Below are 56,496 nucleotides of genomic sequence, written 5' to 3'. Positions count from 1 at the left end.
CACTACTCGATGACGATGAAACAACCAGGAAATCCTGTCATGAAAACCCTTCGTTCCGTATTGCTCTCCGCGATGATCGCGGGCGGTCTTGCCGTCGCGCCGGTCGTGTTCGCGAAGCCGCCGGTCGTCGCTGCGCCGGTGCCGGTGCTGGCCGTCGGCCCGCAGTACGATACGACCCACGTGTGCGTGTCGCCGGACGATTTCGACCGCTTCACCGACAGCTTCGTCGCGACCTTCGGCGGCAAGAAGTCGAAGCAGGGTGTGTTCCAGGTCACGCCCACGCCGAGCCAGACGATGTCGCAGCTCGTGCTCACGCCGGTCGGCACGGTCTCGGTGTTCGGCTTCAAGACGCCGATCCCGTATCCGTTCTGCGCGGAGCGCACCGGCTACCTCGTCACCGATCTCGACGTCGCGATGAAGACGGCGCGTGCGCACGGCGCGGACGTGATCGTCGACACGTTCCCCGATCCGATCGGCCGCGACGCGATCATCCGCTGGACCGGCGGGCTGAACATGCAACTCTATTGGCATACCGAAGCACCGCACTACGATGTGCTGGAGACGGTGCCCGAGAACCGCGTGTACGTATCGCCGGAAAGCGTGCGCAAGCTGGTCCACGATTTCGTCAAGTTCTCGAACGGCAAGGTGGTATCCGACACCCTCAAGGCACCGGGCATCGAGATCGGCAGGCCGAACGAGACCTACCGTCGCATCCGCATCGAATCGGGCTTCGGCAAGATGACCGTGCTCGTAACCGACGGCCACCTGCCTTACCCGTTTGGTCGCGAGATGACCGGCTACGAAGTGCCCGATCTCGCCGCGACGCTGAAGAAGGCGCAGGCCGCGGGCGTGACGGTGCTCGTGCCGCCGTTCACGTCGGACGGCCGCGACGCGGCGCTCGTGCAGTTCCCGGGCGGCTACGTCGCAGAGATCCACGCGAGCGCGGCGCGATGAAGCACGAGGACACGATCCTTGCCGCGGTGGCCGGCTTCGTCGACACGCTGAGCTTCGTTGCGTTGTTCGGGCTGTTCACCGCGCACGTGACCGGCAACTTCGTGTTGATCGGCGCGGGCATCGCGGGCTTCGGCCAGGGCGTCGTGCTCAAGCTGAGCGTGTTTCCGGCGTTCGTGTGCGGCGTGATCGCGAGCAGCCTGATCGCACGCTCGATGTCCGCACGGCCCGCATGGCAGGGCACGCGCGCGTTGCACGCGGTGCAGGCGGTGCTGCTGCTCGGCTTTTGCGCGGCCGGCGTGTGGGCGACACCCGTCACGCAGCCCGACAGCCTGCCGGCGCTCGTGGCCGGCATCGTCGGCGCATTCGCGATGGGCGTGCAGAACGCGCATCCGCGCGTGATCCCGCGTGCCGGCGGCGTGCCGAACACCGTGATGACCGGCAACGTGACGCAGGCGATCCTCGACGTCGTCGACATGCTGTCCGCCGGCACGGCCGACAGCGTGCGCGCGGCGGCACGCGCGCGTTTCGCGAAGATGCTGCCGGCGATCGTCGCGTTCGCGCTCGGCGCGGCGTGCGGGGCGCTCGGGTTTCGCTATATCGGCTTTCTGGCGCTGCTCGCGCCCGTTTGCGCGCTGGCGGCGCTTGCGCTGTGCGCGGCCCAATCGGCGGGTGCCATCACGAAGGAGCGCGCATGAACGGGTATCGGGAACAGGCGCATCGCGGCCGCCGCTTCGATCGTGCCGCGCGCGTGTCCGTCGTCGCGGGGCTGCTGTTCGCCGGGCGCGGCGCCGCGTTCGCGGAAACGTCGCCGGCATCGGCGCCGGCCGCTGACGGCGCCGCATCGACGTGCACGGCCAAGCGGCCGACCGTGCTGTTCAATCGCTGGCAGGAAGACTGGTCGGTGCTCGCGAATCCGTGCGTGCCGCGCGCACCGCTCGACGGCCTCAAGTACATTCCGCTCGGCAACGATCCGGCTTCCTATCTGTCGCTCGGCGTGAACCTGCGCGAGCGTCTCGAGACCGTCGACGCGCCGCTGTTCGGCATCGGTTCCGCGCAATCGGACACGTACCTGATCCAGCGCGTCGAAGTGCATGCCGATGCGCATCTCGGTCAGCACTGGCAGTTCTTCGTGCAGTTGCAGGACGATCGCGCATACGGCAAGAACACGATCTCGCCGGTCGACAAGAACCCGCTCGATCTCGAGCAGGCATTCGCGACCTATACGGGCGCGCTCGGCGGCGGCACGTTCAAGTTCCGCGTCGGCCGGCAGGAGATGGCGTTCGACCTGCAGCGCTTCATCGCCGCACGCGATGGCCCGAACGTGCGGCAGGCGTTCGATGCGGTGTGGGCCGACTACGAATACCAGCAGTGGCGTTTCATCGGGTATGCGACGCAGCCGGTGCAGAACCGCAGCGCGTCCACGTTCGACGATGTGTCGAACCGCGACCTCACGTTCAGCGGTGTGCGTTTCGAGCGGAAGGCGGTCGGGCCCGGCGACCTGTCGGGCTACTGGTCGCGCTACAACCGCAGCAACGCGCGCTTTCTCGATGCGAGCGGCGCGGAGCGCCGTGACGTGTGGGACCTGCGTTACTCCGGTACGCAAGGCCGTTTCGACTGGGATCTCGAAACGATGCTGCAGACGGGGACGGTCGGCAGCAGCACGATCCACGCGTGGGCGGTCGGCTCGATCGCCGGCTACCGGCTCGACGCGCCGTGGTCGCCGCGCATCGCGCTGCAGCTCGACGCGGCATCGGGCGACCGGCATCCGCACGACGGCCGCGTCGAAACCTTCAATCCGCTGTTCCCGAACGGCTACTACTTCACGCTGGCCGGCTTCACCGGGTATTCGAACCTGATCCACGTGAAGCCGTCGGTGACGCTGAAGCCGTCGCCGAACCTGTCGCTGCTTGGGGCGCTCGGGTTCCAGTGGCGCGAGACGACCGGCGATGCGGTCTACCAGCAGGGCAACGCGGTGGTGCCGGGCACGGCAGGCAAGGGCGGGTTGTGGACGGGGATGTACGTGCAGCTGCGTGCGGACTGGACGATCGCCGCGAACCTGATCGGTGCGGTCGAGGCCGTGCATTTCCAGGTCGGCGATGCGATCCGCCAGGCGGGCGGGCATAACGCCGACTATGTCGGGGTCGAGCTGAAGTATGGGTGGTAGCACGCGTGCCGGGGCGCGTTCGCCGGCGATGGGTTGCGCGATGCGAGGTGTCGGATGAATGCGCGCGTGCAGGTGCTCGTGTATTCGGACGAGATGCTGATCGTGCGCTGGCTTGCGCCGGGCGGCGCGGAGCAGCGCTGGGCACCCGGGCGCGCGCTGCGCTCGGGCCAGTGCGCGCTGTCCGGCGAGAAGATCGTCTGTGGCGACGCCGTCTTCAGCGCCCGCGGGCGGGCGCCGTTCGAACCGAAAGCCATGATCCTGGCGGCGGCGCTTGACCGGCCGCGCGCGTCGACGGTTCGCCCGCACGTACAGGTGCTCGAGCGCTCGGCGCAGCTGCTGGTCGTGCGCTGGGTCGAACCGGGGCGTGCGCACTTCGGCGAGCAGCACTGGAAACCCGGGCGCGCACGGCAGGCCGGTTTCTGCGTGCTGTCGGGCGCGCGGATCGCGTGCGGCGACGATGTGTTCCGCCCGAGCGGACGGCCGACGCCGCCGAATGCTCGCGCGATGATTCTGGCGGTCGCGCTCGATGGCGCCGGGCTGAAGCACGGCGGGTGACGCGGCGCGCGGTGCTTGCGCGCGCGCAACGACAAAGGGCGGCCGAAGCCGCCCTTTGTCGTATGCGGCCGGCATGACGCCGGCCGGTGCATTGCCGTGCCGCTGCGCCGTTACAGGTTCGGCGACAGTGCGAGCGCGTTCGTCAGGTCACCCATCGGCTGGCCGCCGTTGGCCTTCAGCGCGTCGTCGCGCTGTTGCAGGCCCGCGAGGCGCGGCAGCGAGAAGCGGCGCGTGATGAAGCGCAGGATCGACGCGGTGTCGTACTGCGTGTGGTCGACGAAGCCCTTCTTCGAGAACGGCGACACGATGAGTGCCGGAATCCGCGTGCCCGGGCCCCAGCGGTCGCCCTTCGGCGGCGACACGTGATCCCAGAAGCCGCCGTTTTCGTCGTACGTGACGACCACGACCATGTTCTTCCACTGCGGGCTGGCCTGCAGGTGGGCGATCACGTTCGCGATGTGCTGGTCGCCGCTCGACACGTCGGTGTAGCCCGCGTGTTCGTTCAGGTTGCCCTGCGGCTTGTAGAACGCGACCTGCGGCAGCGTGCCCGCGTCGATCGCCTTGATGAACTCGCTGCCGTCGGCGCCGCCGTCGAGCAAGTGCTGCGCGCGGCTCGTGCTGCCCGGTGCCTGGTTCGCGTAGTAGTTGAACGGCTGATGGTGCGGCTGGAAGTTCGGCGCCGTCATGTTCGGGCCGTAGATCACGTTCGCGGTGCCGCTTTGAGCGGCCTGCAGCGCCTGGTTCCACGCACCGCCGTACCATGCCCACGACACGCCGGCGTTGGTCATCAGGTCGCCGATGTTCTGCTGCGATTGCGGCGGCAGCGTCGATGCGGCCGACGGGTCGGCCAGGTTCGGATCGCCGCCCGAAGCCGCCTTGTTGCCGCTCGGCTGGTACGGCGGCTGCATCGTGTTGATCGCGTAGAAGTCCGGCGTCAGGTTGCCCGAGTTCACGAACTTCGGAATGCCGTCGAGCGCGGAAGCCGGCGAGTTGGTCGCGAGCTGCAGCGACTTGCCGTCGGCGGCGACGGCCGAGATCGAACCGGCGGCCGGGCTCTTGTCCGCGTTCGCGTAGAACGGCGCGCACGCGCAGATCAGGTACTGGTGGTTCAGGAACGAGCCGCCGAACGCGCCCATGAAGAAGTTGTCGGCCAGCGTGAACTGCTGCGCGATCTTCCACAGCGGCAGCTTCGTCGCGTCGGGCGTGTAGTGGCCCATCACGAGGCCGCCGGAATCGGCCCAGGCGGCGAACATGTCGTTCTTGCCGCCGTTGATCTGCATCTGGTTCTCGTAGAAGCGGTGATACAGGTCGCGCGTCGTCACGCTCATCGACGTATTGAAACCGTTCGGGTCGTCGATCGCGAACGGCGCGTTCGGCAGGTTGGCCGTCATCGCTTCGGTCACGGCGGGCGTGACGCCCTTCGCGGTCAGGCCGCCCCATACCTTCGGCAGCGTCGCGAGCGGCTGGCCGTTGCGGTCCTTCTGCTGCGCGCTGGCTGCGGTCACGTTCTGCAGGCCGTTCGCGCCCGGGAAGTTGCCGTACAGGTTGTCGAAGCTGCGGTTCTCGGCGTAGATCACGACGACGTTCTTCACCGTCGACAGGCCTTGCTGCTGCACGTCGTCGCCGCCGCAGGCGGTGAGGGCGGCGGCCGCGGCAACGGCGATCGGTGTAAAGCGAATCCAGGCGTGGTTTTTCATCCGTTGTACTCTCTATCTCTCTCTTGTCGCGTGGGGAACCGGAGCATTCGTGTACCGCCGGTTCGCGAGGGTAACCGTGGCATGTCCGGCTGTAAGCATTTTGAGGGTGCGATTTGACAGCCGGGTGTAGGCGTCCTTTCGATTAGCTGTCGATTCGTCGTCATGTAACGGTCATGCGGCTGACATAAACTCCGGCCGCTCCTGAACCCACTTTCCGACGAATCGATGAAGCCTCGCCAACCGACAGCCGGCGCGTTCGCGCGTTCGTGGCTGCACCTGACCGGCGCATTCGCGCTGGTCACTACGCTTGCAACCCTTGCCGGCTGTGACGGACAGCCGGGGGCGGGTGCGCCGACCGTACAGGCCGCCAGCGCGGCGAGTACACCGGGCGCCGCCAATGTGGTTGCGTCCGCAACGGTTGCCGCGAGCGGCGCGGTGGTCGAGACGAACCAGCCGCAGACGCGGGCACAAGTTTACGAAGGCGTGCGCCGGATGACGGCGCTCGGCAAGCAACTTTTCTTTGACCCTACGCTGTCAGGTTCCGGCAAGCTCGCGTGCGCGTCGTGCCACAGCCCCGATCACGCGTTCGGCCCGCCCAACGCGCTGGCCGTGCAATTGGGCGGCGACGACATGAAACGTCCGGGCTTTCGTGCGGTGCCGTCGCTCAAGTACCTGCAAGGCGTGCCGCAGTTCACCGAACACTTCCACGATTCCGACGACGAAGGCGACGAGAGCGTCGATGCGGGCCCGACGGGCGGCCTCACGTGGGACGGCCGCGTCGACACGGGCGCCGAGCAGGCGCGCATTCCGCTCACGTCGCCGTTCGAGATGAACAGCTCGCCCGCGAAGGTCGCGCAGGCCGTGAAGGCCGCGCCGTATGCGGACGAGTTCCGCGCGGTGTTCGGCGTGAAGGTGCTCGACGACGACGCGGCCACGTTCAAGGCCGTGCTGCGCGCGCTCGAGACGTTCGAGCAGACACCCGAACTGTTCTCGCCGTACACGAGCAAGTACGACGCGTATCTCGCCGGCCATGCGCAGCTCACGCCGGCTGAACTGCGCGGGCTGCAGTTGTTCAACGACGAGAAGAAGGGCAATTGCGCGAGCTGCCACATCAGCCAGCGCGCGCTCGACGGCACGCCGCCGCAGTTCAGCGATTTCGGGCTGATCGCGGTCGCGGTGCCGCGCAACCGCGCGCTGCCCGTCAATCGCGACCCGCGCTTCTACGATCTCGGCGCGTGCGGCCCCGAGCGTACCGACCTGAAGGGTCGCGACGAATTCTGCGGGCTGTTTCGTACGCCGTCGCTGCGCAACGTCGCGCTGCGCAAGACCTTCTTCCACAACGGCGTGTATCACACGCTCGAGGACGTGATGCGCTTCTACGTCGAGCGCGACATCCATCCGGAGAAGTTCTATCCGGTCGTGCACGGCAAAGTGCAGATCTACGACGACCTGCCCAAGCGCTACTGGCCGAACATCAATCGCGAGGCGCCGTTCGACCGCAAGCGCGGCGAGCAGCCCGCGCTGAACGAAGCCGAGATCAAGGACGTGATTGCGTTCCTGGGTACGCTGACTGACGGATATCAGCAAACGGCCGCGCCGGCCGGCCACTAGAAGGCGGCGTCGACGGCACGCATGCTATCCTCGCTCGCTGACAGGCGCAGTGTGCGTGCCGGTTCGCCGGCATGCACACTGCGCCGTTCGATCGAACATCCAAGGAGAACAACATGTCGATGCGTGCATCCCTTTCCGTCGTCACGCGTGTGCTGGCCGGCGCCGCGTGCGCAGCCGCGATGCTGCCTGCCCATGCGCAGAACAACCTGAACTTCCTGAACGACACGCCGCTCAGCTACTTCAGCAAGACCGACCGTGCGTCGCTTGCGAAGACCGCCGCGCAGGTGCGCGACGAAGGCAAGGACGGCGAGACCACGACGTGGCAGAGCAGCGGCCGCGGCACGCAGATCGATGCGAAGCTCACGCCGAGCACGTCGGAAACCGACGGCAAGACCTGCCGTGAAATCGCCACCGAGATCACCGCGAAGGGCCAGACGATGACGCTCAAGCCCGTCTATTGCAAGACCGACGCGGGCAAGTGGCAGCTGCAGAAGCGCTGAGCACGCACGTGATGAAGCGGGGCGGCGCGCCGCGCACGGTATCGTGCGGCGTCGTGATCCTCGATGCGGCCGGCCGCGTGTTCCTCGCGCACGCGACGGATACCACGCACTGGGACATCCCGAAGGGGCAGGGCGAGCCGGGCGAGACGCCGGCCGACGCGGCGCTGCGTGAACTGCTCGAGGAAACCGGCATTGCATTCGCGCCGGCCCGCTTGCTCGATCTCGGCCGTTTCGCGTACCGGCACGACAAGGACCTGCACCTGTTCGCGGTGCGGGTGCCCGAAGGCGAGATCGATCCCGCGCAGTGTACGTGCACGTCGCTGTTTCCGAGCCGTCGTGACGGCTCGATGATTCCCGAGATGGATGCGTATCGCTGGACCGCGCCCGCCGACGTCGATGCGTATGCGAGCCGCAGCCTCGCGCGGCTGTTTCGCACGAAGCTGTCGCTGGCGGAGTTGCATCGGCGGTTGACCGGTGGGTGAACGAGCGTGGCGGTTTCCGCTGCCACGTGACCTGGCTTCGCTTCAAAGCACACAATAAAAAAACCGGCCCTGAGGCCGGTTTTTTTTATGGGCACGCGACGGCGGCTTGCGAAGCCGCGCGCGAAGCACGCCGTTACGCCGGCTTGCCCCAGCTGTCGCGCAGCCCGACGATCCGGTTGAACACCGGCTTGCCCGGCTTCGAATCGACGCGGTCCGCAACAAAGTAGCCGTGGCGCTCGAACTGCAGGCGCGTTTCCGGTGCGATGTCGCCGTTGCCCGGCTCGACGTACGCGTGCACGATCTTCTTCGAATCGGGGTTCAGCGCTTCGAGGAAGTTCGCGCCGCCCGCGTCCGGATGCGGCTCCTTGAACAGGCGGTCGTAGATCCGCACTTCGGCCGGTTGCGCATGTTTCGCGCTGACCCAGTGAATGTTGCCCTTGACCTTGTACGTGTTCGCGCCTTCGGTGCCCGACTTGCTGTCCGGGAAGTAGTTGCAGTGCACGGCCGTCACGTTGCCGTCGGCGTCCTTGTCGAAGCCCGTGCATTCGATCACGTAGCCGTAGCGCAGGCGCACCTTGTTGCCCGGGAACAGGCGGAAATAGCCCTTCGGCGGGTTTTCGACGAAGTCCTCGCGCTCGATCCACAGCTCGCGCGAGATCGGGAACGTGCGCACGCCGCGTTCCGGATGATGCGGGTGCACGGGGGCCGTGCACGCCTCTTCGAGATCTTCCGGATAGTTGTCGATCACGAGCTTCAGCGGATCGAGCACCGCGACGGTACGCGCGGCCTTGTCGTCGAGGTCGTCGCGCAGCGCGCCTTCGAAGATGCTCATGTCGATCCACGAGTCGATCTTCGTCACGCCGATGCGCTCGCAGAACAGGTGGATGCTCTCCGGCGTGAAGCCGCGGCGGCGCACGCCGACGATCGTCGGCATCCGCGGGTCGTCCCAGCCGTCGACGTGGCCTTCGGTGACGAGCTGCAGCAGCTTGCGCTTGCTGGTGATCGCGTACGTGAGGTTCAGCCGCGAGAATTCGATCTGTTGCGGCAGCGGGCGCGTGAACATGCCGGCTTCCGCGAGTTCGTTCAGCACCCAGTCGTACAGCGGGCGGTGATCCTCGAACTCGAGCGTGCACAGCGAATGCGTGATGCCTTCGAGCGCGTCCGAGATGCAGTGCGTGTAGTCGTACATCGGGTACACGCACCACGCGTCGCCGGTGCGGTAGTGGTGCGCATAGCGGATCCGGTAGATCACCGGGTCGCGCATGTTCATGTTCGGCGAAGCCATGTCGATCTTCGCGCGCAGCACATGCTCGCCTTCCTTGAACTCGCCGGCCTTCATGCGGCGGAACAGGTCGAGGTTTTCTGCCGGCGTGCGCTCGCGGAACGGCGACGGCTTGCCGCCTTCCGTCAGCGAGCCGCGGTTCGCGCGCATTTCATCGGCGCTCTGGCTGTCGACATACGCCTTGCCGCGCTGGATCAGCAGCTCGGCGAACTCGTACAGCTTGTCGTAGTAGTCGCTCGCGAAGTACTGGTGATCGACCGCGTCCTTGCGCCAGTCGAAGCCGAGCCAGCGCACCGCGTCGACGATCGAGTCGACGTACTCGACGCTTTCCTTTTCCGGGTTCGTGTCGTCGAAGCGCAGGTGGCACACGCCGCCGTAGTCGCGCGCGACGCTGAAGTTCAGGCAGATGCTCTTGGCATGGCCGATGTGCAGATAGCCGTTCGGCTCGGGCGGGAAGCGCGTCTCGACGCGGCCGCTCCATTTGCCGGTGCGGTTGTCGTCGTCGATGATGTTGCGGATGAAATTGGAAGCCGCGGGGGCGTCGTTGCGTTCGGTGCTCATGCGGATGGCGTCAGGTTGTGTCGGCGCGTCGCGCCGGTTTAATCCCGTGATTCTACCTGACCGGGGTCCGTCCCGCGCGGCTTGCGGCATGGCAGACGCGGGTTTCGACCGATTATCTCGATATTGTGTCGGCTGTAACACGACGTAAATCGGATTGCCCGGGCCGTTTGGCGTTGCCTATGATGGCTTCACCGATTCAATGCCGCCGTTCGGGTTGCCGCGCGGCGGGAGGAAACTAAAAATCATGATGAAGAAGACCACGTTTATCTTTCGTACCGCCGTGATCGTCGCGGCCCTGTCGCAACTCGGCGCATGCGCGATGACGCATACGCAGCGCAATGCCGGTATCGGCGCGGCCGCGGGCGGCGCGCTCGGCTACCTGGTGACGGGCGGCCCGCTCGGCACGGTCGCGGGCGCCGCGGCGGGCGGTATCGTCGGCGCAAACGTGCGCTGACCAATGACATGACGCGAGCCGCCTGCCAGGCGGCTTGCCGTCCGGTCGCGACGCGGTTCCGAATGCGTCCCGACCCCACGCACATCCTTCCGGTTTCAGACAGGCAGCATCAGGGAGGAACGGGTGTGCGACACTGCGTCGACATTTCATCACGACTCCATGCGTCGACGCTGCCTTCCATGAGCCATTCCCCCGTTTTCGTCCTGCCGGGTTACGCCAACTCGGGCCCGCTCCACTGGCAAAGCCGCTGGGAGCGCGCCGACGCGCGCTTCGTGCGCATCGCGATGCCCGACTGGGAGCGTGCGTTCCGCAACGGCTGGTGTCTTGCACTCGACCGCGCGGTCGAGGCCGCGCCCGGGCCGGTGCTGATCGCCGCGCACAGCCTCGGCACGCTGACCACCGCGTGGTGGGCGACGCGCTATGCGCGCCCGGCCGCGCTCGCGAAGGTGTGCGGCGCGCTGCTCGTGGCGCTGCCCGATCCGGCCGGCCCCGCGTTTCCGGCCGATGCGCATGGCTTCGGGCCCGTGCCGTACGAACGGCTGCCGTTTCCGACCTGCGTCGCGGCGAGCAGCGACGATCCGTACGGCTCGCTCGCGTTCGCCCGCACCTGCGCGAACGCATGGGGGAGCGCATTCCACGAGATCGGCCCGCGCGGCCACATCAATGCGGACAGCGGGCTCGGCGACTGGCCCGACGCGCGCGGCTGGCTCGACGCGCTCGATCGCGAGAGCTGAGCGCACGAAGGAGGGCGGCCGTAGCCGCCTTCTCCGCTGCGCCCGGACGAACCGGGCGCAATCCGTCCGGCTCGCCGCTCAGATCGCCTGTTTCGCCCGCAATCCGGCGATCTTCGCGTCGTCGTAGCCGAGCATGTCGCGCAGCACGTCGTCGGTCTGTGCGCCGAGCAGCGGCGGGGCCGTGCGTGCGTCGGGCGGCGTCGCGCTCATCCGGATCGGGTTGCGCACGAGCTTCGCGTCCGCGCCGCACGGGTGCGGCAGCGACACCTGCATCCCGCGCGCGACGACCTGCTCGTTGTCGAACACCTCGTCGAGATCGTTGATCGGCCCGCACGGCACGCCGGCCGCTTCGAGCGCACCGATCCAGTCGGCCTTGTCGCGCGCCTTCACCATCTCCGCGAGGATCGGCACCAGCGTGTCGCGGTGGCGCACGCGCGACGGATTCGTCGCGAAACGCTCGTCGTCGGCCAGCTCGGGTTGTCCGCCGGCCTCGACGAACTTGCGGAACTGCCCGTCGTTGCCGACCGCGACGATGATCCACCCGTCGCGCGTCTGGAACGTCTGGTACGGCACGATGTTCGGATGCGCATTGCCCCAGCGCACCGGCGGCTTGCCGCTCGCGAGGAAGTTGGTGTTCATGTTCGCGAGCAGCGCGACCTGCACGTCGAGCAGCGCCATGTCGATGTACTGGCCTTCGCCGGTCCGGTCGCGGTGCGCGAGGGCGGCGAGCACCGCGATCGTCGAATAGAGGCCGGTCGCGAGGTCGGCGATCGCGACACCGGCCTTTTGCGGGCCGCCGCCCGGCTCGCCGTCGCGCTCGCCGGTGATGCTCATGAAGCCGCCGATCCCCTGGATGATGAAGTCGTAGCCCGCGCGGTGCGCGTACGGGCCCGTCTGGCCGAAGCCGGTGACCGAGCAGTAGACGAGGTCGGGTTTCACCGCGCGCAGCGACTCGTAATCGAGCCCGTATTTCTTCAACTGACCGACCTTGTAGTTCTCGAGCACGACGTCGCTCTGCGCGGCGAGTTCGCGCACGATCTGCTGGCCCTCGGGCGTCGCGATGTCGACCGTCACCGAGCGCTTGTTGCGGTTTGCCGCGAGGTAGTACGCGGCCTCGGCGGTATCCGCGCCGTCCGCGTCCTTCAGGTACGGCGGCCCCCAGTGGCGCGTGTCGTCGCCGGCGCCGGGGCGCTCGACCTTGATCACGTCCGCGCCGAAATCGGCAAGCGTCTGTGCGCACCACGGGCCCGCGAGCACGCGGGTGAGGTCCAGCACGCGGATATGGCTCAGGGCACCCATCGTCGAATCGTCTCCTTTCATGGCTGGCCTTGTCGGGCAAGGCCGGTTGGCATGCCGAGCATCTTAAGGCGAATTGGCCGCGCGAGTGGCCCAGCCGGGCCGGCGGGAGGGCCGAGCCGCTTTGCCGGCGCTTTGCCCGGAAGCCGGCCCCGATCCCGTATAATCGATCGTTTCCGAATCCATGCCGCCGCGCGCCCCGCCAAGGGCGCCGGCGTTTGAAGCCGTCTTTGCCAGACTGTCCCCGCACGCCATGAAAGCTGCCGAAATCCGCGAGAAATTCCTCAAATTCTTCGAATCGAAGGGCCACACGATCGTCCGCTCGTCGAGCCTCGTGCCCGGTAACGACCCCACGCTGATGTTCACGAACTCGGGCATGGTCCAGTTCAAGGACGTGTTCCTCGGCACGGATCCGCGCCCGTACTCGCGCGCCACGACGGCGCAGCGCAGCGTGCGCGCGGGCGGCAAGCACAACGACCTCGAGAACGTCGGCTACACGGCGCGCCACCACACGTTCTTCGAGATGCTCGGCAACTTCTCGTTCGGCGACTACTTCAAGCACGACGCGATCAAGTTCGCGTGGGAACTGCTGACCACGGTCTACCAGCTGCCGAAGGAAAAGCTGTGGGTCACGGTCTACCAGGAAGACGACGAAGCGTACGACATCTGGGCGAAGGAAGTCGGCGTGCCGACCGAGCGCATCATCCGCATCGGCGACAACAAGGGCGCGCGCTACGCGTCGGACAACTTCTGGACGATGGGCGACACGGGCCCGTGCGGCCCGTGCACGGAAATCTTCTACGATCACGGCCCGGACGTGTGGGGCGGCCCGCCGGGATCGCCTGAAGAAGACGGCGATCGCTACATCGAGATCTGGAACCTCGTGTTCATGCAGTTCAACCGCGACGCGCAGGGCAACATGACGCGCCTGCCGAAGCAGTCGGTCGACACCGGCATGGGCCTCGAGCGTCTCGCCGCGGTGCTGCAGCACGTGCACAGCAACTACGAGATCGACCTGTTCCAGAACCTGATCAAGGCCGCCGCGCGCGTGACCGAAATCAGCGACCTCACGAACAACTCGCTGAAGGTGATCGCCGATCACATCCGCGCGTGTTCGTTCCTGATCGTCGACGGCGTGATTCCCGGCAATGAAGGCCGCGGCTACGTGCTGCGCCGCATCGTGCGCCGCGCGATCCGCCACGGCTACAAGCTCGGCCGCAAGGGCGCGTTCTTCCACAAGCTGGTGGCCGACCTCGTCGCCGAGATGGGCGTCGCGTATCCGGAGCTGAAGGAAGCCGAACAGCGCGTGACCGACGTGCTGCGCCAGGAAGAAGAGCGCTTCTTCGAGACGATCGAGCACGGCATGTCGATCCTCGAAGCCGCGCTGGCCGACGTCGAAGCGAAGGGCGGCAAGGTGCTCGACGGCGAGCTCGCGTTCAAGCTGCACGACACCTACGGCTTCCCGCTCGACCTCACGGCCGACGTGTGCCGCGAGCGCGGGATGACGGTCGACGAACCGGCGTTCGACGACGCGATGGCACGCCAGCGCGAACAGGCGCGTGCGGCCGGCAAGTTCAAGGCCACGCAGGGCCTCGAATACACGGGCGCGAAGACCACCTTCCACGGCTATGAAGAAATCGCGTTCGACGACGCGAAGATCGTCGCACTGTACGTCGACGGTTCGTCGGTCAACGAAGTGAAGACCGGCCAGGATGCGGTCGTCGTGCTCGACCACACGCCGTTCTACGCGGAATCGGGCGGCCAGGTCGGTGACCAGGGCGTGCTCGCGAACGCCGCGACGCGCTTCGCGGTGGCCGATACGCTGAAGGTGCAGGCCGACGTGATCGGCCACCACGGCACGCTGGAACAAGGCACGCTGAAGGTTGGCGACGTGATGCGCGCGGAAATCGACGCGCATCGCCGCGCACGCACGCAGCGCAACCACTCGGCTACCCACCTGATGCACAAGGCGCTGCGCGAAGTGCTCGGCGCGCACGTGCAGCAGAAGGGTTCGCTGGTCGACGCGGAAAAGACCCGCTTCGACTTCGCGCACAACGCACCGATGACCGACGACGAAATCCGTCGCGTCGAGCAGATCGTCAACAACGAGATCCTGGCCAACGCGCCGGGCATCGTGCGCGTGATGCCGTACGACGAAGCGGTGAAGGGCGGCGCGATGGCGCTGTTCGGCGAGAAGTACGGCGATGAAGTGCGCGTGCTCGACCTCGGCTTCTCGCGCGAACTGTGCGGCGGCACGCACGTGAGCCGCAGCGGCGACATCGGCTTCTTCAAGATCGTCGTCGAAGGCGGCGTCGCGGCCGGCATCCGCCGTGTCGAGGCGATCACCGGCGACAACGCGGTGCGCTACGTGCAGGAACTCGACGCCCGCGTGAACGAAGCCGCGGCCGCGCTGAAGGCGCAGCCGTCGGAACTCACGCAGCGTATCGCGCAGGTGCAGGACCAGGTGAAGTCGCTCGAGAAGGAACTGGGCGCGCTGAAGTCGAAGCTCGCATCGAGCCAGGGCGACGAGCTCGCGCAGCAGGCCATCGAAATCGGCGGCGTGTTCGTGCTGGCCGCGACGCTCGACGGCGCCGACGCGAAGACGTTGCGCGAAACGGTCGACAAGCTGAAGGACAAGCTGAAGAGCGCGGCGATCGTGCTGGCGGCCGTCGAAGGCGGCAAGGTCAGCCTGATCGCGGGCGTCACGCCCGACGCGAGCAAGAAGGTCAAGGCCGGCGAGCTCGTGAACTTCGTCGCGCAGCAGGTCGGCGGCAAGGGCGGTGGCCGTCCGGACATGGCGCAGGCTGGCGGCACCGAGCCGGCGAACCTGCCGGGCGCGCTGGCTGGCGTGAAGGGCTGGGTCGAAGAGCGGCTCTGATCGTCGCGACCGATGCGATGCCGTCTCGTGGCGGCATCGCTTGGAATGAGAAAGACCCGATCGGCATGTGCCGGTCGGGTCTTTTTGTTGGTACGCCGGCACAACGCGTGCCGGCCGCCCGGCGATTCAGGCCGGTACGGTGTCCGACGGCTTCGTTGCACCGTCCGGCTGCCGCACGGCTTCGGTGAGCGCTTCGCGCAACGCGGCCAACGCCGCCGATGCATAACCCTGACGCCACGCGAGCAGCGTGTCGATGCCCTCCAGCTCGGGGATCGCGTGCGCGGCGACGTTGCCGGTTTCCGGCTGCAGGTCGAGCACCGAACGCGGCGCGACCGCGACGCCGGCACCCGCCGCGACGCACGCGACGATCGCGTGATATGACCCGAGTTCGAGCACGCGCGCCGGTTTGACGCCGTGCACTGCGTACCACTGCTCGACGTACTTGCGATACGAGCAGCCGCGCTCGAATGCGATGAGCGTCGGCAGGATCACGTCGCGCGGCGTGCGCACCGGCGGATGGCCGCGTGGGGTGAGCAGCACCAGGTCCTCACGGAAGACCGGCACCGTCTCGAACGTGTCGGGCAGCATGTTCGGCACGGGCGGGCGGGCGAACAGCGCGGCGTCGATCTCGAAGTCGCGCACGCGGTCGATCAGCCAGCCCGTCGTGCCCGTCAGCAGTTCGAGCGACACATCGGGCCACGCATGGTGATAGCGCGCGAGCAGCGTCGGCAGGCGGCTCGCGGCCGTGCTTTCCATCGTGCCGAGCCGCAGCCGCCCACGCGGCGTGTCCTCGCGCACCGCGTCGCGCGCCTCGTCGGCGAGCGCGAGCAGGCGCTCCGCATACGGCAGCAGCGTGTGCCCGGCCGGCGTCAGCACCAGCCGGCGGCCGTCGCGCACGAACAGCGCCGCGCCGAGTTCTTCCTCGAGCTGCTTGATGCGCGTCGTGACGTTCGACTGCACGCGATTGAGCTTGGCCGCCGCGCGCGTCACGCCGTTCTCGCGCACCACGGCCCGGAAAATCGCCAGCGCCGCCAGATCCATGATTCTCTCCGAGCGATGAATGGATTCTTAATTATTCATTTTTCGAGAACGTTTGGTCAAGCTAGGATGGCAGCATTCCAATTTCCGATCCGGCTGGCGCGTTGAACGCCGGCTCATGCCGCCATGTCCCGCTCCGATGCCTCGACCGCCGCCGCCGGCGCGCCTCCCGTCGATGATGCCGACCGCCGCGCCCGCACGGCCGCACTGGCGTGCATGGTCGGCCTCGCGGTCGTGCTCGGCGTCGGCCGCTTTGCGTTCACGCCCTTATTGCCGCTGATGCTCGCGGACGGCTCGATCGGCCTGAAGGCCGGCGGCTGGCTCGCCTCGGCGAACTACGCGGGCTACTTCGTCGGCGCGGTCAGTTGCGTGGCGGTGCGCATTGCGCCCGCGCGAATGGTGCGCTTCGGGCTCGTGGCCACCGTGCTGCTCACCGCCGCGATGGGCGTCGGCCATCTGTTGCCGGTGTGGCTCGCGGTGCGCTTCGTCGCGGGCGTCGTCAGTGCATGGACGTTCGTATTCGTGTCGCAATGGGGGCTGAAGCGGCTGGCCGAACTGCATGCGCCCGAGTGGAGCGGGGTGATCTACGCAGGGCCCGGCGTCGGCATCGTGGTGACGGGGCTGATCGGCAGCGCACTGGTCGGCCAGCGCGCGGCGTCGGGCTGGCTCGGTTTCGCGGCGCTGTCGGCCGTGCTGTCGGTCGCGATCTGGCGCACGTTTGCCGTTGCCCCGGCGCAAGCCGGAGCGCCGGGTGGCGCTGCGCTGCACGCGGCCGCCGCAACCGCGGCGATGCCGGCCCAACCGCGCGGCCATCGCGTGGACGCCGCATGGCTCGTCGTGCTGTACGGCATGCCGGGTTTCGGCTACATCATCACCGCGACGTTCCTGCCCGTGATCGCGCGCGCCGCGCTGCCGGCCGGTTCGCCGTGGCCCGACCTGTTCTGGCCGATGTTCGGCGCGGCGCTGATCGTCGGCGCGATCACCGCCGCGCGGCTGCCCGGGCACTGGGACAACCGGTTGCTGCTGGCCGCCGGCTGCGCGACGCAGGCGCTCGGCATTGCCGCCGGGATCGTGTGGCCGAACGCGGCCGGCTTCTCGGTCGGCAGCGCGCTGCTCGGCCTGCCGTTCACCGCGATCACGCTGTTCGCGATGCGCGAGGCGCGGCGTTTGCACGGCGAGCGGGCAGCCGGGCTGATGGGCTACGCGACCGCGTCGTACGGGGTCGGGCAGATTCTCGGGCCACTCGTCGCGGCACCGCTGGCCGCGCGCTTCGGGTCGTTTTCTCCCGCGCTGTGGGTGGCGGTGGCCGCGCTGCTGCTGGGCGCCGCCGGCTTCGCGGCGACCGCCGTACGAGGGCGCCTGCAACCCTGATATCGACGGGGACGGATCGTCTGCGGCACGGGCAAACTCGCTAGAATAAAGCCTTTCCCGCGCCGAGCGGGTGCGCGGGCAGCCGGCTGGCGGCCGTCCGGCGCCTGCCAGATCCCCATCGATGACCACCGCCGACTACCGCTTTTGCCCGCGCTGCGCGAGCCCGCTCACCGAGCGCGCCGATCCCGACCATGAAGGCGGCCGCATTCGCCAGGCGTGCCCCGACGACAACTGCGGCTATGTCCACTGGAACAACCCGCTGCCCGTCGTCGCCGCGATCGTCGAGCTCGACGGCAAGATCCTGCTTGCGCGCAACGCGGCCTGGCCGGAAGGGATGTTCGCGCTGATCACCGGTTTCCTCGAGAACGGCGAGACGCCCGAGGACGGCATCGCGCGCGAAGTGTTCGAGGAAACGGCGCTGAAGGCCGAGCACGTGTCGCTCGTCGGCGTCTACGAATTCATCCGCAAGAACGAGCTGATCATCGCGTACCACGTGCGTGCGTCGGGCACGGTCGCGCTGTCGCCGGAACTGCTCGAATACAAGCTCGTCGATCCGCCGCTGCTGCGCCCGTGGCGCGCCGGCACGGGTGTCGCGCTCGCCGACTGGATGCGTGCGCGCGGCCTCGATTTCGAGTTCGTCGACCGGCCGGGGCAGTGACGGGCCGGCCCGCCCGCAGCGTTGCATCCGCCGTGCCGCGAGCGATCGCGGCGCGGCGTTCCGCGTCTTGCCGGCGCACCGCGTCATGCGGCCGCCGCGCTTCGCCCACCTCGCTTCCCTCGTCCTGACCGCCATCGCCATGTCCGACAAGCCGCAACCGCGTCCGCGCGACGCCTATCGCCACTTCCTGCCGATCACGACCCGCTGGATGGACAACGACGTCTACGGGCACGTGAACAACGTCGTCTACTACAGCTACTTCGACACGGTCGTGAACGAATACCTGATCCGCGCCGGTGTGCTCGACGTCGAGCACGGGCAGACGATCGGCCTCGTGGTCGAGACGCAGTGCAACTACTTCGCGCCGCTGGTGTTTCCGCAGTCGGTCGACGCGGGGCTGCGGGTCGTGAAGCTCGGCACGTCGAGCGTGCGCTACGAGGTCGGGCTGTTCGCGCAGGGCGATGCCACGCCCGCCGCACAGGGGCACTTCGTGCACGTGTACGTCGATCGCGGCACGCGCCGGCCGGTGCCGCTGCCCGACGCGCTGCGCGCCGCGCTCGAGCCGCTCGCCGCCTGACTGCGCGGTGCACGCGTTCGCGCTCCAGGCCTTCAATGGCCTCAGCTACGGCTTGCTGCTGTTCATGCTGTCGGCCGGACTCACGCTGATCTTCAGCGTGCAGGGCGTGCTCAACTTCGCGCATGCGAGCTTCTACATGCTCGGCGCGTATGTCGGCTACAGCATCGCGGCCCGCGCGGGTTTCTGGCCCGCGCTGCTGCTCGCGCCGCTCGCGGTCGGGCTGCTCGGCGCCGGCTGCGAACGCATGCTGCTGCGCCGCGTGCAGGCGCGCGGCCATGCGAGCGAATTGCTGCTGACCTTCGGCCTCGCGTACCTGATCGGCGAGGGCGCGAAACTCGTGTGGGGCCTCGCGCCGCTGCCGGCGCCCGTGCCGGCGCTGTTCGACGGTGCGCCCGTGTCCGTATTCGGCCTCGCGCTGCCGCGCTACCGGCTGTTCATGATGGCGATGTCCGCCGCGATGCTCGTCGCGCTCGGCGCGCTGCTGCGCGCGTCGCGCATCGGGCTCGTGGTGCGCGCGGCGCTCACGCACCGCGCGGCCGTCGAGGCGCTCGGCTACGACGTGCCGCGCGTGATGACGGCGCTGTTCGGCGCGGGCACCGCGCTCGCGGCGCTGGCCGGCGTGATCGGCGCACCGCTCGCGGTGATCGAACCCGCGCTGGCCGAAACCGTCGGGTCGGTCGTGTTCGCGGTCGTCGTGATCGGCGGGCTCGGCTCGCTCGGCGGCGCGTTCGCGGCGTCGCTCGCGGTCGGCTTCGCGCAGACCTTCGCGGCCGCGAGCGATACGTCGCTGCGCGACCTCACGGAATGGGCCGGCATCGCGCTGCCCGGCAGCGTGGCCGCCGTGTCGATCGCGCAGCTGGCGCCGCTGGTGCCGTACCTGCTGCTCGTCGCGGTGCTGGTCGCGCGGCCGCGCGGGCTGTTCGGCGAGCGTGCCGATGCGTAACCGCGCGCTCACCGGCGTCGCGCGCTGGTCCCTGTTTGCCGCCTGCGTCGCGCTGCCCGCGTGGCTGTGGCCGCATGGCGCGGTGCTCGGCTATCTCGCGCAGACGGCCGCGCTCGTCGTGCTCGCCCTGTCGTACAACCTGCAGCTCGGCACGACCGGGCTGCTGTCGTTCGGGCACGCCGCGTTCGCGGGCCTCGGCGCGTTCGCGGCGGCGCACTGGTTCAATCACTTTGGCGGCCCGCTGCCGCTGTTGCCGCTCGTCGGCGGCGTCGCCGGTGCCGGGTTCGGCTTCGCCGCCGGGCTGCTCGCGACGCGCCGCTCGGGCACCGCGTTCGCGATGATCACGCTCGGGCTCGGCGAATGCGTTGCGGCCGCCGCGTGGAGCGTGCCCACCTGGTTCGGCGGGATCGGCGGCGTGCCGATCGACCGCGCGACCGGCACGCCGTGGGGCGGCTGGCATTTCGGCGCGCCAGTCCAGGCTTATGCGGTGATCGCGACATGGTGCGTCGTGTCGGCGTGGGCCATGCACGCGCTGACGCGCACGCCGCTCGCGCGGCTCGCGAATGCGGTGCGCGACAACCCCGTGCGCGTCGCCGCGCTCGGCACCGATCCGCGCCGCGTGCGGCTCGCGATGGTCACCTGCGCATCGTTCTTCGCAGGCGTCGCCGGCACGCTGACGCTGATCGACGTTGAAATCGCGACGCCCGACAGCGTGCCGATGGCGCGTTCGGCGACCGTGCTGATCGCCGCGGTGATCGGCGGCACCGGTGCGTTCTTCGGGCCGGCGGCCGGGGCCGTCGTGCTGACCGTGCTGAGCATCGTCGTGGCGGGCGTATCGCGTGCGTGGGCGCTGTATCTCGGTGTGCTGTTCGTCGCGATCGTCGTGGCGGCGCCACGCGGGATCGCCGGGATCGTGCAAGCGCTCGCGCATGCGTGGCGGCGCGGCGCGCCGGCGGCCGAGCGGTGGCGCATGCTGTGCGCGGTCGGCGCGTGCCTGTTCTGGAGCGTCGCGATCGTCTGCGCGGCCGAACTCGGCTATGCGTGGCGCTTCGCGCAGGACGACGGCGCGGGCGTCGCGTTCGGCGCCTGGGGTATCGACGCCGATACGCCGGCCGGCTGGGCCGTCGCATGCTCCGCGTTCGGTATCGGCACGCTGCTGTGGGGCTGGCGCGCGCGGCTCGTGCCGGGCGGGCAGGCCGGCAAGCGGGAGGACGGACGATGAACGGCAACGCGATCGCGCTTCACGGCGTCGTGCAGCGTTTCGGCGCGCAGACGGTGCTCGACGGCGTCGAGCTGAGCATCGCGGCCGGCGAGCGTCATGCGCTGATCGGGCCGAACGGCGCAGGCAAGTCGACGCTGTTCGGCGTGATCGCGGGTGCGACGCGGCCCACGCGCGGGCGCGTCGTGCTGCACGGCGTCGAGTTGCGCGGGCGCGGGCCGGTCGTCGCGAGCCGGCTCGGCATCGGCCGCAGTTTCCAGCAGACGAGCGCGTTCGCGCGGTTGACCGTGTTCGACAACCTGCGTTGCGCGGCGCTGCATGCACCGGCCGAACGGCGCCGCTGGTGGAACCGGCTGCGCGAATCGGCGTCGGTCGATCGTGCGGCCGCGCGCGTGCTGCACGACATCGGCCTCGAGGCGCACCGCGACACGCTGGCCGCCGAGCTGAGCTATGCGGAACAGCGCGCGCTCGATCTCGGGATCGCACTCGCGAGCGGCGCTCGCACGCTGCTGCTCGACGAGCCGACGGCCGGCATGAGCCGTGCGCAGGCGGCGCGGATGATTGCGCTGATTCGTGCGACGACGCAGGGGCGCACGGTCCTGCTGATCGAGCACGACATGGATGCGGTGTTCGGCTTCGCCGAACGCATCACGGTGCTCGTGCGCGGCACGGTGATCGCGACCGGCGCGCCGGATGCGATCCGCGCCGATCCGGCCGTGCGGGGCGCCTATCTGGGCGAGGTCAATCCATGAGCGCATTGCTCGAGATTCGCGACCTGCGCGCGTGGTACGGGCTGCAACCGGTGCTCGACGGCGTCGATCTCGCGCTGGCGCCGGGCGAGACGCTCGCGCTGCTCGGCCGCAACGGCTCGGGGCGCTCGACGCTTGCCAAGGCGGTCATGGGGCTCGTGCGCACGGCCGGCTCGGTACGCATCGCCGGCGCCGAATGCGTGGGCGCACGCACGTTCGAGATCGCGCGGCGCGGCGTTGCTTACGTTGCCGAAAGCCGCGACGTGTTCCCGCTGCTGACGGTACGCGACAACCTGCGGCTCGGGTTGCGCGGCGCCAGCGGTGCGGCCGAACGTGCGGCGCTCGAACGGCTGTTCGACCGTTTTCCGTTGCTGGCCGCGCGCGCGGACGTGAAAGCGGGGCGGCTATCGGGCGGCGAGCAGCAGGTGCTCGCGCTGGTGCGGGCGCTGGCCGGCCGCCCGCGCGTGCTGCTCGTCGACGAACCGGCCGAAGGGCTCGCGCCGCTCGCGGTCGACGAAGTCGGCGCGTGCCTTGCCGCGCTGCAGGCCGACGGGGTCGCGATCGTGCTGATCGAGCAGCGGCTGCAGTTCGCGCCGCGGCTCGCGCGGCGCGTCGCCGTGATGGGGCGCGGACGGATCGTCTACGACGGCGCGCTCGACGGCCTGGGCGGCGAGGTCGCGAACGCATGGCTGAGCGCCGGCTGACGGTGCGCGAGCGATTGTTCGGCAAACTCTGCCAGTCAATTCGTGCCGAGCCGCTTTATCGCCGTCCGGCCGCACAGTAAATTGCCAGTCATGCCGGTCGCCGCCTCCACGCATCCAGGTACCCGCGCGGCAACCGGCGCCATCCATCGAAAGTCTTGGACTGAGGAATGAAATCATGAGCAAGCTGGCAAACAAGGTCGCAATCGTCACCGGCGGATCGAAGGGCATCGGCGCGGCGATCGCGAAGGCGCTGGCCGCGGAAGGCGCATCGGTCGTCGTCAACTATGCGAGCAGCAAGGCGGGTGCCGACGCGGTCGTCGGTGCGATCGTCGAAGCCGGCGGCCGCGCGGTCGCGGTGGGCGGCGACGTGTCGAAGGCAGCCGACGCGCAGCGCATCGTCGATACGGCGATCGACACGTACGGCCGTCTCGACGTGCTCGTCAACAATTCCGGCGTGTACGAATTCGGCGCGATCGAGGCGATCACGGAAGAACATTACCGCCGCCAGTTCGACACGAACGTGTTCGGCGTGCTGCTGATGACGCAGGCAGCCGTCAAGCATCTCGGCGAAGGCGCGAGCATCATCAACATCAGCTCGGTCGTGACCAGCATCACGCCGCCCGCCAGCGCCGTCTATAGCGGTACCAAGGGCGCGGTCGACGCGATCACCGGCGTGCTCGCGCTCGAACTCGGCCCGCGCAAGATTCGCGTGAACGCGATCAACCCGGGGATGATCGTGACCGAGGGCACGCACAGCGCGGGCATCATCGGTTCCGATCTCGACAAGCAGGTGCGCAGCGAGACGCCGCTCGGCCGCCTCGGCGAGCCGGACGACATCGCGTCGGTTGCCGTGTTCCTCGCATCGGACGATGCACGCTGGATGACCGGCGAGCATCTCGTCGTGAGCGGCGGGTTGAACTGATCGCGCAGGGCGGGGCATCGGCACGTCCGCGCCGGTCGCGCCGCCCGTGCCGTTACGCGTGCATCGCGAGCGCGTAACGGCCGACGTGCCACTGCAGGCTCTCGACGACGAGCGCGTGATTGTGTTCCGAGTCGAGTCCCGCGATCGTCATCGCGCCGACGATGCCGGCACCGGCGATCCGCAACGGCACGCCGCCGCCGTCGAGCGCATAGTCGTCGTCCGACAGCCCCTGCGACTGCAGCGACCAGCCGGCGCGGCGAAAGCGCTCGCCGACCGCGAGCGAACTGAGGCCGAAGCGCAATACCGTGTTCTGCCGCCGGCGGATCGCGTCGCTGTCATCGGCGTGGCTGCCGTCGAGTGCACAGTAGAACAGCGGCGCCTGCTCGCCGACGATGCTCACGGCGATCGGCAGCCCGCGACGCGACGCAAGGTTGACCGCGATCTCCCCCATCCGACGAGCGACCTCCGCATTGAAGCGCGGCAGCGCGGGGTTCGACGCGTCGTCGTCGAAGGCTTGGGGTTCGAGGCGAAAGAGGGTCGTCACCATGGCGGCTCCGTGGCGTCGCCGGCTCTGGGTGCGCGTGCCGGGCGTCGCATCGTCACGGGCCGCGCGCGGGCCCGTCTTTCCATCAGCGCTTCGGTGCGTCGAGCATCCATTCGTGCGCGGGATCGTTCTTGAACGCCCACGCGCGGCTCGGCCCGGCCATCACGTTCAGGTAGTACAGGTTGTAACCGTGCGGCGCGACCACCGGGTGGTAGCCGCGCGGCACCATCACGACGTCGTGGTCCTCGACCGCGCACGCTTCGTCGAGGCTGCGATCGTCCGTGTACACGCGCTGGAATGCGAAACCCTGCGGCGGATCGATCCGGTGGTAATAGGTTTCCTCGAGCGACGTTTCGTCGGGCGCCGCGTCGCGATCGTGCTTGTGCGGCGGATAGCTGCTCGAATGGCTGGCCGGCGTGACGACCTCGACCACGAGCAGCCGGTCGGCGGCCGGGTTGTCGCCCATCAGGATGTCGCACACGTAGCGCGTGTTGGTGCCTTGCCCACGTACCGAGCGGCGCATCCGCTCGCCGTCGAGGCGTTGCACGGGCTTGTCGCCGCTCGCGTACGGCGCGGTGCACAGCGCGATTTCCGCATCGCGCGTCGCGACCAGCGTGACCGTCTTGCCGCCCGGCACGTACAGTGCGTCCGGCGACACGTCCTCGAAGACGCTGTCGCGCTTGCCGAGCGCATCGTAGGTGTTGCCGTCGACGTCCGCGCGCACCGTGCCGGTGAGCACGACGACGCACAGCTCGCGCGTGCCGGTGTCGAGCGTTTCGGTGTCGCCGGCCTTCAGGCGCAGTGCTCGGAAACCGACGTGCTTCCAGCCGGCCGACTCGGGTGTGACGTTGCAGATTTCGCGGTCGGCAGAAGCCTTGACCAGCAGGGGAGAAATCGTCATGGGGTGGGGCTCCGCAATAGAGTAGGGCTCATGCGTTCACGTGCTCAACCGGTCGACGATCGCGCGCAGCGATTCGTAACCCTTCTTTGCATACGCATAGCTCGGTGCGACGGCCGGATCCTGCTCGGCCTCGACGACGAGCCAGCCTTCGTAGCCGGCGTCCTTCAGCGTGTGCAGCGTTGCCTCGTAGTCGAGCGCGCCGTCGCCCGGCACCGTGAAGGTGCCGTTGATCACGCCGTTCAGGAAGCTCCAGCCGTCGTTGCGCGCCTGCGTGACGACCTGCGGCCGCACGTCCTTGCAATGCACGTGGACCACCCGCGACACATGTTTCTTCAGCAGCGTCACCGGGTCGGCCGCGCCGCCGAAATACGCATGGCCGGTATCGAACAGCAGGAACACCTTCGCCGGGTCGGTCAGCGCCATCAGCCGGTCGACGTCGTCGGGCGACTCGACGTACGCGCCCATGTGGTGATGGTAGGCGAGCTTGATCCCGTACGTGTCGAGCAGGTGCGCGCCGAATGCGTCCAGACGCGCCGCGTAGCGCCGCCAGGCTTCATCGTCGACGAAGCGCGGCCGCTTCGCGACCGGCGTGTCGATGTTGCCCTGGATCGTGCCCGCGCATTCGCCGTAGACCACCACCTTCACGTCGTTGTACTGCAGCTTCGTCATGTGCGCGCGGCAGCGCTCGATCTCGGCGGCGACCGCATCGGCGTCGCTCATGCCCGGCTCGACCTCGGCCAGGAAGCCCGAATACCAGCCCGACACGCACACGAGGCCGAACTCGGCGAGCTTCGCTTTCAGCTCGGGGCCCGTCTTCGGAAACTTGTTGCCGAGCTCGAAGCCCGCGTAGCCGATTTCGGCGCCTTCCTTCAGCGCTGTTTCGAGCGGCGTCTCGCCGCCGAGCGACGGCAGGTCGTCGTTCATCCACGACAGGGGATTGATACCGATGCGGACGTTCCAGCTCATGACGTGCTTCCTTGGTTCGAATGTGTTGTTCGCGGGGGAGGGTTCGTGGGCAGTGCGCGCCATCAGCGCCGCTGCCGGGTCTTCGCATCGAGGTACGCGCGGTGTGCCGACTCGACGCCGGCGCGTTCGGATACTTGTGGCACGGCGACTTCCCACCATGCGCCGCCGTCGTCGGTCGTGCGGCGGTGCGTGGTGTCGATCACGAGCACCTGGCTCTTCTTCGCCGCGCGGGCGCGTTTCATTTCGCTGCGCAGCTCGCCGATGTCGCGCACGTGCACGGCTTCGGCGCCCATCGCGCGCGCATGCATCGCGAAATCGATCGTCGAGCGCTCGCCGCCCTCCGGCACGCAGTCGTCGAGCATGTTGTTGAAGCTCGCGCCGCCGCAATTCAGTTGCAGCCGCTCGATGCAACCGTAGCCGCGGTTGTCGAGGATCACGACGATGATCTTGCGGCCGAGCATCACCGACGTCGCGAGTTCGGCGTTGAGCATCATGTACGAGCCGTCGCCGACGATCACGATCACTTCGCGCTCCGGCCGCGCGAGCTTCGCGCCGAGGCCGCCCGCGACCTCGTAGCCCATGCACGAGTATGCATAGTCCATGTGGTAGTTGCCCGCCACGCCGCTGCGCCACAGCTTGTGCAGTTCGGCCGGCAGCGTGCCGGCCGCGCACACGACGAGGTCGTCGTGCGCGCTGTCGCGCCCCGCGTCGGTTGCGGAATCGCGCACCGCGCCGATCACCTCGGCGTCGTACGGCAGCGTGTCGGTCGGCACGCGTGTCGTCAGCTCGGTCACGCGCGCGTTCCACGCGGCGGCCTGGTCGCGGTTGCCTGCCGTCCACGCGGGATCGGCGTGCCAGCCGGCCAGCGCGGCCGACAGCTGGCCGAGGCCCGTGCGCGCATCGGCCACCAGTTGCCGGCCGCGTTTCTTGCCCGCGTCGAACGGCTGCACGTTCAGGCTCAATAGCGTCGCGTTACCGTAGAGCGCATGCGAGCCGGTCGTGAAGTCCTGCAGCCGCGTGCCGACCGCGAACACCACGTCGGCCTGCGCGGCCGCGCGGTTCGCGGCAGGCGAGCCCGTCACGCCGATCGAGCCGAGATTCAGCGGATGGTCCCACGCGAGGCTGCCCTTGCCGGCCTGCGATTCGGCGACCGGCACGCCATGCGTGTCGGCGAACGCGCGCAGCGCGTCCCACGCCTGGCTGTACAGCACGCCGCCGCCCGCGACGATCAGCGGTTTCTTCGCGGCCTTCAGCAAGTCGAGCGCATCGGCGAGCTCGAGCGCGTCGGCCGGCGGCCGGCGCATCCGGATCACCGGCGGCGCGAAGAAATCCTCGGGCCAGTCGTATGCGAAGGTCTGCACGTCCTGCGGCAACGCGAGGCACACGGGGCCGCATTGCGCGGGATCGGTCATCACCTGGATCGCGCGCGGCAGCGCGACGAGCAGTTGCTCGGGCGACGTGATCCGGTCGAAGTAGCGCGTCACCGGCCGGAAGCAGTCGTTCGCGCTGACGTCGCCCTGTTCGAAATCCTCGACCTGCTGCAGCACCGGGTCGGGCAGCCGCGACACGAACACGTCGCCGGGCAGCAGCAACAACGGCAGACGGCCGACGTGCGCGAGCGCGGCCGACGTCAGCATGTTGGTCGCGCCGGGGCCGATGCTCGACGTCACGGCCATCATCCGCTGGCGGAAATTCGCTTTCGCGAACGCGACGGCCGCATTGGCCATCCCTTGCTCGTTGTGGGCGCGGAAGGTCGGCAGCCGGTCTTTCTCAGCATGCAGCGCCTCGCCGAGCCCGGCCACGTTGCCGTGGCCGAAGATCGCGAACACGCCGCCGCAGTACGGCAGGATCTCGGTGCGGCCGTCGGGCTGGACGACTTCGGCGCGCAGGGCGGCCAGGTAGCGCACGAGCGCCTGGCTGACGGTCAGTCTCACGGTAGAGGTCATGTCGGTCGGTGAAGAGGAGTGGGTCATCGCGGGCGTCGCGTCAGGCTGCGGCGGCGCGGGCGGCTGCGGCACGGCGGCCGAGCCACGCATCCACGAGCTGCGCGAAATTGCCGGCGACTTCGTCGATCAGTGCCTGGTCGTCGATCCGGCCGGCGAACCAGTTCAGCGACGCATCGGCCCACAGCGTGCGCCCGACCATGAAGCCCTTGACGATCGGGTTGGTCGCCGAGCGGAAGCTGTCGACGAGATAGTCCAGCGGCTGGTTCAGCCCGAGGATCACCGCGCCGCGGCAGTGCGGATCGCGCTCGGCGATCAGCGCTTCGAGCCGCGCCCAGCCGTCGGCGCTCAGCGGCGTGAGCTTCCACCATTCGGGCATCACGCCGAGGTTGTAGAAGCGCGCGATCGTGCGTAGCACCGCATCGTCCTCGGTGCCGGCCGGCGTGACCGCGCGCGGCGGAATCATTTCCAGCAGCAGCTCGTTGCCGCTGGCGCGCGTGGCTTCCCACAGTTCCAGTACGCGCTGCTCCTGTTCGACGCGCAGGTCGACCTGGTCGTCGGGGTGATAGTGAACGAGGCACTTCACGACCTGCTCGGTCGGCCAGTGCGTGAGCGACGAGCCGACCGAGCGCGTTTCGTCGAAACGCAGCGGCCGCGAGCCCGGCAGCTCGACCGGGCGGCCGACCCACCAGCCGCGCCCGGTGGCCGACGCAAGCGCGTCGCTGCCGTAGCCGCCGCCGTCGATCAGCACGCCGACGTGGCCTTCGATTTGACGATCGCGCTCGACTTGTTCCACCGCGCGCACGAGCAGGCGCTTCAGCGTCTTGATCCGCGCTTCGTCCGCGCCGGCCTGCACCGCGAGTTCGTAGAACTGGCTGCGATGGTCGAACGCCATTACGCACAGGTCGTCCCATTCGCGGCGCGGCACCGTCACGCGATGCAGGTGCGCGAGCGTGTGGTCGGCGTCGACCACCGGATTGCGGCTGCCGTCGAACCAGTGCGCGAGCTCGGCCGGCGTCGGCATCGCGGCTGAGCACGCATGGCGCGACACGACGATCGCGCCGCACGCGTTCGCGATGCGTGTCGACTCGGCCCAGTCGCGACCGCGCAGCAGCCCCGACAGCAGGCCCGACAGGAACGCGTCACCCGCGCCGAGCACGTTGAGCACCTCGACGCGTTCGCCGAGGAAGGTCGGCGCATCGTCGAGGCGGGCCGGAATGTCGCCCTCGATCACGCAGCAGCCGAGCGCGCCGCGCTTGACGACCAGCGTCGCGTTCGTGATCTTGCGCACCGCCTGCAACGAGCCGATCACGTCGTGCGGCACGCCGCCCGCGATCAGGAATTCCTCCTCGGTGCCGACCAGCAGGTCGAATTCGCCGAGCACCTGCTGCAGCTGACGCGTCACCTGCGCATCCGGCACGTAGCGGTTTTCGCCCGCGCCGCGCGCGGTCAGCCCCCACAGCACGGGCCGGTAGTCGATATCGAGAATTCGCACGACACCATGGCGACGCGCATAACCGAGCGCGGTCAGCGACGCTTCGCGCGTGCCCGGCGTCGACAGGTGTGTGCCGGTGATCGCGAGCGCGCGGCAGCCGGCGATGAAGTCCTCGCGGATCTCGTCGGCGCGCACGGCCATGTCCGCGCAGTTCTCGCGCATGAACAGCAGCGGGAACGTGTCGCGATCCTTCAGCCCGAGCAGCACCAGCGCGGTGAGGCGTTCGCGGTCGGTCTGCAGCTGGCTCGTGTCGCAGCCTTCGCGCTCGAGCGTCTCGCGCAGGAAGCGGCCCATCTGCTCGTCGCCGACGCGCGAGATCATCGCGGTCCTCAGCCCGAGCCGGGCCACGCCGAACGCGACGTTGCCGGACGAGCCGCCGAGATACATCTGGAAACTGCGCGCGTCTTCCAGGCGGCTGCCGTACTGCTGCGCATAGAGATCCACGGCCACGCGGCCGAGGCAGGCGAGATCGATGGGGCGGTCACTCGGAAAGTTCAGCAGGCTCATATCACGTGTCACGCTCGCGGCCGGCGTTCGGCGATGCCGGCGGATTAGGGGACCGATCCTCTGGCGGTGATCCGCACCGTGTGCTGCACGACGCGGGACTGCCTGCCGCAAGGAATCGGGCTACGGAACGGAGTCTAGACTTTTTGGAAATGCAGTTCCCTAGGTGAAATCACGTAGAAATAAATTTCCAAATTTTCGAGGAAGTGATCTACAGTTTCATCCGGATGCTTCAGTCCGTATCGGACTCGGCCCGGCGGCGCGCAACGCGCCGTCTTCCGCCCCCCGGAGATGAGGAGACAGATTGATCATGAAGACCAAGCTGATGGCCGTCGCGGCCGCCGCGATCCTGGCTGCGCCGCTCGCGCATGCCGAGAAGATCGGCGTGACGATGGCGTCGTTCGACGACACGTTCCTGACCATCCTGCGCAACGGCATCGCCGATTCGGCGAAGAAGGACGGCGCGACGGTACAGATCGAGGACGGCGGCAACGACGTCGGCAAGCAGTTGAGCCAGGTCCAGAACATGATTGCGCAGAAGGTCGACGCGATCATCGTGAACGCGGTCGATACCGACGCGACGCCGAAGATCACCAAGATGGTGACGGCCGCGAAGATCCCGCTCGTGTACGTGAACCGCAAGCCGGTCGATTTCGACAAGCTGCCGGCCGGCGTCGCCGTGGTCGCGTCCGACGAGAAGCAGTCGGGCACGCTGCAGGCGCGCCAGGTGTGCAAGCTGCTCGGCGGCAAGGGCGACCTCCTCGTGCTGATGGGTGAGCTGTCCAACGAATCGGCGCGCGCCCGCACCAAGGACATCGAGGACGTGATCGCGACGAAGGATTGCGCGGGCATGAAGATCGTCGACAAGCGCGAAGGCAAGTGGAGCCGCACGCAGGGTCAGGACATCACGATGAACTGGCTGAGCTCCGGCATGAAGTACGACGCGATCATCTCCAACAACGACGAGATGGCGATCGGCGCGATCAACGCGCTGAAGGCTGCGCGCAAGTGGACGCCGAAGACGATCGTCGCCGGCATCGACGCGACGCCGGACGGCCTCGCGTCGATGAAGAGCGGCGAGCTGAAGGTGTCGGTCTACCAGAACGCGGCCGGGCAGGGGCAGCAGGCCGTCGCGGCCGCGCTCAAGCTCGCGAAGAAGCAGCCCGTCGATCGCTACGTGAACGTGCCGTTCGAGCTCGTGACGCCCGAGAACATGAACCAGTACGCGAAGCACTGACCGGTGAACCGTTGAACTGCGCGGGCCCGGCATGGCCGGGTTCGCGCGCGACTCGTCGAGGAACGTCCATGTTTACAGCCAGGATCGCGCGCCCGATGGCCGGCGACGATGCGCCGGCCGCTTCGTCCGGCTCGACCGGCTCGTCGGCCCCGCCGGCTTTTTCCGCGGCCGACTGCGTGCTCGAGGTGCGCGGCGTCGGCAAGTCCTTTCCCGGCGTCGTCGCGCTCGACGGCGTGCAGTTCCGCGTGCGTCGCGGCACCGTCCATGCGTTGATGGGCGAGAACGGCGCGGGCAAGTCGACGCTGATGAAGATCATCGCGGGCGTCTACACACCTGACCAGGGCGAGATCCTGATCAACGGCGAGCCCGTCGTGCTGAACGGCCCGCTCGATGCGCTCGATCGCGGCATCGCGATGATCCACCAGGAACTCAACCTGATGCCGTACATGACGGTCGCGGAGAACATCTGGATCCGCCGCGAACCGAAGAACCGTTTCGGCCTGATCGATCACGCGGCGCTGCGCCGCCAGACGGCCGAGTTGTTCGAGCGGCTGTCGATCGACATCGATCCGGAAACCGACGTGCGCACGCTGACGGTCGCGAGCCGCCAGATGGTCGAGATCGCGAAGGCCGTGTCGTTCGACTCCGACGTGCTGATCATGGACGAGCCGACCTCCGCGCTGACCGACAAGGAAGTCACGCACCTGTTCCGGATCATTCGCCAGCTGCGCGAGCAGGGCAAGGGCATCGTCTACATCACGCACAAGATGAACGAGCTGTTCGAGATCGCCGACGAGTTCTCGGTGTTCCGCGACGGCAAGTACATCGGCACGCATGCGTCGAGCGATGTCACGCGCGACGACATCATCCGCATGATGGTCGGGCGCGAGATCACGCAGATGTTCCCGAAGGAGGAGGTGCCGATCGGCGAGGTCGTGCTGTCGGTGCAGAACCTCGGCGTCGACGGCGTGTTCCGCGACGTGAGCTTCGAGCTGCGCGCGGGCGAGATCCTCGGCGTGGCCGGCCTCGTCGGCTCGGGGCGCTCGAACGTCGCGGAGGCGCTGTTCGGCGTCGTGCCGGCCACGACGGGCGAGATCCGGATCGACGGCAAGCCGGTGCGCATTGCGACGCCCGCGCAGGCGATGAAGCACGGGATGGCCTTCCTCACCGAAGACCGCAAGGACACCGGCTGCTTCCTGAATCTCGACCTGCTCGCGAACATGGAAGCAGCGGTGCTCAGCAACCGCTACGTGAAGTTCAATTTCGTGCAGCAGGCGCAACTGAAACGCGACTGCGAGGAAATGAGCCGGATGCTGCGCGTGAAGTCGCCCGGGCTGCACGAGGAAATCCAGAATCTGTCGGGCGGCAACCAGCAGAAGGTGCTGATCGGCCGGTGGCTGCTCACGCAGCCGCGCATCCTGATCCTCGACGAGCCGACGCGCGGCATCGACGTCGGCGCGAAGGCCGAGATCCACCGGCTCGTCAGCGCGCTCGCCGGCAAGGGCGTCGCGGTGCTGATGATCTCGTCGGAAATGCCGGAAGTGCTGGGAATGAGCGATCGCGTGATGGTGATGCACGAAGGGCGCATGACCGGCATCGTCGATCGCAAGGACGCTGACCAGGTCCGCATCATGGATCTCGCGTCGCGTTGAGCCGAAACAAGATTGGAGACAAAGCAATGGGCAACCTGAACCCGGTCGCGGATGCGCAGACCATGACCCTCAAGGCGCGGCACACGAAGTGGCCGCCCGAACTGAGCATCTTCCTCGTGCTCGTCGGCATCAGCCTGTTCTTCGAGATCGTCGGCTGGATCGTCGTCGGCCAGAGCTTCCTGTTCAATGCCGAACGGCTCGAGATCATCGTGCTGCAGATGGCCGTGATCGGCATCATCGCGGTCGGCGTGAACCTCGTGATCATCACCAGTGGGATCGACCTGTCGTCGGGCTCGGTCGTGGCCGCCGCGGCGGTCGTCTCGGCGAGTCTCGCGCAGGTGTCCGACTTCCCGCGCGCGGTGTTTCCGCACTTGACCGACCTGCCGATCATCTGGCCGGTGCTGGCCGGCGTGTGCGTCGGGCTGCTGGTCGGCCTGCTGAACGGCTCGCTGATCGCGATGACGGGCATCCCGCCGTTCATCGCGACGCTCGGCACGATGGTGGCCGCGCGCGGCTTCGCGAAGTGGTTCACCAACGGGATGCCGGTGTCGATGCTGACCGACCCGTTCGCGGCCATCGGCGCAGGCGCCAATCCGGTGATCATCTTTCTCGTGATCGCCGCGATCTTCCACGTCGTGCTGCGCTACACGCGCTTCGGCAAGTACACCTATGCGATCGGCGCGAACCGCCACGCGGCCGTCGTGTCGGGTATCAACGTCACGCGACACCTGATCTTCGTCTACGCGATCGCCGGCCTGCTGAGCGGGATCGCCGGCACCGTGACGGCCGCGCGTGCGATCTCGGGCCAGTCGGGCATGGGCGTGATGTACGAACTCGACGCGATCGCGGCCGTCGTGATCGGCGGCACGTCGCTGTCGGGCGGCCTCGGCCGCGTGACGGGCACCGTGATCGGCGTGCTGATCCTCGGCGTGATGACGTCGGGCTTCACGTTCATCCGCATCGACGCGTATTACCAGGAGATGGTGAAGGGCGCGATCATCGTCGCGGCCGTGATCGCCGACCAGTATCGCAACAAGAAGAAGCGCCGCTGACCCGTCAAGCATCGCCGGACGCGGGCGGCACGTGCCGCCGCCTGGGTCCGGTACCCGCCACCGTCGAGGACATTCGATGAAGATCGCGCTGGACCCCTACATGATTCGCCACCTGCCGCTCGACCGCCTGCCGCACGCGGTGGCCGAGCTCGGCTACGACCAGATCGAGCTGTCGCCGCGCAGCGATTTCCTCGACTGGTGGGTGATGCCGCGCGCCACGCGCGAACGGATGGCCGCGTTCCGGCAGGCGATGCGCGCGAGCGGCGTCGGCCTTGCGTCGCTGCAGCCGATGTACCGCTGGGCGAGCCCGTTCGAGGATGAGCGTCAATGGGCCGTGCGCTGCTGGAAGAAGGCGATCGAGGTGGCGGTCGAAATGGAGTGCGCGCTGATGGTGTCGGAGTTCGGGCGCGGCGCGTCGCCGGAGCGCTCGGTCGGGGAACGACCCGGCGCGAACCCGAAGGAGCTGTGCGAAGCCGCGTGGTTCCGTTCGATGGACGAGCTGCTGCCGATCCTCGAACGCGAACGCATCGTGCTGTCGGTCGAGCCGCATCCGGAGGACTGGATCGAGCAGCTGCAGCCCGCGATCGACATCGTCACGAACCTCGGTTCGCCGTCGCTGAAGCTGTCGTACATCGCGCCGCACACGTTCTACTACGGCGAAGACATGGCCGCGATGATCGCGCAGGCCGCGCCGATCCTCGCGCACGTGCGCGTGGCCGACACCTTCGACCACCGCAAGAGCAGCCAGCTGCGCTACATCGTGAACCCGCCGGGTTCGAACCAGATTCGCGTGCACCAGCATCTCGACATCGGGCAGGGCGAGATCGACTGGGACGTGTTCTTCCGGGCGCTCGGCGCGGCAGGCTTCGACGGCGTGATGTCGTCGTGCGTGTTCGCGTGGGAGGACCGCGCGGAAGCATCGTCGCGCTACATGCGCGACACGATCCGGCGCTACGTCGATCGTCATTTCGATCGCTCGGCGCGCTGACGAATGACTGACCGGTGCGGCGCGTGCCGCACCGCCAATGAACGACTGGAGACTCTTAGATGACCTTGCAAATCGGCGTGATCGGCTGCGGTGCGATCGGCCAGGACCATATTCGCAGACTGACCCGCACGCTGTCCGGCGCGCGCGTCGTGGCCGTCAACGACATCGATCCGCAGCAGGCGCGCGACGCGGTGACGAAGTACGCGCTCGACGCCGAGATCTACGGCGACGGCCACGAGGTGGTCGCGGCCGCCGACGTGCAGGCCGTGCTCGTCACGTCATGGGGGCCGACGCACGAAGCGTTCGTGCTCGACGCGATCGCGCACGGCAAGCCCGTGTTCTGCGAGAAGCCGCTCGCCGTCACGGCCGAAGGCTGCATGCGGATCGTCGAAGCCGAAGCGGCGCACGGCAAGCGGCTCGTGCAGGTCGGCTTCATGCGTCCGTACGACGAAGGCTATCGCGCGCTGAAGCGCGTGATCGACAGCGGCGAGATCGGCGCGCCGCTGATGCTGCATTGCGCGCACCGCAACCAGTCGGTCGGCGAGCGCTACACGACCGACATGGCGATCACCGACACGCTGATCCACGAACTCGACGTGCTGCGCTGGCTGCTCGGCGAAGACTACGTGAGTACGCAGGTCGTCTATCCGAAGAAGACGCGCCATGCGTCCTCGCATCTCGCCGATCCGCAGATCGTGCTGCTGGAAACCGCGAGCGGCGTGCGTATCGACGTCGAGATCTTCGTGAACTGCCAGTACGGCTACGACATCCAGTGCGAGGTGGTGGGCGAGCAGGGCATCGCGAAGCTGCCCGATCCGCCGGCCGTGGGGCTCAAGCATGCGGCGCGGCAGTCGGTCGAGATCATGACCGACTGGAAGGAACGCTTCATCGCGTCGTACGACGTCGAGCTGCAGGCGTTCATCGACGGCGTGCGACAGGGCGTGCTGACCGGGCCGTCCGCCTGGGACGGCTACGCGGCGGCAGTCGCGGCCGACGCCTGCGTGCGTGCGCAAAAGAGCGGGGCGGTCGAGCCGATCGCGATGGCCGAACGCCCTGCGTTCTATCGCGGCTGAACCGCAGCCGCCTACTTGCCGGACTGACCGACATGACGATGAAGATGGGTTGCGCACCGTGCTGCTGGGGCGTCGACGACGTGAAGAACCCGCACCTGCCGCCGTGGCGGCAGGTGCTCGCCGAGGCGGCCGAGGCCGGCTACTCGGGTATCGAGCTTGGGCCATACGGCTACATCCCGCTGGAACTCGACGTGGTGAGCGCGGAGCTCGAGCGGCAGCGCCTGAGCATCACCGCCGGCACGATCTTCGACGATCTCGTCTCGCTGGAGAACCTGCCGAACCTGTTACGCCAGACGCGCGAGATCTGCGCGCTGATCACGCGGCTGCCGAAACTGCCGACGCAGGACGGCCAGCGCTACGCGGCGCCGTATCTGGTCGTGATGGACTGGGGCCACGAGGAGCGCGATTACGCGGCCGGCCACGCCGATCGCGCGCCACGGCTGTCGGACGCAAGCTGGTCGACGATGGTCGAGCACATCCGGCAGATCGCGACGATCGCGCGCGACGAATTCGGCGTACGCACGGTGATCCATCCGCATGCGGGCGGCTATATCGAGTTCGCGGACGAGATCGACCGGATCGTCGCCGACATTCCCGCCGACACGGCGGGCCTCTGTCTCGATACGGGCCATCTGTACTACTCGGGCATGGATCCGGAAACCTGGCTGCGCCGCCACGCGGCGCGCCTCGACTACGTGCATTTCAAGGACATCGACGCGGCCGTGTACGACGCGGTGATGGGCGAGCACATCGCGTTCTTCGCGGCTTGCGCGCGCGGCGTGATGTGCCCGATCGGCAAGGGCATGCTCGACTACCGGTCGATCAAGCAGGCGCTCGACGAGATCGGCTACGCCGGCTACATCACGATCGAACAGGAGCGCGACCCGCGCAATGCCGGCACGAGCCTGCGCGACGTGGCCGCGAGCCGCGCGTTTCTCGCGTCGGCCGGTTTCGCTTGATGATCTGAATACGGACAAGGAACGACACAATCATGATCGACGGACAGATTCTGCTTGGACATTCGATTCGCTGGGGCATGGTCGGCGGCGGGCTCGGCAGCCAGATCGGCTACAGTCACCGGTCGGCCGCGTTGCGCGACGGCAGCTTTCAGCTGGTCGCCGGCGCGTTCGACATCGATCCCGAGCGCGGCCGCCAGTTCGGCGTGAAGCTCGGCGTCGCGGCGGAGCGCTGCTATCCCGACTACGCGACGATGTTCGACGCCGAGGCGCGCCGCCCGGACGGCATTCGCGCGGTGTCGATCGCGACGCCGAACAACACGCACTTCGAGATCTGCCGTGCGGCGCTGAACGCGGGGCTGCACGTGGTCTGCGAGAAGCCGCTGTGCTTCACGACCGAGGAGGCCGAAACGCTGCAGCGCCTGTCGGTCGAGAAGAACCGGATCGTCGGCGTCGCGTACGGCTACTCCGGACACCAGATGATCGAACAGGCGCGCGAGATGATCGCGCGCGGCGATCTCGGCGAGATCCGCATCGTGCAGATGCAGTTCGCGCACGGGTTCCACAGCGAGGGCGTCGAGGCCGCGAGCGCGGCTGCGCGCTGGCGCGTCGACCCGAAGTTCGCGGGCCCGAGCTACGTGCTCGGCGACATCGGCACGCATCCGCTGTACATCTCGGAAGTGATGGTGCCCGAGCTGAAGATCCGGCGGCTGATGTGTTCGCGGCAGAGCTTCGTGAAGAGCCGCGCGCCGCTGGAAGACAATGCGTTCACGATCATGGAATACGACACGGGCGCGGTTGGCTACGTGTGGTCGAGCGCGGTGAACGCGGGCTCGATGCACGGCCAGAAGGTGCGCGTGATCGGCTCGAAGGCGAGCGTCGAGTGGTGGGACGAGCATCCGAACCAGTTGCGCTACGAAGTGCAGGGGCAGCCCGCGCAGGTGCTCGATCGCGGGATGGGCTATCTGCATCCGCACGCATTGCGCGAGGATCGCATCGGCGCCGGGCATCCGGAGGGGTTGTTCGAAGCCTGGTCGAATCTCTATGCGCGCTTCGCACTCGCGATGGATGCGGCCGATCGCGGCGACGCCGCGGCGCTGAAGAACATCCGCTATCCGGACGTCCATGCGGGCGTGGAAGGCGTGCGCTGGGTCGAGAACTGCGTGCGCTCGGCCGATGCGGGCGGCGTGTGGGTCGACTATCGTTGAACGGCGCGCGACGGGCCGGCTGCGGCGCGCTGCGCGCCCGTCGTGCAAGGCTTTGCACCGACGGCCGGCCTTGGTAGACACCCTAATCTTTACGACGCCGCGAGAGCGTTGGACAATCGCTTCCAGCATTGCCGTGGAGCGTAGGCAAGTGATGATCGAGCGCGTGGGAGCGAGCACGCGGCGCGGGCCGCGCCGCAAACGTGATTAAATTCGCCCTTCATGCATGTATCCAGGTGAGTCCCGGGCCGCGCCCGCCAGTATCGCGCGCACGTCGGGGCCGTCAACTTCGCGCTATCCGATGAGTTCATCCGAGAAACCTCCCGCCACCGTCGAGCAGTTCCTGCAGCATCTGACGCAGGAGTACGACGGCCTCAGCAATCGCCTGAAGGTGATTGCGCGCCACGTGGAAACGCATCGGGACCAGCTTGGCCTGGAAGGCATCCAGTCGCTCGCGGAAGCGTGCGGCGTCCAGCCGTCGGCCGTCGTGCGCTTCGCGAAGCATTTCGGCTTTTCCGGTTTCTCCGAGATGCAGAAGCTGTTCCGCGAGGGGCTCGCGCAACAGATCGCGCCGGGGCGCGCGTACAACCTGCGGCTGCGCGATGTGATCGAATCGGGCTCGTCGAGCCTGCAGCCCGAGCAGATCGCCGACGAGTTCATCAAGGGCAGTATTGCCGGGATGCAGCAGCTGCGGCAGACGCTCGATTCGCAGGCGCTCGCGCAGGCCGTCGACCTGCTCGCCGACACGCAGGCGATCTGGATCGCGGGCTCGCGGCGCGCGTTTCCGATCGCCGTGTACCTCGACTATGCGCTGCAGCACACCGACAAGCGCATCGGCCTGTTCAGCGCGCTCGGCAGCATGCATCTCGGCCAGATCCGCTCGGTGCGCGAGGGCGACGTGATGATCGTCATCTCGTTCATGCCGTACGCGGAGGAAACCGTGCAGGTCGCGCAACAGGCCGCGCAGCGCGGCGCGCGGCTGATCGCGATCACCGACAGCCGGATGAGCCCGCTGGCGCGGGAGGCCGAGGTGACGCTGATGGTGCAGGACAGCGCGACGTTCGGCTTCCGCGCGCTGACGGCCACGATGGGGCTCGCACAGAGCCTGTTCGTCGCGCTCGCGTACCGGCTCGAACTGTCGTACTTGCCGACCGCCGACGGCGCGCACGGCACGCAGGCCGGCTGACGCATCCTGCCGGCGTACCGCCCGCGCGACCGATCGGCGGGCGGTGTGCCGTCAGGCGCTTACTTCGCGGTCGGCATCGCGAATTCGGCGCCCTTGCCGATGCTCGACGACCAGCGCTGCATCACCGACTTCTGGCGCGTGTAGAAGCGCACGCCTTCCTCGCCGTATGCGTGCATGTCGCCGAACAGGCTCTTCTTCCAGCCGCCGAAACCATGCCACGCCATCGGCACCGGAATCGGCACGTTGATGCCGACCATGCCGACCTGGATGCGCCGCGAGAACTCGCGCGCGATGCCGCCGTCGCTCGTGAAGCACGACACGCCGTTGCCGAATTCATGCGCGTTGATCAGGTCGACCGCCTCGCCGAAATCCTTCACGCGCACGCAGCCGAGCACGGGCCCGAAGATTTCTTCCTTGTAGATGCGCATGTCGGGCGTCACGTGGTCGAACAGCGTGCCGCCGGTGAAGAAGCCTGCCTCGCGGCCCGGCACGCGCAGCCCGCGGCCGTCGACCACCAGTTGCGCGCCTTCGTTCACGCCTTGCTCGATATAGCCTTCGATGCGCTTGAGTGCATCGCCGGTGACGATCGGGCCCATCTCGACTTCCGGCGACATGCCGTCGCCGATCACCAGCTTGCGCGCGCGCTCGGCCACCAGCGGCACGATCTTGTCCGCGATGTCGCCGACCAGCACCGCGACGCTGATCGCCATGCAGCGCTCGCCGGCCGAGCCGTACGCGGCGCCGATCAGCGCATCGACGGCCTGCTCGAGGTTCGCGTCGGGCATCACGACGAGGTGATTCTTTGCGCCGCCGAGTGCCTGCACGCGCTTGCCGGATTGCACGGCACGCTGCTGCACATAGGCCGCGATCGGCGTCGAGCCGACGAAGCTGACGGCTTGCACGTCCGGGTGGTCGAGCAGTGCGTCGACCGCGCCCTTGTCGCCCTGCACGACGTTGAACACGCCGGCCGGCAGCCCGGCCTGCGTGAGCAGGTCGGCGATGAACAAGGCCGCCGACGGGTCGCGCTCGCTCGGCTTCAGCACGAACGTGTTGCCCGTCGCGATCGCGACCGGGAACATCCAGCACGGCACCATGCACGGGAAGTTGAACGGCGTGATGCCCGCGACGACGCCGAGCGGCTGGCGCATCGTCCAGTTGTCGATGCCGGTGCTGACCTGGTCGGTGAAGTCGCCCTTCAGGAGCTGCGGCACGCCGCAGGCGAATTCGATGATGTCGATGCCGCGGGCGACTTCGCCCTGCGCGTCGGAGAACACCTTGCCGTGCTCGGCCGTGATGATCGCCGCGAGGGCGTCGCGGTGCTCGTTCATCAGTTGCAGGAAGCGGTGCATGACGCGCGCGCGGCGGATCGGCGGCGTCGCGGCCCAGGCCGGGAACGCGGCGTGGGCCGACGCGACGGCCTGTTGCACTTCGCTGTCGTCGGCGAGCGCCACGCGGCGCACCGCACGGCCGAGCGCGGGATTGAGAACGTCCTGGAAGCGGCCGCTGCGGCCGGCGACGGGCGCGCCGTCGACATAGTGGCCGACATCGGCGTCGGACGTGTACGCGGGAACCGGATTCATTGTGTCTCCTGGGGATCGGGTGGGAGTGGACAGCACCCAGTCTAGGCAAACGAGCAGGGCGGGAGAAGGCCGCGCAGCTTGATTCACTGTTCAGAATTCTGAATAATCACCGGATGAATCAGCAAAATGTCCAGGCGCTCTGGCCGCATATCCATTCGCTGACGGTGCTGGCCGCGGCCGGCAGTTTCACGGCCGCCGCGCAGCGGCTCGGCATCAGCAAGGCCGCGATGAGCCAGCGCATCGCCGATCTCGAAAAGGCGGCCGGCGTGCCGCTCGTGCGGCGCACGACGCGCAGCGTGCGGCTCACCGACGCGGGCCAGACGCTCGTCGACAGCACGCGCGACGCGTTCGAGTCGATCGGGCAGCACTTCGCGCGCGTGAAGGACCTGGCCGGCGAGCCGCGCGGCCTGCTGCGCGTGACGGTGCCGGTCGCGCTCGGGCGCCAGCAGGTCGTGCCGCACCTGCCCGATTTCCTGCGGCAGCATCCGGGCGTGCAGATCGAGCTCGACCTGTCGGACCGGCTGCATTCGCTGACGCAGGAGGGCTTCGACCTCGCGATCCGCCATACGACCACCGCGCCGCAGACCCACGTCGCGTGGAAGCTGTGCGACACGCGCTCGCTGCTCGTCGCGAGCCGCGACTACCTCGACGCGCGCGGCGCGCCGCGGCACCCGAGCGAGCTCGTCGACCACAGCTGCCTGTGCTACCTGCGCGACAACGAGCCGGCCGCATGGAGCTTCGAGCCGCACGGCCGGCGGCGCGAGCGCGTGAGCGTGCCGGTGCGCGGCAGCTTCGCGGCGAACAACAGCGAGGCGATGCGCGAGGCTGCGCTCGGCGGGCTCGGCATCGCGCTGCTGCCGGATTTCAGCGCGCAGCGCGATCTCGACGCCGGCCGGCTCGTCGCGCTGCTCGACGGCTGGCGGCCATCGGGCGCGTTCGGCGACCACATCTTCGCGATCCGCCCGTACAGCCCGGTCGTGCCGAGCGCGGTGCGCGCGCTCGTGCGGCACCTGCGCGAACGGCTCGCGGGCGGCTTTTCACGCACCTGAGCCCGGTGTCCGCGGGTGCCGGGCCGCGGGCGGCCCGGGCAGGCACCGCGGCGCTGCGGTAAAATCCCGGCTTCTCTCCGCGCCTTGAATGGCGCGTCATTCGAAGGTCGACAGCCGATGCAGATTCACAAGGAAGTGGACGCGCGCGGGCTCAATTGCCCGTTGCCGATCCTGCGTGCCAAGAAAGCGCTCGCCGATATGGAAAGCGGGCAGATCCTCAAGGTGCTCGCGACCGATCCGGGCTCGCAGCGCGATTTCGCCGCGTTCGCGAAGCAGACAGGCAACGAGATCGTCGAATCGACGACGCAGGACAAGACCTTCGTGTTCCTGATGCGGCGCCGCTGAAGGCCCGCGTCACGGTGCCGGCGGCCGCTGGTGTCCGTCGGCCGCGCCTTTCTGACAATTCTTAAACCTCGCTTCGTGATCGGCTGCGTATACTGACCCGGCCGGTCGTCCGCTCGCAGCGGATGCGCCGGCCACGGTACGTCGTACGGCGGGCACGGGGGCCATGCCTGACGCTACCGTCGTACAACGGGGAGAGGACATGTCCTTCAGACCAGGGACCATTCGAAGTCCGTCCGGAGCGGAACGCAGCGTATCGGGACTGAGCCGTATCGAGCTCGACCCGCAACGGGATCGCCACGCGCGTGCCGCGCTGGAGGCCTACGCGGATTCGGCCGCGGCCGAGATGCCGTGGCTGGCCGAGTGGCTCGACGAACGGCTGCGCGATGCCGCGCAGGACGACGGCTCGGGCCTGACCTACTGCGGTGCGACGATCGAGCGTGTGTTCGATCTGGCGCAGGCGTGGGCGGCGAGCCAACCGGATTACGCGGCTACCGCGTGGGAGCGGGTGCGCGGCCAGCTGCAGCGGATGCTGGTGCAACCGGCGCGTTCGGAACCGCTGTTGCCGTGCGTGCCGGCCGACGATGTCGCCGAGCAGGTGGCCGGTATCGCGGGCGTCGACTAGGCGCTCGATTGCGCGGCGGAAAGGATTATTCGAAGAAAAGACGGTAGTCCGCGCAATTTATTGGCGAATTTCATACTACTATGATGAAATCGCCGGTTCGTCCGTACCCCGTTTTTGAGATATTTAGCCGGGGTCGCCGGTTTGCGCAGATGGCGCGAGCGGCGAACGACGGCTCGCCGGCCGGTATCCGGGGGCCGTGCGCGTGCTGCGCGGCTGGATGGGGGCGGGGAGCTGAACTGGACGAATCGATTTCGATTTGCGGGGTGCTATGAGAATTGCTGTACTGGATGACGATCCGGCCCAGACGGATTTCGTCAGTCAAACGCTGACGGCCGTTGGCCATACGTGCTATGCGTTCAAGGAAGGCAAGGCCCTGAAGAAGCGTCTGCAGCGCGAGACGTTCGATCTGCTGGTGCTCGACTGGAACGTGCCCGACATGTCAGGCGAGGAAGTGCTGAAGTGGGTGCGTGCCAATCAGACCGAGCACAGCCTGCCGATCATCTTCATGACGAGCCGTGACGACGAGGCGGGGATCACGCAGATCCTCAATGCCGGCGCCGACGATTACGTGGTCAAGCCCGTGTCGGGCCCGATCCTGCGTGCGCGCATCGGCTCGCTGCTGCGCCGCGCGTATCCGGTCAACGCCGAGGCAACCGTTCGCGAATTCGATCAATTCCGTTTCGACGTGAACCTGAAGCAGGCCTACGTCGGCGACAAGGCCGTGAGCCTCACGCAGAAGGAATTCGAGCTCGCGCTGCTGCTGTTCCAGCATCTCGACCGGCCGCTGTCGCGCGCGCACATTCTCGATCTCGTGTGGAAGCAGGCGACCGACATCCCGTCGCGCACGATGGATACGCACATCTCGATGCTGCGCACCAAGCTCGGCCTGCGGCCCGAAAACGGCTATCGCCTCGCGCCGATCTACGGCTACGGCTACCGGCTCGAGCGGGTCGGCCAGGGAGAACCGGAGTGACCACGGGAATCACGCAGCGCACGGCGGCCCGGCGCACGGTGGCGCTGCACGCGGCCTGTGCGGTCGCGTTTGCGTTTGCCGCGCAGCATGCGGCGGCGCAGCCGCCCGCGGCGGCAGGCAAGATGGTCGTCTATCGCACGCAGGGGGGCGACACGCTGTACGACGTCGCCGCGCGCTACCTGCAGGGCGCGGACGACTGGCAACTGCTTCAGCAGATCAACGGCGTGCCCGCACCGAAGCATCTGCAGCCCGGCGTCGCGCTGAAGCTGCCGGTCGCACGCCTGCGCAAGGAAAAGCTGACCGCGCGCGTCATTGCGGTGCAGGGCACGGCCGAACGCGCGTCCGGCGACGCTTTTGTGCCGCTTGCGAACGATGCAACCCTCGCCGAGGGCGACCGCGTGCGCACGGGCCCGAACGGCTTCGTGACGCTCGAGCTCGCCGACGGCACGCACATGAGCCTGCCGCCCGACAGCCAGCTCGACCTGAAGGCGCTGCGCCGCACGGTGCTGACCGGCACGCTCGATCGTGAGTTCGAACTCACGCGCGGCTCGGTCGACAGCGAGGTCACCCATCTGAAGAAACGCGACGACCGCTTCCAGATCCGTTCGCCGTCCGTCGTGGCCGGCGTGCGCGGCACGCACTTTCGCGTGAATTACGACGCGGCCGGCAATGCGTCGACGCGCGTCGAAGTGCTCGATGGCACCGTCGGTGTTGCGGGCGACCGGCAGCCGGCCGGCCCGACGCTCGTGCATGCGAATTTCGGCAGCGTCGCGACGTCGTCCGGCGCGGTCGGCGCGCCCGTCGAGCTGCTGCCTGCGCCGGCGCTCGCGCATCCCGACAAGGTGCAGGACGAGCCCGACGTCGCGTTCGACGTCGCCCCGCTCGAACAGGCGCATGGGTACCGCATGCAGCTCGCGCACGACGCGGGGCTGCTCGACCTGTTCAGCGAAACGCGCACCGATTCGCCGCGCGCAGTCTTCCACGACGTACCGAACGGGAACTACTTCGTGCGGGTCGCCGCGATCGACGCGAACGGCCTCGAGGGCCGGCCGCGCACGTACGCGTTCGAACGCCGCATGATGGGGCTCGACGCGAGCGCATCGCCCGGCGCGGGCGGCTACGAGTTCCGCTGGTCGCCGAACGGTTCGAGCAAGGATGCGCGCTACCGGTTCGTGCTGTCGCGCTCGAAGGACCTGAGCGCGCCTGTCGTCGACCAGGTCGGCTTGCATGCGCGCCAGATCACCGTCGCGCACCTGCCGCCGGGCGACTATTTCTGGGCCGTGACCGTCGAAGAGTTCGAAGGCGGCAAGTTCTACGAGAAGACCAGTCCGGTCGGCGCGTTCACGCTGTCGCGCTGATTCGCGGCGCATGAAACCCGACTCCGTTTCCCCGCGGCGGGGCCTCGGCCGCCGCTTCCTGATCGAATGGATCGCGATCGGCTGCCTCGGGATCGCAGTGATCCTCGTCTGCGCGCTCGGCCGCCTGTCGGGAAGCGTCGACGGCCTGATCTACGACCGGCTGCTGATGCTGCGCAGCCTGCCGCTGTCGCCCGACGTGGTGGTCGTCGACATCGACAACCAGAGCGTGTCCGCGCTCGGCCGCTGGCCGTGGCCGCGCGACGTGCATGCGCGGCTGCTCGATACGCTGGCGCGCGCGCAGCCGGCTGCCGTCGTCTACGACGTGCTGTTTACCGAACCGTCGCCGGAGGATCGCGCGTTCGCGGACGCGATGAGCCACGTACCGACCTTCCTGCCCGTGCTGCTGAGCCCCGAGCAGGCGGACGGCTCGCGTGCGGTCGATCCGCCGGTGGCCGCGCTCGCGGCGCGCGCGGTCGGGCTCGGCCACATCAATCTTGAAGTCGACCGCGACGGCATCGTACGCAGCGTTGCGCTGTTCGAAAGCGACGGCCGCGTGCGCTGGCCGCAGCTGATGGTGCCGGTGTACCAGGCGATCCAGGGTGGCCGGCTGCACCCGGTCGGCGGGGCACCCGGCGCGAATGCGCACGACCTGTCGCGCGACGCGGCCGGTGAGGGCCGCTACCTGATCCCGTTCAGCCGCAACACGCCTGCCTATCCGACGCTGTCGTTCGACGACGTGCTCGAAGGGCGCGTGAAGCCCGACGCGCTGCGCGGCAAGATCGTCGTGGTCGGCGTGACGGCGTCGGGGCTGTACGACCGCTTCGCGACGCCCGTGTCCGGCGAGTTCGGGCCGCTCGCCGGCGTGTATATCCATGCGAACGTGCTCGACATGCTGGCAACCGGCAGCGCGATCTCGCCTGCGTCGCGCGCCGGGCTGTTCGCCGCGTCGCTGCTGCCGCTTGCCGCGCTGCTGGGCGGTTTCCTGATGCTGTCGCCGTGGCGCGCGCTGCTGCTGACGCTGAGCCTCGCCGCGCTCGCGGTCGTTGCGAGCATGGCGCTGCTGTTCGGGGCGCGCATCTGGCTGTCGCCGGCGCCCGCGATCTTCGGGCTGGTCGCCGTCTACCCGATCTGGAACTGGCGGCGGCTCGAAATGACGATGTCGTACTTGCGGCGCGAGCTGCAGCGGCTCGCCGACGAGCCGCACCTGCTGCCCGAGGCGCCGCGCACACGCAGCGTCGGCGGCGACGTGCTCGAGCGGCAGATGACGCTGATGGCGCAAGCCGCGCAGCGCGTGCAGGACATGAAGCGCTTCGTGTGGGACAGCCTCGACAGCATGCCCGAGCCGATCTTCGTGACCGACCTGGCCGGCACCGTGCTGATCGCGAACCATGCGGCCAAGCGCTACGGGTCGCGCCTCGCGCTGCCGCTGCCGGAAGGGCGGCCGCTGCGCAGCGCGCTCGGCGAGCTGACGTTCATGAAGACCGTCGACGGCAACGTCGAACACGACGTGGCGATCCGCGAGCACTGGCCGGCCGTGCTCGACCCGACGCTCGAGGCCGAACACGACGCGATGGCGCGCGGCATCGAGGTGCGCGATCGCGACGGGCTCGACCATCTGCTACGCTACGCGGCTTGCACGAACGCGCAGGGCCGCGTGACGGGCTGGATCGCCGGCCTCGTCGACGTGACCGAACTGCACGCGGCCGAGCGGCAGCGCGAGGAAGCGCTGCACCTGCTGTCGCACGACATGCGCTCGCCGCAGGCGTCGATTCTCGCGCTCGTCGAGATCGAGCGCGACCGCGCCGAGACCGACGCGATGCGCGGGCTGCTCGCGCGGATCGAGCGCTATGCGCATCGCGCGCTGTCACTGGCCGACGAGTTCGTGCAGCTGGCGCGCGCGGAGTCGCAGGTGTACCAGCTCGAGGTGACGAGCCTCGTTGACGTGCTGATCGATGCAAGCGACGAGGTATGGCCGCAGGCGCAGGCGAAGCACATCCGCGTCGACACCGATGTCGGCACCGACATGTGCTGGGTGCGCGCGGATCGCTCGCTGATCACGCGCGCCTTCGTGAACCTGCTGAACAATGCAGTCAAATACAGTCCGTCCGATACCGTGATCACGTGTACGCTGGCGGTCGAGCACGCGTCGAAACGGATGTTCTGTACGATTCGCGATCAGGGATACGGCATTGCGCCGGAAGATCAGCGGCATCTGTTCGAGCGTTTCAAGCGGTTCCATGCCGGCGAGCGGCCCGAGATCTCGGGTTCCGGGCTCGGCATGGCATTCGTGAAGACGGTCGTCACGCGCCATGGGGGCAGCGTGTCGGTCGACAGCGAGGTGGGTGTCGGCACCGCGGTGACGGTGTCGCTGCCTGCAATCGACGAGCCGTCCGCCTGACAGGGCCGGGTGCGACGGCAGGTATTTGGGGAAAGCCATGAGAAAGGAATGGGCAGCGACCGCGCTGGCGGTGTCGCTGTTGACGGGTTGCGCCGGTGTGACGAGCGGCGTCAGTGCGGTCGGGCAGCCGAACGCGTTCGCCGCCGATGCGCACGGCTACGATTTCGTGCGGACGGCCGCGCAGGCCGACGATGCCGAATACCGGCAGATCGAGACGCTCGTGCGCGACGAACTCGCGCACCGCGGTTTCGATGCGAAGCCGCTCGCGGCCGCGCACTACCGGCTGTCGATCGCGTATGCGACGCAGCCGGCTTCGGTCGCGGCGAGCGCCGACGGGTGTGGCGCCGCGAGCAGTGCATGCGTGACGGTCGACGGGCCGGCGCCGTTCGCGCTGCCGTTCATGGGCCGCGTGTATCGCCATGTGCTGACGCTGCGCTTCGTCGACGCGAAATCGGGCGCCGACGTTTACCGCGTATCGGCGGCGCTGCGCGATCGCGATCCCGGCACGCAGCAGGCCGCGCCGGCGCTCGTGAAGAGCGCGCTCGCGAAGGTGCCCTTCGGCGACGGCGGTGGCTGGCTCGTCAAGACGAAAAAAGACGAAGCGGGCGGGATGCCGGGCGTCGTCTCGGTGAAGCCGGCCAACGCGCGCTGAGCGGCAGCCGGTGAGGTGAGGGCGGGCTCGCCGGAGTGAGCCCTGGTGCCCTTGCCGCGTTCAGTCGGCGTGATGTGCGCCGTCGCGCGTGCGCAGGTACGTGTCGAAGTCCGCACCGACTTCCGCGTGGCGCAGCGCGAATTCGACCGTCGCCTTCAGGTAGCCGAGCTTGCTGCCGCAGTCGTAGCGCGTGCCCTGGTACTTGTAGGCCAGCACTTGCTCATCGGCGAGCAGCGACTGGATCGCGTCGGTGAGCTGCAGCTCACCGCCCGCGCCGGGCTTCAGTGCACGCAGGTGCTGGAAGATCCGCGGCTTCAGGATGTAGCGGCCGACCACGCCGAGGTTCGACGGCGCGACTTCCGGCGCCGGCTTTTCGACGATCGCCGACATCTTGACGATCGACTCCTCCCACTCCTTGCCGTCGACGATCCCGTACGACTTCGTTTCCGACGGCGGGATCTCTTCGACGCCGATCACCGAGCTGTGATAGTGGTCGAACACGTCGACCATCTGCTTCATCACGGGCGGGTTGCCGTCGAGCAGGTCGTCGGCGAGGATCACCGCGAACGGGTTGTCGGCCACGAGCTTTTCCGCGCACAGCACCGCATGGCCGAGGCCGAGCGCTTCCGGCTGGCGTACGTAGAAGCAGTCGACATGGCTCGGCTTGATGCTGCGCACGAGCTCGAGCAGCTTTTCCTTGCCGCGCGCCTCGAGTTCGGCCTCGATTTCATACGACTTGTCGAAGTGATCCTCGATCGCGCGCTTGCTGCGCCCGGTGACGAAGATCATCTCGGTAATGCCGGCGGCGATCGCTTCCTCGACTGCGTACTGAATCAGCGGCTTGTCGACGACCGGCAGCATTTCCTTCGGGCTTGCCTTCGTTGCCGGGAGGAAGCGTGTGCCGAGACCGGCAACAGGGAATACCGCCTTGGTGACTTTCAACATGATCGAACCTTTATTCCTGTAATCGACTTGTCAGACGGTTTATGTTCACGCCCGCATTATAGTGAACGCAAACGACCTTACGGTTTGTTACGCAGGCAACCGATCGAGCTGCGCGCGCAGTTTCTCAAGGGTGCTCTGGAATTCCGCGACGCGCTTCTGCTCCTGTTCGACCACGGCCGGCGGCGCTTTCGCGACGAATGCCTCGTTGCCGAGCTTTGCATTGCACTTCGCAATCTCGCCCGTCAGGCGCGCGATTTCCTTCGACAGACGCTCGCGTTCGGCTGCGACGTCGATCTCGACCTTCAGCACCAGCTTGTTCGGCCCGACGATCGCGATCGGCGCGCCGTGTGCTTCCTTGTCGAGCGTTGCTTCATCCGCGAGGATCTGCACTTCCGACAGGCGTGCAAGCGCCTGAATGTACGGTGCGAACGAGCGCAGGCGCTCGGCATCGCCGGCTGCAAGCAGCGGCACCTTGGTTGCCGGCGACAGGTTCATCTCGCCGCGCAGGTTGCGGCACGCGTCGACGATCGCCTTCAGGTCGGCCGCCCACTGCTCGGACGCCTCGTCGATCTTCTGCAGGTTCGCGATCGGGTACGCCTGCGTCATCAGCGACGCTTCGCCTTCGGCCTTGCCTTGCGGATAGCGGCCGGCCAGCGGCGCGACCTTCTGCCAGAGCGCTTCGGTGATGAACGGGATGATCGGGTGCGCGAGGCGCAGCACCGTCTCGAGCACGCGCAGCAGTGTGCGGCGCGTCGCGCGCTGCTGTTCCGGCGTGCCGTTCTGGATCTGCACCTTCGCGAGTTCGAGATACCAGTCGCAGTATTCGTCCCACACGAACTTGTAGATGCTGCTGGCGATGTTGTCGAAGCGGTAATCGGCGAAGCCCTTCGCGATGTCGGCCTCGGTGCGCTGCAGCAGCGACACGATCCAGCGGTCGGCCGCCGAGAAGTCGAGGTAGCCGCCCGGGCCGCAATCGCCCGCACCGCAGACTTCCGGCTTGTCGCTGCCGCAGTCGTGGCCTTCGCAGTTCATCAGCACGAAGCGCGTCGCGTTCCACAGCTTGTTGCAGAAGTTGCGATAGCCTTCGCAGCGCGCGAGGTCGAAGTTCACGTTGCGGCCGAGCGTCGCCATCGACGCCATCGTGAAGCGCAGTGCGTCGGCGCCGAACGCGGGAATGCCGTCCGGGAATTCCTTGCGCGTCTTCTTCTCGATGGTGGCGGCCTGCTTCGGGTTCATCAGGCCGGTGGTGCGCTTCGCGACCAGCGTCTCGAGGTCGACGCCGTCGACGATGTCGATCGGATCGAGCGTGTTGCCCTTGCTCTTCGACATCTTCTGGCCTTCGGCATCACGCACGAGGCCGTGCATGTACACGGTGTGGAACGGCACCTTGCCCGTGAAGTGCGTCGTCATCATCACCATCCGGGCGACCCAGAAGAAGATGATGTCGAAGCCGGTGACGAGCACCGACGACGGCAGGAAGTGCTTCAGCTCGGGCGTTTCGTTCGGCCAGCCGAGCGACGAGAACGGCACGAGCGCCGACGAGAACCACGTGTCGAGCACGTCTTCGTCGCGCTTCAGCGCACCCGTGTAACCCTTCGCGGCAGCCTGCGCGCGCGCGTCTTCCTCGCTGCGCGCGACGAACACCTCGCCGTTCTCGCCGTACCACGCGGGGATCTGGTGGCCCCACCACAGCTGGCGCGAGATGCACCAGTCCTGGATGTTCTCGAGCCACTGGTAGTAGGTGGTCGTCCAGTTTTCCGGGACGAACTTGATCTGGCCGTCGCGCACGACGTCGAGCGATACCTCGGTGATCGACTTGCCCGGATGGAGCGTGCCTTCCGGGACCGGCTTCGTCATCGCGACGAACCACTGGTCGGTCAGGAGCGGCTCGATCACGACGCCCGTGCGGTCGCCGCGCGGCACCATCAGCTTGTGCGGCTTCACGGAGTCGAGGAAGCCTTCCGCGTCGAGGTCGGCGACGATCGCCTTGCGCGCGTCGAAGCGGTCGAGGCCGCGATACTGCTCGGGGCCGTTGTCGTTGATCTTCGCGTCGAGCGTCAGGATCTCGATCGGCGCGAGCTTGTGGCGCTGGCCGACCTGGTAGTCGTTGAAGTCGTGCGCGGGCGTGACCTTCACGACGCCCGTGCCGAACTCGCGGTCGACGTAGTCGTCGGCGATCACCGGGATCTCGCGGCCCGTCAGCGGCAGCGTGACGAGCTTGCCGATCAGGTGCGCGTAGCGCTCGTCTTCCGGGTGGACCATCAGCGCGACGTCGCCGAGCATCGTTTCCGGACGCGTCGTGGCAACGGTCAGCGAGCCCGAGCCGTCGACGAGCGGGTAGCGGATGTGCCACAGGTGGCCGTTTTCCTCTTCGCTCACGACTTCGAGGTCCGACACGGCGGTCAGCAGCACCGGATCCCAGTTGACGAGGCGCTTGCCGCGGTAGATCAGGCCCTGTTCATGGAGCGTGACGAACACGTCGCGCACGGCGGCCGACATCTTGTCGTCCATCGTGAAGTATTCGCGCGACCAGTCGGGCGACGCGCCGAGGCGACGCACCTGGCCGGTGATCGTCGAACCCGATTTTTCCTTCCATTCCCACACGCGCTCGACGAACTTCTCGCGGCCGAGGTCGTGGCGCGACACGCCTTGCGCGTCGAGCTGGCGCTCGACGACGATCTGGGTCGCGATCCCCGCGTGGTCGGTGCCGGGCACCCACAGCGTGTTCTCGCCGAGCATCCGGTGGTAGCGGGTGAGGCCGTCCATGATCGTCTGGTTGAACGCGTGGCCCATGTGCAGCGTGCCCGTCACGTTCGGCGGCGGCAACTGGATCGAGAAATCGGGGCGGGCCGGATCGAATGTCGGGGCCGCGTAGCCGCGCTTTTCCCACTCCGGCCCCCATTGGGACTCGATGGTGTGGGGCTCGAAACTCTTCGCAAGCGTGTTGTCGCTCATGTTGGAAATCTGCCGAAAAATGCGTGAATTGGATGCCGAATCTGACAATTATAAATGGATGCACATCGACCAGCCATCGCCTTGCCGGTACGGGCCCGTCGCGACGCGATCGCCGCGTGCCTGTGACGGGTAATCAAACGGATCGGGAACGGCATCGCGCCGCCGACTTATAATGTCGGGTCCGCATTTTTCTCGCCCGTCCGCTGCCGCTCCATGCCCGATCTGCTCGCCAATCTGAACCCCGAACAACTCGCCGCCGTCACGTTGCCGAACGAACCGGCGCTGATCCTCGCAGGGGCGGGCAGCGGCAAGACCCGCGTGCTGATCACCCGCATCGCGTGGCTGATCCAGCAGGGCTACGCGTCGCCGCCCACCGTGCTCGCCGTCACCTTCACGAACAAGGCCGCACGCGAGATGATGGCGCGCCTGTCGGCGATGATGCCGATCGACACGCGCGGGATGTGGATCGGCACGTTCCACGGCCTGTGCAACCGGATGCTGCGCACGCACTGGCGCGACGCCGGCCTGCCGCAGACCTTCCAGATCCTGGATACCGCCGACCAGCTGTCCGCGATCAAGCGGCTGATGAAGGCGGCGAACGTCGATGACGAGAAGTATCCGCCGAAAAACGTGCAGTACTTCATCAACAACGCGAAGGAGCAGGGGCTGCGCCCCGACAAGGTCGACGCGACCGACAACTTCAACCGCAAGTTCGTCGAGCTGTACCAGGCGTACGACCAGCAGTGCCAGCGCGAGGGCGTGGTCGACTTCCCCGAGCTGCTGCTGCGCTGCTATGAACTGCTCGCGTACAACGCGCCGCTGCGCGCGCACTACCAGGCGCGCTTCAAGCACATCCTGGTCGACGAGTTCCAGGACACCAACAAGCTGCAGTACGCGTGGCTCAAGATGCTCGCGGGCGGCGAGAACGCGATTTTCGCGGTCGGCGACGACGACCAGTCGATCTACGCGTTCCGCGGCGCGAACGTCGGCAACATGCGCGACTTCGAAGACGAATTCCGCGTGCGCAACCTGATCAAGCTCGAGCAGAACTACCGGTCGCACGGCAACATCCTCGACGCGGCGAACCAGCTGATCTCGAACAACGCGCACCGCCTCGGCAAGAACCTGCGCACCGATGCGGGCCATGGCGAACCCGTGCGCGTGTACGAGGCGAGCACCGATTCGCAGGAAGCCGGCTGGATCGTCGAGGAGATCCGCTCGCTGATCAACACCGGGATGGCGCGCAGCGAAGTGGCCGTCCTGTACCGCAGCAACGCGCAGTCGCGCTCGATCGAGCACACGCTGATGTCGTCGGGCATTCCGTACCGCGTGTACGGCGGCCTGCGCTTCTTCGAACGCCAGGAAGTGAAGCACGCGCTCGCGTACCTGCGCCTGATCGACAACCCGAACGACGACACCGCATTCGTGCGCGTCGTGAACTTCCCGACCCGCGGCATCGGCGCGCGCTCGATCGAGCAGCTCGCCGACGCCGCGCGCCTGTACGGCTGCTCGATGGCCGCCGCGATTCCGTACGTGACGGGCAAGGCCGGCACGAGCCTGGGCGGGTTCGCGAACCTGGTCGCGAAGATGCGCGCCGATACGCAGCAGATGAACCTGCCCGACACCGTCGAGCACATCGTGCGCGCCAGCGGTCTCGCCGATTTCTACCAGGGCGAGCGCGAAGGCCAGGACCGTCTCGAGAACTTGCAGGAACTTGTGAACGCGGCCACCGCGTTCATCGCCGAGGAAGGCTACGGGCTCGACACGCCGGCCCGTTCGATCCCGCTGCGCGCGGGCGCGATCGCGGCGCCCGAGCTCGGCACCGCGACGGACGATCCGGCGGTCGACGTGCTCGATCCGGTATCGCCCGCCGGCCCGGCACAGAACCCCGACACGATGACGCCGCTCGCCGGCTTCCTGTCGCATGCGTCGCTGGAGGCCGGCGACAACCAGGCGCAGGCCGGGCAGGACGCCGTGCAGCTGATGACGGTGCACGCGGCGAAGGGGCTCGAATTCTCGGCCGTGTTCATCACGGGCCTCGAGGAAGGATTGTTCCCGCACGAGAACAGCGTGCTCGAATCGGATGGCCTCGAGGAAGAGCGCCGGTTGATGTACGTCGCGATCACGCGTGCGAAGGAGCGGCTCTACCTGTCGTTCGCGCAGAGCCGGATGCTGCATGGCCAGACGCGCTACAACGTGCGCTCGCGCTTCTTCGACGAGCTGCCCGAACACGTGCTCAAGTGGCTGACGCCGAAGGTCGAGGCCGGTTCGCGCTGGGGCGGTCGGTCGGACAACGCCGGATACGGGCGCGACTGGTTCGCGCGGCCGGGCGGCGGCAGCCGCGAGCAGATCGTCGACCCGGCCGTGTCCGCGCCGCTGCCCGCGTTCGCGGACAAGCAGCGCGCGGCCGATGCCGGCTTCCGGGTCGGCCAGCAGGTGTTCCATACCAAGTTCGGCGAAGGCACGGTCACCAAGCTCGAAGGCAACGGCGCCGATGCGAAGGCGCAGGTGAAATTCAAGCGGCACGGCGAGAAGTGGCTCGCGCTCGCGGTCGCGAAACTGCAGGCGGTGGAATGATGGGCATCGACATGGTTGTGACGCCTGCGGCCCGTCCGCTCGGCATTCTTGCCGCGCTGCCCGAGGAACTCGGCGACCTGATCGCCGCGATGCGTGCCGAAGGCGCGATGCAGACGGTCACGCTCGGCCGCCGCGATTATCACGTCGGCACCGTGCACGGCGCGGCCTGCGTCGTGACGCTCGCACGGGTCGGCAAGGTCGCGGCCGCCGCGACGGTCAGCGCGCTGATCCACGTGTTCGGCGTGTCTGGCGTCGTGTTCACCGGCGTGGCAGGCGGCGTGTCGCGCACGGTGCGCGTTGGCGACGTCGTCGTGGCCGATACGCTGCTGCAGCATGATCTCGACGCTTCGCCGCTCTTCCCGCGCTACGAGGTGCCGCTGCTCGGCATCACGCGTTTCGCGACCGACGCGGTGCTGACCGCACGCTTGCGGGCCGCGTGCACGCAATTCGTCGCGGAAGAGGGCGCGCAGTTCGCCGCGCGCTTCGGCCTGGCCGGTGCGACGCTGCACGCGGGGCTCATCATCAGCGGCGACCGCTTCGTGTCGAGCGAGCGCGAGGTCGTCGCGCTGCGTGACGCGCTGCCGGATGCGCTCGCGGTCGAAATGGAAGGGGCCGCGATCGCGCAGGTGTGCGCAGAGCACGACGTGCCGTTCGCACTCGTGCGCACGATCTCCGATACGGCCGACGATCACGCGACGCAGTCGTTCTCGCACTTCCTGTCGGCGATCGCGAGCAGCTATTCGTCCGGCATCCTCAAGCGTTTCCTGACGCTGCATGCGACGACGGCGGCCTGAAGCCGCCGCCGTTCTCTTCATTCCTTCATTCGAGCCGTTCGACCGGCCGCCGCGTGTACGCGGTGGCCGGTCGTTCGTCACGCCTTCTTGCGCCGGCTGCTTTCGAGGTTCGGCAGGAAGATCGTCAGCACGCCGATCAGCGGCAGGAACGAGCACACCTTGTAGACGAACGTGATGTTCGTTGCGTCGGCGAGCTGGCCGAGCACGGCCGCGCCGACCCCGCCGAGGCCGAACGCGAAGCCGAAGAACAGCCCCGCGACCATCCCGACCTTGCCGGGCATCAGCTCCGTCGCGTAGACGAGGATCGCGGCGAACGCCGACGCCAGCACGATGCCGATGATCACGGTCAACACGGTCGTCCAGAACAGGTTCGCGTACGGCAGCAGCAGCGTGAACGGCGCGACGCCGAGGATCGATACCCAGATCACGTACTTGCGGCCGATCCGGTCGCCCACCGGCCCGCCGATCAGCGTGCCGGCCGCCACGGCTGCGAGGAACACGAACAGGTGGATCTGCGCGGCCTGCACCGACAGGTGGAACTTGTCGATCAGGTAGAACGTGAAATAGCTGTTGATGCTCGCGAGGTAGAAGTACTTCGAGAACACCAGCAGCACCAGCACGCCGATCGCGCCGAGTACGCGGCCGCGCGACAGCGTCGGGTGGCCGGCCGCCGCGGCCTTCTTCTTCATCGACGGATGCTTCTTGTACCAGTGGCCGATCTGCGTGAGCACGATCATCGCGACAAGCGCGGCCGCCGAGAACCACGCGATGCTGTGCTGGCCGTGCGGAATGATCACGAGCGCGGCGAGCAGCGGCCCAAGCGCGGAACCCGCATTGCCGCCGACCTGGAACACCGACTGCGCGAGCCCGTGCTGGCCGCCCGACGCCATCCGCGCGACCCGCGACGATTCCGGATGGAACACCGACGAGCCGCAGCCGACGAGCGCCGCGGCCACCAGCAGCATCGGGAAATTCGACGCGGTCGACATCAGCAGCAGCCCCGCGAGCGTGAAGCCCATCCCGACCGGCAGCGAATACGGTTTCGGCCGCTTGTCGGTATAGAGGCCGACGAGCGGTTGCAGCAGCGATGCGGTGATCTGGTAGGTGAGCGTGATCAGGCCGATCTGCGCGAACGACAGCGCGAACTGGCTCTTGAGCATCGGATAGATCGCCAGGATCAACGACTGGATCATGTCG

General features: G+C 68.0%; 49 protein-coding genes (2 of these 49 running past the window's edge). 36 read left to right on the top strand and 13 right to left on the bottom strand.

The features are described 5' to 3' along the window. The 5 genes in view from BDO18943_RS08620 to BDO18943_RS43145 are tightly spaced (at most 54 nt apart) and all read left to right on the top strand, a layout consistent with a single transcriptional unit that may run on beyond the window. Positions 1-13, top strand: the final stretch of a protein-coding gene (locus BDO18943_RS08620; protein WP_175021965.1) for a DoxX family protein. 449 nt of this gene lie to the left of the window's left edge; 13 of the gene's 462 nt are visible here — the last part of the coding sequence; its start codon lies off the left edge, out of view; its stop codon occupies positions 11-13. Positions 14-39: 26 nt separating this feature from the next. Then, entirely contained in the window at positions 40-954 is a 915-nt protein-coding gene (locus BDO18943_RS08615; protein WP_175021964.1) for a VOC family protein, read from the top strand. Then, positions 951-1,649: a YoaK family protein gene (locus BDO18943_RS08610; RefSeq protein ID WP_175021963.1), complete on the top strand. Its 699-nt coding sequence runs from the start codon at positions 951-953 to the stop codon at positions 1,647-1,649. Before BDO18943_RS08615 ends, BDO18943_RS08610 begins: the two co-directional genes overlap by 4 nt. Then, positions 1,646-3,118, top strand: coding sequence for an alginate export family protein (locus tag BDO18943_RS08605; protein ID WP_175021962.1), 1,473 nt, complete (start codon positions 1,646-1,648; stop codon positions 3,116-3,118). Before BDO18943_RS08610 ends, BDO18943_RS08605 begins: the two co-directional genes overlap by 4 nt. Before the next feature lie 54 nt (positions 3,119-3,172). Continuing rightward, the gene (locus tag BDO18943_RS43145; protein WP_175021961.1) at positions 3,173-3,673 is read left to right on the top strand and encodes a DUF3331 domain-containing protein; all 501 of its coding nucleotides are present in this window, start codon (positions 3,173-3,175) and stop codon (positions 3,671-3,673) included. A gap of 110 nt (positions 3,674-3,783) precedes the next feature. Here the strand turns inward: BDO18943_RS43145 and BDO18943_RS08595 are convergent, their stop codons facing one another. Beyond that, positions 3,784-5,370: an acid phosphatase gene (locus tag BDO18943_RS08595; RefSeq protein WP_175021960.1), complete on the bottom strand. Its 1,587-nt coding sequence runs from the start codon at positions 5,368-5,370 to the stop codon at positions 3,784-3,786. 225 nt (positions 5,371-5,595) lie between these two features. On the opposite strand from BDO18943_RS08595, the gene BDO18943_RS08590 reads away from it, so the two are divergent. The 3 genes from BDO18943_RS08590 to BDO18943_RS08580 all read left to right on the top strand — a co-directional run bounded on the left by BDO18943_RS08590 (position 5,596) and on the right by BDO18943_RS08580 (position 7,963). Beyond that, entirely contained in the window at positions 5,596-6,981 is a 1,386-nt protein-coding gene (locus BDO18943_RS08590; RefSeq protein ID WP_175021959.1) for a cytochrome-c peroxidase, read from the top strand. 113 nt (positions 6,982-7,094) lie between these two features. Beyond that, a complete protein-coding gene (locus BDO18943_RS08585; protein ID WP_175021958.1) occupies positions 7,095-7,481 on the top strand; it encodes a hypothetical protein in 387 nt (128 codons plus the stop codon). 11 nt (positions 7,482-7,492) lie between these two features. Beyond that, complete coding sequence (locus tag BDO18943_RS08580; protein WP_175021983.1) at positions 7,493-7,963, top strand: NUDIX hydrolase; 471 nt, start codon at positions 7,493-7,495, stop codon at positions 7,961-7,963. A 133-nt stretch (positions 7,964-8,096) separates the two neighbouring features. On the opposite strand, the gene BDO18943_RS08575 is transcribed toward BDO18943_RS08580, so the two are convergent. Continuing rightward, positions 8,097-9,806 (bottom strand): glutamine--tRNA ligase/YqeY domain fusion protein, encoded by a 1,710-nt coding sequence (locus BDO18943_RS08575; protein ID WP_043182460.1) that lies wholly within the window; start codon positions 9,804-9,806, stop codon positions 8,097-8,099. A gap of 244 nt (positions 9,807-10,050) precedes the next feature. Between BDO18943_RS08575 and BDO18943_RS08570 the strand changes: the two genes are divergently transcribed. Together BDO18943_RS08570 and BDO18943_RS08565 are read left to right on the top strand one after the other, a co-directional pair. Further along, a complete protein-coding gene (locus tag BDO18943_RS08570) occupies positions 10,051-10,260 on the top strand; it encodes an ornithine acetyltransferase (protein WP_175021957.1) in 210 nt (69 codons plus the stop codon). A gap of 179 nt (positions 10,261-10,439) precedes the next feature. Then, positions 10,440-10,994, top strand: coding sequence for an RBBP9/YdeN family alpha/beta hydrolase (locus BDO18943_RS08565; RefSeq protein ID WP_175021956.1), 555 nt, complete (start codon positions 10,440-10,442; stop codon positions 10,992-10,994). 78 nt (positions 10,995-11,072) lie between these two features. On the opposite strand, the gene BDO18943_RS08560 is transcribed toward BDO18943_RS08565, so the two are convergent. Continuing rightward, positions 11,073-12,293 (bottom strand): CaiB/BaiF CoA transferase family protein, encoded by a 1,221-nt coding sequence (locus BDO18943_RS08560; RefSeq protein WP_175021982.1) that lies wholly within the window; start codon positions 12,291-12,293, stop codon positions 11,073-11,075. Between the two features lie 250 nt (positions 12,294-12,543). On the opposite strand from BDO18943_RS08560, the gene alaS reads away from it, so the two are divergent. Continuing rightward, on the top strand, positions 12,544-15,168 hold the full coding sequence (gene alaS / locus BDO18943_RS08555) for an alanine--tRNA ligase (protein ID WP_175021955.1): 2,625 nt from the start codon (positions 12,544-12,546) through the stop codon (positions 15,166-15,168). A gap of 126 nt (positions 15,169-15,294) precedes the next feature. Here alaS and BDO18943_RS08550 read toward each other — a convergent pair whose 3' ends face one another. Further along, positions 15,295-16,209 (bottom strand): LysR family transcriptional regulator, encoded by a 915-nt coding sequence (locus BDO18943_RS08550; protein WP_175021954.1) that lies wholly within the window; start codon positions 16,207-16,209, stop codon positions 15,295-15,297. Positions 16,210-16,332: 123 nt separating this feature from the next. Between BDO18943_RS08550 and BDO18943_RS08545 the strand changes: the two genes are divergently transcribed. From BDO18943_RS08545 to BDO18943_RS08510, 8 genes are all read left to right on the top strand, one after another. Next, positions 16,333-17,577: a YbfB/YjiJ family MFS transporter gene (locus BDO18943_RS08545; protein ID WP_175021953.1), complete on the top strand. Its 1,245-nt coding sequence runs from the start codon at positions 16,333-16,335 to the stop codon at positions 17,575-17,577. A 121-nt stretch (positions 17,578-17,698) separates the two neighbouring features. Continuing rightward, positions 17,699-18,235 carry an NUDIX domain-containing protein gene (locus tag BDO18943_RS08540; protein ID WP_175021952.1) on the top strand — a complete coding sequence of 179 codons (537 nt, stop codon included), beginning with the start codon at positions 17,699-17,701 and terminating at the stop codon, positions 18,233-18,235. Positions 18,236-18,374: 139 nt separating this feature from the next. After that, on the top strand, positions 18,375-18,812 hold the full coding sequence (locus BDO18943_RS08535) for an acyl-CoA thioesterase (protein ID WP_089425894.1): 438 nt from the start codon (positions 18,375-18,377) through the stop codon (positions 18,810-18,812). A gap of 7 nt (positions 18,813-18,819) precedes the next feature. Further along, a complete protein-coding gene (locus BDO18943_RS08530) occupies positions 18,820-19,755 on the top strand; it encodes a branched-chain amino acid ABC transporter permease (RefSeq protein WP_175021951.1) in 936 nt (311 codons plus the stop codon). Further along, the gene (locus tag BDO18943_RS08525; protein ID WP_175021950.1) at positions 19,748-20,977 is read left to right on the top strand and encodes a branched-chain amino acid ABC transporter permease; all 1,230 of its coding nucleotides are present in this window, start codon (positions 19,748-19,750) and stop codon (positions 20,975-20,977) included. The genes BDO18943_RS08530 and BDO18943_RS08525 overlap by 8 nt, the downstream gene beginning before the upstream one ends. Continuing rightward, the gene (locus tag BDO18943_RS08520; RefSeq protein WP_175021949.1) at positions 20,974-21,726 is read left to right on the top strand and encodes an ABC transporter ATP-binding protein; all 753 of its coding nucleotides are present in this window, start codon (positions 20,974-20,976) and stop codon (positions 21,724-21,726) included. Before BDO18943_RS08525 ends, BDO18943_RS08520 begins: the two co-directional genes overlap by 4 nt. Continuing rightward, positions 21,723-22,427 carry an ABC transporter ATP-binding protein gene (locus BDO18943_RS08515; protein ID WP_175021948.1) on the top strand — a complete coding sequence of 235 codons (705 nt, stop codon included), beginning with the start codon at positions 21,723-21,725 and terminating at the stop codon, positions 22,425-22,427. The genes BDO18943_RS08520 and BDO18943_RS08515 overlap by 4 nt, the downstream gene beginning before the upstream one ends. 175 nt (positions 22,428-22,602) lie before the next feature. Then, the gene (locus BDO18943_RS08510) at positions 22,603-23,349 is read left to right on the top strand and encodes a glucose 1-dehydrogenase (protein WP_043182481.1); all 747 of its coding nucleotides are present in this window, start codon (positions 22,603-22,605) and stop codon (positions 23,347-23,349) included. A 52-nt stretch (positions 23,350-23,401) separates the two neighbouring features. Here BDO18943_RS08510 and BDO18943_RS08505 read toward each other — a convergent pair whose 3' ends face one another. The 5 genes from BDO18943_RS08505 to BDO18943_RS08485 form a co-directional block, all read right to left on the bottom strand. Next, a complete protein-coding gene (locus BDO18943_RS08505) occupies positions 23,402-23,896 on the bottom strand; it encodes a heme-degrading domain-containing protein (protein ID WP_175021947.1) in 495 nt (164 codons plus the stop codon). Positions 23,897-23,978: 82 nt separating this feature from the next. Further along, positions 23,979-24,794 (bottom strand): 5-deoxy-glucuronate isomerase, encoded by an 816-nt coding sequence (gene iolB / locus BDO18943_RS08500; RefSeq protein WP_175021946.1) that lies wholly within the window; start codon positions 24,792-24,794, stop codon positions 23,979-23,981. Positions 24,795-24,830: 36 nt separating this feature from the next. Beyond that, on the bottom strand, positions 24,831-25,760 hold the full coding sequence (iolE, locus tag BDO18943_RS08495) for a myo-inosose-2 dehydratase (protein ID WP_175021945.1): 930 nt from the start codon (positions 25,758-25,760) through the stop codon (positions 24,831-24,833). A 62-nt stretch (positions 25,761-25,822) separates the two neighbouring features. Then, positions 25,823-27,706 carry a 3D-(3,5/4)-trihydroxycyclohexane-1,2-dione acylhydrolase (decyclizing) gene (gene iolD, locus BDO18943_RS08490; protein ID WP_175021981.1) on the bottom strand — a complete coding sequence of 628 codons (1,884 nt, stop codon included), beginning with the start codon at positions 27,704-27,706 and terminating at the stop codon, positions 25,823-25,825. Positions 27,707-27,746: 40 nt separating this feature from the next. Beyond that, the gene (locus BDO18943_RS08485) at positions 27,747-29,705 is read right to left on the bottom strand and encodes a bifunctional 5-dehydro-2-deoxygluconokinase/5-dehydro-2-deoxyphosphogluconate aldolase (protein WP_175021944.1); all 1,959 of its coding nucleotides are present in this window, start codon (positions 29,703-29,705) and stop codon (positions 27,747-27,749) included. Positions 29,706-30,012: 307 nt separating this feature from the next. Between BDO18943_RS08485 and BDO18943_RS08480 the strand changes: the two genes are divergently transcribed. From BDO18943_RS08480 to BDO18943_RS08445, 8 genes are all read left to right on the top strand, one after another. Continuing rightward, positions 30,013-30,939 carry a sugar ABC transporter substrate-binding protein gene (locus BDO18943_RS08480; RefSeq protein WP_175021943.1) on the top strand — a complete coding sequence of 309 codons (927 nt, stop codon included), beginning with the start codon at positions 30,013-30,015 and terminating at the stop codon, positions 30,937-30,939. A gap of 68 nt (positions 30,940-31,007) precedes the next feature. After that, a complete protein-coding gene (locus BDO18943_RS08475) occupies positions 31,008-32,591 on the top strand; it encodes a sugar ABC transporter ATP-binding protein (protein ID WP_175021942.1) in 1,584 nt (527 codons plus the stop codon). 26 nt (positions 32,592-32,617) lie between these two features. Next, positions 32,618-33,643: an ABC transporter permease gene (locus BDO18943_RS08470; RefSeq protein WP_175021941.1), complete on the top strand. Its 1,026-nt coding sequence runs from the start codon at positions 32,618-32,620 to the stop codon at positions 33,641-33,643. Positions 33,644-33,719: 76 nt separating this feature from the next. Next, entirely contained in the window at positions 33,720-34,631 is a 912-nt protein-coding gene (locus tag BDO18943_RS08465; protein WP_175021940.1) for a sugar phosphate isomerase/epimerase family protein, read from the top strand. 59 nt (positions 34,632-34,690) lie between these two features. Then, complete coding sequence (locus BDO18943_RS08460; protein ID WP_043182495.1) at positions 34,691-35,704, top strand: Gfo/Idh/MocA family protein; 1,014 nt, start codon at positions 34,691-34,693, stop codon at positions 35,702-35,704. Between the two features lie 32 nt (positions 35,705-35,736). Continuing rightward, positions 35,737-36,663 (top strand): TIM barrel protein, encoded by a 927-nt coding sequence (locus tag BDO18943_RS08455; RefSeq protein ID WP_175021939.1) that lies wholly within the window; start codon positions 35,737-35,739, stop codon positions 36,661-36,663. A 32-nt stretch (positions 36,664-36,695) separates the two neighbouring features. Beyond that, positions 36,696-37,868 carry a Gfo/Idh/MocA family protein gene (locus tag BDO18943_RS08450; RefSeq protein WP_175021938.1) on the top strand — a complete coding sequence of 391 codons (1,173 nt, stop codon included), beginning with the start codon at positions 36,696-36,698 and terminating at the stop codon, positions 37,866-37,868. A gap of 298 nt (positions 37,869-38,166) precedes the next feature. After that, complete coding sequence (locus BDO18943_RS08445; protein WP_175021937.1) at positions 38,167-39,051, top strand: MurR/RpiR family transcriptional regulator; 885 nt, start codon at positions 38,167-38,169, stop codon at positions 39,049-39,051. 59 nt (positions 39,052-39,110) lie between these two features. Here BDO18943_RS08445 and BDO18943_RS08440 read toward each other — a convergent pair whose 3' ends face one another. After that, a complete protein-coding gene (locus BDO18943_RS08440; RefSeq protein ID WP_175021936.1) occupies positions 39,111-40,631 on the bottom strand; it encodes a CoA-acylating methylmalonate-semialdehyde dehydrogenase in 1,521 nt (506 codons plus the stop codon). A 113-nt stretch (positions 40,632-40,744) separates the two neighbouring features. Between BDO18943_RS08440 and BDO18943_RS08435 the strand changes: the two genes are divergently transcribed. The 7 genes from BDO18943_RS08435 to BDO18943_RS08405 all read left to right on the top strand — a co-directional run bounded on the left by BDO18943_RS08435 (position 40,745) and on the right by BDO18943_RS08405 (position 48,028). Beyond that, positions 40,745-41,680 carry a LysR family transcriptional regulator gene (locus BDO18943_RS08435; RefSeq protein WP_175021935.1) on the top strand — a complete coding sequence of 312 codons (936 nt, stop codon included), beginning with the start codon at positions 40,745-40,747 and terminating at the stop codon, positions 41,678-41,680. 117 nt (positions 41,681-41,797) lie between these two features. Further along, positions 41,798-42,025 (top strand): sulfurtransferase TusA family protein, encoded by a 228-nt coding sequence (locus tag BDO18943_RS08430; protein WP_006402122.1) that lies wholly within the window; start codon positions 41,798-41,800, stop codon positions 42,023-42,025. Between the two features lie 199 nt (positions 42,026-42,224). Further along, positions 42,225-42,647 carry a peptidase gene (locus BDO18943_RS08425; protein ID WP_175021934.1) on the top strand — a complete coding sequence of 141 codons (423 nt, stop codon included), beginning with the start codon at positions 42,225-42,227 and terminating at the stop codon, positions 42,645-42,647. 268 nt (positions 42,648-42,915) lie between these two features. Then, on the top strand, positions 42,916-43,620 hold the full coding sequence (locus BDO18943_RS08420; protein ID WP_006490421.1) for a response regulator transcription factor: 705 nt from the start codon (positions 42,916-42,918) through the stop codon (positions 43,618-43,620). Next, positions 43,617-44,978 (top strand): FecR family protein, encoded by a 1,362-nt coding sequence (locus BDO18943_RS08415; protein WP_175021933.1) that lies wholly within the window; start codon positions 43,617-43,619, stop codon positions 44,976-44,978. The genes BDO18943_RS08420 and BDO18943_RS08415 overlap by 4 nt, the downstream gene beginning before the upstream one ends. A 10-nt stretch (positions 44,979-44,988) precedes the next feature. Further along, the gene (locus tag BDO18943_RS08410; protein WP_175021932.1) at positions 44,989-47,376 is read left to right on the top strand and encodes a CHASE2 domain-containing protein; all 2,388 of its coding nucleotides are present in this window, start codon (positions 44,989-44,991) and stop codon (positions 47,374-47,376) included. 37 nt (positions 47,377-47,413) lie between these two features. Continuing rightward, entirely contained in the window at positions 47,414-48,028 is a 615-nt protein-coding gene (locus tag BDO18943_RS08405) for a DUF4136 domain-containing protein (protein WP_175021931.1), read from the top strand. Between the two features lie 60 nt (positions 48,029-48,088). Here BDO18943_RS08405 and galU read toward each other — a convergent pair whose 3' ends face one another. Continuing rightward, positions 48,089-48,973 (bottom strand): UTP--glucose-1-phosphate uridylyltransferase GalU, encoded by an 885-nt coding sequence (gene galU / locus BDO18943_RS08400; RefSeq protein ID WP_043182512.1) that lies wholly within the window; start codon positions 48,971-48,973, stop codon positions 48,089-48,091. Between the two features lie 87 nt (positions 48,974-49,060). Continuing rightward, a complete protein-coding gene (locus tag BDO18943_RS08395; protein WP_175021930.1) occupies positions 49,061-51,928 on the bottom strand; it encodes a valine--tRNA ligase in 2,868 nt (955 codons plus the stop codon). 213 nt (positions 51,929-52,141) lie between these two features. Here BDO18943_RS08395 and BDO18943_RS08390 point away from each other — a divergent pair, with 213 nt between their 5' ends. Together BDO18943_RS08390 and BDO18943_RS08385 are read left to right on the top strand one after the other, a co-directional pair. Beyond that, on the top strand, positions 52,142-54,505 hold the full coding sequence (locus BDO18943_RS08390; RefSeq protein ID WP_175021929.1) for a UvrD-helicase domain-containing protein: 2,364 nt from the start codon (positions 52,142-52,144) through the stop codon (positions 54,503-54,505). Continuing rightward, entirely contained in the window at positions 54,502-55,299 is a 798-nt protein-coding gene (locus BDO18943_RS08385) for a 5'-methylthioadenosine/adenosylhomocysteine nucleosidase (protein WP_175021928.1), read from the top strand. Before BDO18943_RS08390 ends, BDO18943_RS08385 begins: the two co-directional genes overlap by 4 nt. Before the next feature lie 77 nt (positions 55,300-55,376). On the opposite strand, the gene BDO18943_RS08380 is transcribed toward BDO18943_RS08385, so the two are convergent. Continuing rightward, positions 55,377-56,496 carry the 3' portion of an MFS transporter gene (locus BDO18943_RS08380; RefSeq protein ID WP_175021927.1) on the bottom strand. The gene runs 119 nt beyond the window's last position, so only the last 1,120 of its 1,239 coding nucleotides appear in the window; its start codon lies beyond the right edge, outside the window; its stop codon occupies positions 55,377-55,379.

The organism is Burkholderia aenigmatica (assembly GCF_902499175.1).
Classification (GTDB): domain Bacteria; phylum Pseudomonadota; class Gammaproteobacteria; order Burkholderiales; family Burkholderiaceae; genus Burkholderia; species Burkholderia aenigmatica.
The sequence above is the reverse complement of the archived record's forward strand: the minus strand, read 5'-3'. Positions and strand labels throughout refer to the sequence as shown.

Coding starts and splice junctions, on each gene's coding strand:
- BDO18943_RS08615 (WP_175021964.1), top strand. CDS start 40: ATGAAAACCCTTCGTTCCGTATTGCTCTCCGCGATGATCGCGGGCGGT.
- BDO18943_RS08610 (WP_175021963.1), top strand. CDS start 951: ATGAAGCACGAGGACACGATCCTTGCCGCGGTGGCCGGCTTCGTCGAC.
- BDO18943_RS08605 (WP_175021962.1), top strand. CDS start 1,646: ATGAACGGGTATCGGGAACAGGCGCATCGCGGCCGCCGCTTCGATCGT.
- BDO18943_RS43145 (WP_175021961.1), top strand. CDS start 3,173: ATGAATGCGCGCGTGCAGGTGCTCGTGTATTCGGACGAGATGCTGATC.
- BDO18943_RS08595 (WP_175021960.1), bottom strand. CDS start 5,370: ATGAAAAACCACGCCTGGATTCGCTTTACACCGATCGCCGTTGCCGCG.
- BDO18943_RS08590 (WP_175021959.1), top strand. CDS start 5,596: ATGAAGCCTCGCCAACCGACAGCCGGCGCGTTCGCGCGTTCGTGGCTG.
- BDO18943_RS08585 (WP_175021958.1), top strand. CDS start 7,095: ATGTCGATGCGTGCATCCCTTTCCGTCGTCACGCGTGTGCTGGCCGGC.
- BDO18943_RS08580 (WP_175021983.1), top strand. CDS start 7,493: ATGAAGCGGGGCGGCGCGCCGCGCACGGTATCGTGCGGCGTCGTGATC.
- BDO18943_RS08575 (WP_043182460.1), bottom strand. CDS start 9,806: ATGAGCACCGAACGCAACGACGCCCCCGCGGCTTCCAATTTCATCCGC.
- BDO18943_RS08570 (WP_175021957.1), top strand. CDS start 10,051: ATGATGAAGAAGACCACGTTTATCTTTCGTACCGCCGTGATCGTCGCG.
- BDO18943_RS08565 (WP_175021956.1), top strand. CDS start 10,440: ATGAGCCATTCCCCCGTTTTCGTCCTGCCGGGTTACGCCAACTCGGGC.
- BDO18943_RS08560 (WP_175021982.1), bottom strand. CDS start 12,293: ATGGGTGCCCTGAGCCATATCCGCGTGCTGGACCTCACCCGCGTGCTC.
- alaS (WP_175021955.1), top strand. CDS start 12,544: ATGAAAGCTGCCGAAATCCGCGAGAAATTCCTCAAATTCTTCGAATCG.
- BDO18943_RS08550 (WP_175021954.1), bottom strand. CDS start 16,209: ATGGATCTGGCGGCGCTGGCGATTTTCCGGGCCGTGGTGCGCGAGAAC.
- BDO18943_RS08545 (WP_175021953.1), top strand. CDS start 16,333: ATGTCCCGCTCCGATGCCTCGACCGCCGCCGCCGGCGCGCCTCCCGTC.
- BDO18943_RS08540 (WP_175021952.1), top strand. CDS start 17,699: ATGACCACCGCCGACTACCGCTTTTGCCCGCGCTGCGCGAGCCCGCTC.
- BDO18943_RS08535 (WP_089425894.1), top strand. CDS start 18,375: ATGTCCGACAAGCCGCAACCGCGTCCGCGCGACGCCTATCGCCACTTC.
- BDO18943_RS08525 (WP_175021950.1), top strand. CDS start 19,748: ATGCGTAACCGCGCGCTCACCGGCGTCGCGCGCTGGTCCCTGTTTGCC.
- BDO18943_RS08520 (WP_175021949.1), top strand. CDS start 20,974: ATGAACGGCAACGCGATCGCGCTTCACGGCGTCGTGCAGCGTTTCGGC.
- BDO18943_RS08515 (WP_175021948.1), top strand. CDS start 21,723: ATGAGCGCATTGCTCGAGATTCGCGACCTGCGCGCGTGGTACGGGCTG.
- BDO18943_RS08510 (WP_043182481.1), top strand. CDS start 22,603: ATGAGCAAGCTGGCAAACAAGGTCGCAATCGTCACCGGCGGATCGAAG.
- BDO18943_RS08505 (WP_175021947.1), bottom strand. CDS start 23,896: ATGGTGACGACCCTCTTTCGCCTCGAACCCCAAGCCTTCGACGACGAC.
- iolB (WP_175021946.1), bottom strand. CDS start 24,794: ATGACGATTTCTCCCCTGCTGGTCAAGGCTTCTGCCGACCGCGAAATC.
- iolE (WP_175021945.1), bottom strand. CDS start 25,760: ATGAGCTGGAACGTCCGCATCGGTATCAATCCCCTGTCGTGGATGAAC.
- iolD (WP_175021981.1), bottom strand. CDS start 27,706: ATGACCTCTACCGTGAGACTGACCGTCAGCCAGGCGCTCGTGCGCTAC.
- BDO18943_RS08485 (WP_175021944.1), bottom strand. CDS start 29,705: ATGAGCCTGCTGAACTTTCCGAGTGACCGCCCCATCGATCTCGCCTGC.
- BDO18943_RS08480 (WP_175021943.1), top strand. CDS start 30,013: ATGAAGACCAAGCTGATGGCCGTCGCGGCCGCCGCGATCCTGGCTGCG.
- BDO18943_RS08475 (WP_175021942.1), top strand. CDS start 31,008: ATGTTTACAGCCAGGATCGCGCGCCCGATGGCCGGCGACGATGCGCCG.
- BDO18943_RS08470 (WP_175021941.1), top strand. CDS start 32,618: ATGGGCAACCTGAACCCGGTCGCGGATGCGCAGACCATGACCCTCAAG.
- BDO18943_RS08465 (WP_175021940.1), top strand. CDS start 33,720: ATGAAGATCGCGCTGGACCCCTACATGATTCGCCACCTGCCGCTCGAC.
- BDO18943_RS08460 (WP_043182495.1), top strand. CDS start 34,691: ATGACCTTGCAAATCGGCGTGATCGGCTGCGGTGCGATCGGCCAGGAC.
- BDO18943_RS08455 (WP_175021939.1), top strand. CDS start 35,737: ATGACGATGAAGATGGGTTGCGCACCGTGCTGCTGGGGCGTCGACGAC.
- BDO18943_RS08450 (WP_175021938.1), top strand. CDS start 36,696: ATGATCGACGGACAGATTCTGCTTGGACATTCGATTCGCTGGGGCATG.
- BDO18943_RS08445 (WP_175021937.1), top strand. CDS start 38,167: ATGAGTTCATCCGAGAAACCTCCCGCCACCGTCGAGCAGTTCCTGCAG.
- BDO18943_RS08440 (WP_175021936.1), bottom strand. CDS start 40,631: ATGAATCCGGTTCCCGCGTACACGTCCGACGCCGATGTCGGCCACTAT.
- BDO18943_RS08435 (WP_175021935.1), top strand. CDS start 40,745: ATGAATCAGCAAAATGTCCAGGCGCTCTGGCCGCATATCCATTCGCTG.
- BDO18943_RS08430 (WP_006402122.1), top strand. CDS start 41,798: ATGCAGATTCACAAGGAAGTGGACGCGCGCGGGCTCAATTGCCCGTTG.
- BDO18943_RS08425 (WP_175021934.1), top strand. CDS start 42,225: ATGTCCTTCAGACCAGGGACCATTCGAAGTCCGTCCGGAGCGGAACGC.
- BDO18943_RS08420 (WP_006490421.1), top strand. CDS start 42,916: ATGAGAATTGCTGTACTGGATGACGATCCGGCCCAGACGGATTTCGTC.
- BDO18943_RS08410 (WP_175021932.1), top strand. CDS start 44,989: ATGAAACCCGACTCCGTTTCCCCGCGGCGGGGCCTCGGCCGCCGCTTC.
- BDO18943_RS08405 (WP_175021931.1), top strand. CDS start 47,414: ATGAGAAAGGAATGGGCAGCGACCGCGCTGGCGGTGTCGCTGTTGACG.
- galU (WP_043182512.1), bottom strand. CDS start 48,973: ATGTTGAAAGTCACCAAGGCGGTATTCCCTGTTGCCGGTCTCGGCACA.
- BDO18943_RS08395 (WP_175021930.1), bottom strand. CDS start 51,928: ATGAGCGACAACACGCTTGCGAAGAGTTTCGAGCCCCACACCATCGAG.
- BDO18943_RS08390 (WP_175021929.1), top strand. CDS start 52,142: ATGCCCGATCTGCTCGCCAATCTGAACCCCGAACAACTCGCCGCCGTC.
- BDO18943_RS08385 (WP_175021928.1), top strand. CDS start 54,502: ATGATGGGCATCGACATGGTTGTGACGCCTGCGGCCCGTCCGCTCGGC.